Annotated in this window: 48 protein-coding genes (2 of these 48 cut by a window edge); 17 read left to right on the top strand and 31 right to left on the bottom strand. The window is 68.4% G+C overall.

Features of this window, described 5'->3' with window-relative positions; all coding sequences use genetic code 11:
• From QPK29_RS22905 to QPK29_RS22895, 3 genes are all read right to left on the bottom strand, one after another.
• Positions 1–1,014: the 5' end (the start) of a TonB-dependent receptor gene (locus QPK29_RS22905; protein ID WP_156403763.1), read on the bottom strand. The gene continues 2,037 nt to the left of window position 1, outside the view; 1,014 of the gene's 3,051 nt are visible here — the first part of the coding sequence; its start codon is at positions 1,012–1,014; its stop codon lies beyond the left edge, outside the window.
• 176 nt (positions 1,015–1,190) lie between these two features.
• Positions 1,191–2,393, bottom strand: coding sequence for a helix-turn-helix domain-containing protein (locus tag QPK29_RS22900; protein ID WP_371771231.1), 1,203 nt, complete (start codon positions 2,391–2,393; stop codon positions 1,191–1,193).
• Between the two features lie 131 nt (positions 2,394–2,524).
• A complete protein-coding gene (locus QPK29_RS22895; RefSeq protein ID WP_371771230.1) occupies positions 2,525–4,771 on the bottom strand; it encodes a glycoside hydrolase family 3 C-terminal domain-containing protein in 2,247 nt (748 codons plus the stop codon).
• A 154-nt stretch (positions 4,772–4,925) separates the two neighbouring features.
• Here QPK29_RS22895 and QPK29_RS22890 point away from each other — a divergent pair, with 154 nt between their 5' ends.
• The gene (locus tag QPK29_RS22890) at positions 4,926–5,819 is read left to right on the top strand and encodes an alpha/beta hydrolase (protein WP_160408961.1); all 894 of its coding nucleotides are present in this window, start codon (positions 4,926–4,928) and stop codon (positions 5,817–5,819) included.
• A 66-nt stretch (positions 5,820–5,885) separates the two neighbouring features.
• Here the strand turns inward: QPK29_RS22890 and QPK29_RS22885 are convergent, their stop codons facing one another.
• The 4 genes from QPK29_RS22885 to QPK29_RS22870 form a co-directional block, all read right to left on the bottom strand.
• Positions 5,886–8,654, bottom strand: coding sequence for a TonB-dependent receptor (locus QPK29_RS22885; protein WP_371771229.1), 2,769 nt, complete (start codon positions 8,652–8,654; stop codon positions 5,886–5,888).
• A gap of 203 nt (positions 8,655–8,857) precedes the next feature.
• Positions 8,858–10,111 carry a DUF2264 domain-containing protein gene (locus tag QPK29_RS22880; protein WP_371771228.1) on the bottom strand — a complete coding sequence of 418 codons (1,254 nt, stop codon included), beginning with the start codon at positions 10,109–10,111 and terminating at the stop codon, positions 8,858–8,860.
• A gap of 16 nt (positions 10,112–10,127) precedes the next feature.
• Positions 10,128–12,470, bottom strand: a complete 2,343-nt coding sequence (locus tag QPK29_RS22875; RefSeq protein ID WP_371771227.1) for a beta-galactosidase — start codon at positions 12,468–12,470, stop codon at positions 10,128–10,130.
• Positions 12,471–12,490: 20 nt separating this feature from the next.
• Positions 12,491–15,370, bottom strand: a complete 2,880-nt coding sequence (locus QPK29_RS22870) for a TonB-dependent receptor (protein WP_056125805.1) — start codon at positions 15,368–15,370, stop codon at positions 12,491–12,493.
• Between the two features lie 283 nt (positions 15,371–15,653).
• On the opposite strand from QPK29_RS22870, the gene QPK29_RS22865 reads away from it, so the two are divergent.
• Positions 15,654–16,733 carry a LacI family DNA-binding transcriptional regulator gene (locus QPK29_RS22865; protein ID WP_371771226.1) on the top strand — a complete coding sequence of 360 codons (1,080 nt, stop codon included), beginning with the start codon at positions 15,654–15,656 and terminating at the stop codon, positions 16,731–16,733.
• On the opposite strand, the gene QPK29_RS22860 is transcribed toward QPK29_RS22865, so the two are convergent.
• The 5 genes from QPK29_RS22860 to QPK29_RS22840 form a co-directional block, all read right to left on the bottom strand.
• Positions 16,672–18,012 carry an MFS transporter gene (locus QPK29_RS22860; protein ID WP_371771225.1) on the bottom strand — a complete coding sequence of 447 codons (1,341 nt, stop codon included), beginning with the start codon at positions 18,010–18,012 and terminating at the stop codon, positions 16,672–16,674. The two genes, QPK29_RS22865 and QPK29_RS22860, sit on opposite strands and share 62 nt — an antisense overlap.
• A 173-nt stretch (positions 18,013–18,185) precedes the next feature.
• A complete protein-coding gene (locus QPK29_RS22855) occupies positions 18,186–19,367 on the bottom strand; it encodes a glycoside hydrolase family 88/105 protein (protein WP_371771224.1) in 1,182 nt (393 codons plus the stop codon).
• 16 nt (positions 19,368–19,383) lie between these two features.
• Complete coding sequence (locus tag QPK29_RS22850; protein ID WP_371771223.1) at positions 19,384–21,369, bottom strand: heparinase II/III domain-containing protein; 1,986 nt, start codon at positions 21,367–21,369, stop codon at positions 19,384–19,386.
• Positions 21,370–21,492: 123 nt separating this feature from the next.
• Positions 21,493–22,509, bottom strand: coding sequence for a LacI family DNA-binding transcriptional regulator (locus QPK29_RS22845; protein ID WP_056125799.1), 1,017 nt, complete (start codon positions 22,507–22,509; stop codon positions 21,493–21,495).
• Between the two features lie 87 nt (positions 22,510–22,596).
• Positions 22,597–23,613 (bottom strand): porin, encoded by a 1,017-nt coding sequence (locus tag QPK29_RS22840; protein WP_371771222.1) that lies wholly within the window; start codon positions 23,611–23,613, stop codon positions 22,597–22,599.
• A gap of 168 nt (positions 23,614–23,781) precedes the next feature.
• On the opposite strand from QPK29_RS22840, the gene QPK29_RS22835 reads away from it, so the two are divergent.
• Entirely contained in the window at positions 23,782–24,873 is a 1,092-nt protein-coding gene (locus tag QPK29_RS22835; RefSeq protein WP_371771221.1) for an amidohydrolase family protein, read from the top strand.
• Positions 24,874–24,910: 37 nt separating this feature from the next.
• On the opposite strand, the gene QPK29_RS22830 is transcribed toward QPK29_RS22835, so the two are convergent.
• From QPK29_RS22830 to QPK29_RS22820, 3 genes are read right to left on the bottom strand one after another with little or no spacing between them, the layout of a single operon-like run.
• Positions 24,911–25,603: a TetR/AcrR family transcriptional regulator gene (locus QPK29_RS22830; protein WP_056125793.1), complete on the bottom strand. Its 693-nt coding sequence runs from the start codon at positions 25,601–25,603 to the stop codon at positions 24,911–24,913.
• Between the two features lie 54 nt (positions 25,604–25,657).
• Positions 25,658–26,890 (bottom strand): FAD binding domain-containing protein, encoded by a 1,233-nt coding sequence (locus QPK29_RS22825; RefSeq protein ID WP_371771220.1) that lies wholly within the window; start codon positions 26,888–26,890, stop codon positions 25,658–25,660.
• Between the two features lie 37 nt (positions 26,891–26,927).
• Positions 26,928–27,377 carry a VOC family protein gene (locus QPK29_RS22820; RefSeq protein ID WP_371771219.1) on the bottom strand — a complete coding sequence of 150 codons (450 nt, stop codon included), beginning with the start codon at positions 27,375–27,377 and terminating at the stop codon, positions 26,928–26,930.
• 140 nt (positions 27,378–27,517) lie between these two features.
• On the opposite strand from QPK29_RS22820, the gene QPK29_RS22815 reads away from it, so the two are divergent.
• The 5 genes from QPK29_RS22815 to QPK29_RS22795 are packed head-to-tail and all read left to right on the top strand — an operon-like array spanning position 27,518 to position 32,059.
• The gene (locus QPK29_RS22815; protein ID WP_371771218.1) at positions 27,518–28,720 is read left to right on the top strand and encodes an ABC transporter substrate-binding protein; all 1,203 of its coding nucleotides are present in this window, start codon (positions 27,518–27,520) and stop codon (positions 28,718–28,720) included.
• A gap of 15 nt (positions 28,721–28,735) precedes the next feature.
• Entirely contained in the window at positions 28,736–29,620 is an 885-nt protein-coding gene (locus QPK29_RS22810; protein ID WP_413671566.1) for a branched-chain amino acid ABC transporter permease, read from the top strand.
• Positions 29,621–29,630: 10 nt separating this feature from the next.
• The gene (locus tag QPK29_RS22805) at positions 29,631–30,614 is read left to right on the top strand and encodes a branched-chain amino acid ABC transporter permease (RefSeq protein ID WP_371771217.1); all 984 of its coding nucleotides are present in this window, start codon (positions 29,631–29,633) and stop codon (positions 30,612–30,614) included.
• Positions 30,604–31,347, top strand: a complete 744-nt coding sequence (locus tag QPK29_RS22800; RefSeq protein ID WP_371771216.1) for an ABC transporter ATP-binding protein — start codon at positions 30,604–30,606, stop codon at positions 31,345–31,347. Before QPK29_RS22805 ends, QPK29_RS22800 begins: the two co-directional genes overlap by 11 nt.
• 7 nt (positions 31,348–31,354) lie before the next feature.
• Positions 31,355–32,059 carry an ABC transporter ATP-binding protein gene (locus QPK29_RS22795; RefSeq protein WP_056125783.1) on the top strand — a complete coding sequence of 235 codons (705 nt, stop codon included), beginning with the start codon at positions 31,355–31,357 and terminating at the stop codon, positions 32,057–32,059.
• Between the two features lies 1 nt (position 32,060).
• Here the strand turns inward: QPK29_RS22795 and QPK29_RS22790 are convergent, their stop codons facing one another.
• Positions 32,061–33,419, bottom strand: coding sequence for an MFS transporter (locus QPK29_RS22790; protein ID WP_371771215.1), 1,359 nt, complete (start codon positions 33,417–33,419; stop codon positions 32,061–32,063).
• A 190-nt stretch (positions 33,420–33,609) separates the two neighbouring features.
• Here QPK29_RS22790 and QPK29_RS22785 point away from each other — a divergent pair, with 190 nt between their 5' ends.
• From QPK29_RS22785 to QPK29_RS22775, 3 genes are all read left to right on the top strand, one after another.
• The gene (locus tag QPK29_RS22785) at positions 33,610–34,707 is read left to right on the top strand and encodes an alkene reductase (protein WP_371771214.1); all 1,098 of its coding nucleotides are present in this window, start codon (positions 33,610–33,612) and stop codon (positions 34,705–34,707) included.
• Positions 34,708–34,770: 63 nt separating this feature from the next.
• Entirely contained in the window at positions 34,771–35,991 is a 1,221-nt protein-coding gene (locus QPK29_RS22780; RefSeq protein WP_056125774.1) for an MFS transporter, read from the top strand.
• Positions 35,988–37,160 carry an FAD binding domain-containing protein gene (locus QPK29_RS22775; RefSeq protein WP_371771213.1) on the top strand — a complete coding sequence of 391 codons (1,173 nt, stop codon included), beginning with the start codon at positions 35,988–35,990 and terminating at the stop codon, positions 37,158–37,160. Before QPK29_RS22780 ends, QPK29_RS22775 begins: the two co-directional genes overlap by 4 nt.
• Here QPK29_RS22775 and QPK29_RS22770 read toward each other — a convergent pair.
• The 3 genes from QPK29_RS22770 to QPK29_RS22760 are packed head-to-tail and all read right to left on the bottom strand — an operon-like array spanning position 37,099 to position 38,574.
• Positions 37,099–37,716 carry an HD domain-containing protein gene (locus tag QPK29_RS22770; protein WP_371771212.1) on the bottom strand — a complete coding sequence of 206 codons (618 nt, stop codon included), beginning with the start codon at positions 37,714–37,716 and terminating at the stop codon, positions 37,099–37,101. The two genes, QPK29_RS22775 and QPK29_RS22770, sit on opposite strands and share 62 nt — an antisense overlap.
• Complete coding sequence (locus QPK29_RS22765) at positions 37,713–38,105, bottom strand: cupin domain-containing protein (protein WP_056125767.1); 393 nt, start codon at positions 38,103–38,105, stop codon at positions 37,713–37,715. The genes QPK29_RS22770 and QPK29_RS22765 overlap by 4 nt, the downstream gene beginning before the upstream one ends.
• A 10-nt stretch (positions 38,106–38,115) precedes the next feature.
• Positions 38,116–38,574: a carboxymuconolactone decarboxylase family protein gene (locus QPK29_RS22760; protein ID WP_371771211.1), complete on the bottom strand. Its 459-nt coding sequence runs from the start codon at positions 38,572–38,574 to the stop codon at positions 38,116–38,118.
• Between the two features lie 96 nt (positions 38,575–38,670).
• Between QPK29_RS22760 and pdxR the strand changes: the two genes are divergently transcribed.
• The 5 genes from pdxR (at position 38,671) to QPK29_RS22735 (ending at position 45,172) form a co-directional block, all read left to right on the top strand.
• A complete protein-coding gene (gene pdxR / locus QPK29_RS22755; RefSeq protein ID WP_371771210.1) occupies positions 38,671–40,095 on the top strand; it encodes a MocR-like pyridoxine biosynthesis transcription factor PdxR in 1,425 nt (474 codons plus the stop codon).
• A 61-nt stretch (positions 40,096–40,156) separates the two neighbouring features.
• Positions 40,157–40,825 carry an ABC transporter ATP-binding protein gene (locus tag QPK29_RS22750; protein WP_056125761.1) on the top strand — a complete coding sequence of 223 codons (669 nt, stop codon included), beginning with the start codon at positions 40,157–40,159 and terminating at the stop codon, positions 40,823–40,825.
• A complete protein-coding gene (locus tag QPK29_RS22745; protein ID WP_371771209.1) occupies positions 40,822–42,726 on the top strand; it encodes an HlyD family secretion protein in 1,905 nt (634 codons plus the stop codon). The genes QPK29_RS22750 and QPK29_RS22745 overlap by 4 nt, the downstream gene beginning before the upstream one ends.
• A gap of 8 nt (positions 42,727–42,734) precedes the next feature.
• Positions 42,735–43,940 carry an efflux RND transporter periplasmic adaptor subunit gene (locus tag QPK29_RS22740; protein WP_371771208.1) on the top strand — a complete coding sequence of 402 codons (1,206 nt, stop codon included), beginning with the start codon at positions 42,735–42,737 and terminating at the stop codon, positions 43,938–43,940.
• Complete coding sequence (locus tag QPK29_RS22735) at positions 43,937–45,172, top strand: ABC transporter permease (protein WP_371771207.1); 1,236 nt, start codon at positions 43,937–43,939, stop codon at positions 45,170–45,172. Before QPK29_RS22740 ends, QPK29_RS22735 begins: the two co-directional genes overlap by 4 nt.
• A gap of 3 nt (positions 45,173–45,175) precedes the next feature.
• Here the strand turns inward: QPK29_RS22735 and QPK29_RS22730 are convergent, their stop codons facing one another.
• The 12 genes from QPK29_RS22730 to QPK29_RS22675 all read right to left on the bottom strand — a co-directional run bounded on the left by QPK29_RS22730 (position 45,176) and on the right by QPK29_RS22675 (position 56,199).
• The gene (locus tag QPK29_RS22730) at positions 45,176–45,505 is read right to left on the bottom strand and encodes an L-rhamnose mutarotase (RefSeq protein WP_056125752.1); all 330 of its coding nucleotides are present in this window, start codon (positions 45,503–45,505) and stop codon (positions 45,176–45,178) included.
• Between the two features lie 10 nt (positions 45,506–45,515).
• A complete protein-coding gene (locus QPK29_RS22725) occupies positions 45,516–46,346 on the bottom strand; it encodes an amidohydrolase family protein (RefSeq protein ID WP_371771206.1) in 831 nt (276 codons plus the stop codon).
• Between the two features lie 25 nt (positions 46,347–46,371).
• Positions 46,372–47,286 (bottom strand): GntR family transcriptional regulator, encoded by a 915-nt coding sequence (locus QPK29_RS22720; RefSeq protein ID WP_056125751.1) that lies wholly within the window; start codon positions 47,284–47,286, stop codon positions 46,372–46,374.
• A gap of 79 nt (positions 47,287–47,365) precedes the next feature.
• Complete coding sequence (locus QPK29_RS22715; protein ID WP_371771271.1) at positions 47,366–48,376, bottom strand: zinc-binding alcohol dehydrogenase family protein; 1,011 nt, start codon at positions 48,374–48,376, stop codon at positions 47,366–47,368.
• Positions 48,377–48,505: 129 nt separating this feature from the next.
• Positions 48,506–49,636: an FMN-dependent L-lactate dehydrogenase LldD gene (gene lldD, locus QPK29_RS22710; protein WP_056125748.1), complete on the bottom strand. Its 1,131-nt coding sequence runs from the start codon at positions 49,634–49,636 to the stop codon at positions 48,506–48,508.
• Between the two features lie 9 nt (positions 49,637–49,645).
• On the bottom strand, positions 49,646–50,410 hold the full coding sequence (locus tag QPK29_RS22705; RefSeq protein ID WP_056125746.1) for an SDR family NAD(P)-dependent oxidoreductase: 765 nt from the start codon (positions 50,408–50,410) through the stop codon (positions 49,646–49,648).
• Positions 50,403–51,701, bottom strand: a complete 1,299-nt coding sequence (gene fucP / locus QPK29_RS22700; RefSeq protein WP_371771205.1) for an L-fucose:H+ symporter permease — start codon at positions 51,699–51,701, stop codon at positions 50,403–50,405. The genes QPK29_RS22705 and fucP overlap by 8 nt, the downstream gene beginning before the upstream one ends.
• A 62-nt stretch (positions 51,702–51,763) precedes the next feature.
• A complete protein-coding gene (locus QPK29_RS22695; RefSeq protein ID WP_371771204.1) occupies positions 51,764–52,630 on the bottom strand; it encodes a fumarylacetoacetate hydrolase family protein in 867 nt (288 codons plus the stop codon).
• Between the two features lie 31 nt (positions 52,631–52,661).
• Positions 52,662–53,633, bottom strand: coding sequence for an aldo/keto reductase (locus tag QPK29_RS22690; RefSeq protein ID WP_371771203.1), 972 nt, complete (start codon positions 53,631–53,633; stop codon positions 52,662–52,664).
• Positions 53,634–53,649: 16 nt separating this feature from the next.
• A complete protein-coding gene (locus QPK29_RS22685; protein WP_371771202.1) occupies positions 53,650–54,879 on the bottom strand; it encodes a UxaA family hydrolase in 1,230 nt (409 codons plus the stop codon).
• Positions 54,876–55,214, bottom strand: coding sequence for a UxaA family hydrolase (locus QPK29_RS22680; RefSeq protein ID WP_056125736.1), 339 nt, complete (start codon positions 55,212–55,214; stop codon positions 54,876–54,878). Before QPK29_RS22680 ends, QPK29_RS22685 begins: the two co-directional genes overlap by 4 nt.
• A 91-nt stretch (positions 55,215–55,305) precedes the next feature.
• A complete protein-coding gene (locus QPK29_RS22675; protein ID WP_371771201.1) occupies positions 55,306–56,199 on the bottom strand; it encodes a LysR substrate-binding domain-containing protein in 894 nt (297 codons plus the stop codon).
• A gap of 75 nt (positions 56,200–56,274) precedes the next feature.
• Here QPK29_RS22675 and QPK29_RS22670 point away from each other — a divergent pair, with 75 nt between their 5' ends.
• On the top strand, positions 56,275–57,281 hold the 5' portion of the coding sequence (locus QPK29_RS22670) for an MFS transporter (protein WP_371771200.1). The gene runs 172 nt beyond the window's last position; the window shows 1,007 of its 1,179 coding nt (coding positions 1–1,007); its start codon is at positions 56,275–56,277; the stop codon falls past the right edge of the window.

The raw sequence follows: 57,281 nt of genomic DNA, 5'->3' as shown, positions 1-57,281 counted from the left end.
CGCGCCGTGGCTGTCGAACGTGGCGTCGGAGACCATGACGTTACGCGGATTCACCTGCATGAACTGCTGGTTCTCCGCCGTCGCCAGCTTGTATTTCGTCCTGAAGTAGGTCAGGCCGGAGACCCAGTCGCCCTTTTTCCACTGCAGCGCGCCATAGACGCCCTCGCGGGTGCGATCGTAGTCGCCCGTGTTCCAGTTGACGCCCGGGGGAACCCAGCGCTCCTGGCCGCTCGTGTCGCCCACCACGGCGTCGATGCGCGGGAAGTAGTGGCCGACACCCATGCCGTTGCTGCGCGTGGCGACCTTCGAACGCGACACGTCGATCAACGCACCGACCTGGCCCAGGCTGGTGTTCCAGCGGTTCGACAGCATGCCGGAAAACGCCGGCGCGGTGGTGCCGCGCTGCTGCGAGCGCGTGGCTTCCGCCGTCACCCCGCCCTTGAACCCCTTGAAGTCGAACGGCATCGCGGTACGCAGGTCGACCAGGCCGCCGATGGCGCCTTCGATCCGCTCGGCGGACGGGTTCTTGTACACGTCGATGCCCGCCAGCAGTTCGGGCGGCACATCCTCGAAGCTCAGTGCACGGCCGCCGTTCGCGGAGAACGAGTCGCGTCCGTTCAATTCCGAGCGCACGTAGCTGAGGCCGCGGATCGACACGCCGCTGCCTTCCGCGGCGAAGCGATTGTCCTCGCCCACGCCTTGCAGCGGATCGGCCCGGCCCAGGATGCGGTCGATGGTCACGCCCGGCATGCGCTGCAGGACTTCGGTCACCGACTTGTCCGGCAGTTTGCCGATGTCGTCGGCGACGACGGAGTCGATGATCTCGTCCGCCGTTCGCTTCCGGGCGGCGGCCGATTCCAGCGCGGCGCGCTGGCCCACGACGACGACGGTGGTCGCCTCGTCCTTCTTCACGGCGTCGGCCGCGTACGCGCCATGCGCGAACATGGCCCCGCTGGCCATCAGCACGAACTGCGCTGCTCCGGTCGCGATGGCGGTTCTTTGAAACTGCTTCACTTGGTATTCTCCTCTGCGTTTTTGTGCGCCGCTCTTATCGGAATGCCGAAAGACGGCATGTACCGCTTAATGGCGGTGCAACGATTTTGATCAGGAGCAACCAGTGGAACAATTGTGAAAATCACCAGCGCGGCACATGAAAATTGCGATGTGTATGGCTGGCGCAACGACTTGACTCATGGCGCTGCGGTTTCCTGCACAGGATCGGCGGGCGGGGGCTGCTGGTCCGCCAGCGTGCGGAAGGCCTTCGGGGTGCACCCGTACTCCTCCTTGAACAGCTTGTTGAAATACGAGACGTTGGCATACCCGACCGAGTACGCGATCTCCGCGACGGTCGTCTCGTTTTTCTCGGTGAGCAGCCGTGCCGCCTCGGTCAGGCGCAGCTTGTTCAGGTAACTGGTGAACGTCATGCCGAGTTCCGATTTCAGCACGTCGTTGACCTTGGTGCGGTTCGTCCCCGTGGCGGCGACGACGCCTTCGAGGTCCAGTTCCGGATTCGTGTAATTCGTCGCGATCACCTTCAGCACCGCCGCCTTTTCCTTGTCGCGGTAAGGCTCCAGCGTCAGCTGGCGGTAGGCGACGAGCGGCAGGTCCTTCTTGAGTTGCGTGTCCACGCTCGCGAGCATCGCGCGCGCGTGGCCGCGGAAGAACCACACGCCGAACGCGACCCAGCCCGCCGTCACGAGGCCCGCCAGCCAGGCCAGGTAGCGGTAGTCGCGGCCACGCAGCGTGATCCAGCTGATCTCGACATGGGCCGGCACGCCGCGCGGACTCTGCGGCGTCGCGCCGAACACCATGCGTTCCACGCGGTCGAGCAGGTAATCCTGGCGCGCCAGGTCGCGATGCACCGTGTCGAACCACCATGGGGGTATCGTCAGCCGCGTCAGGTCGAGCGTGACCGGCACGCCCGCCTCGTTGCACGAGAAATAGGTCGTGGCGGGCGGATAAGTCAGGTAATTCCCGCGCTGCGACACGTGCTCGTCGAAGCTCGAGACGATGAACATCAGCGAATTGGCGGGCGCGCATTTCGCGACGAACGAGATGGTGTTGTACATCGACAGGTCGGCCTGCAGGGGCCGGCCCTTGCCGTCGCTTGCCAGCAGGTCCGCGGACGCGTTCGGATCCGGATCGGCCGCCGGCAGGTTCAGGTCGAAGCGCAGCTTGTCGCGTGCCTTGGCGTCGACCTGGACCATCGGCGGGTACCACTGCTTCGCCGTGACGCCGACGCGCCAGCGGAGCGCGCCGGCATCGCCGGCCTCCTGCGCCAGCGGCAGCTGCTGCGACAGATAGCTGCGGTCGACGAGCACGATCGCCAGCAGCGCGTCCGCGAGCACGATCAGCATGAACGCGTACAACGCCTTCTTATAAAACTCTTGCATATGGCATGGTGGGTGATTGTCTCCGGCCGTCACCTCTCATGGGGACGTCGCTGGAATCATAACAGCCCACCCACGCCGGATCGCGGTTTCGTCGCCGCGTTGCAGTTACGCAACGGGGCGACGCTCACCCGTCAGGGCGCCGCGCGCGTGCGCAGGGGCTTGCCGTGGACGTCGTACGACGCCGCTTCCAGGCGCACCGTCGTCTCCTGCGCCTTGTCGTCCGCCGCGCTGGCCGCGAGGATGACCCGGTAGTCGCCCGCCGCCACGTTCCACCGCTTCGTGGGCGCATCGTAGACGGCCAGCAGGCGCGGATCGACGGTCACGGACGCCTGCGCGGCGGCACCGGGCCGCACGTCCACCTTCGCGAAGCCGCCCAGGCGCTTCGGCGCCTCCCAGCGCGCGCCCACGGGCGCCACGTAAATCTGCGCCACTTCCTTGCCTGCCCGCTTGCCCGTGTTCGCGACGGTGAACGACGCGGTCACGATGCCGTCGCTGACGGTGGCCTTCAGGCCGGACAGCGTGAAGTCCGTGTAGGACAGGCCGTGCCCGAACGGGAACAGCGGCTTCAGGCCTTTCAGGTCGAACCATTTGTAGCCGACGGCCGCGCCTTCGTGGTAGTCGACGTCGAAGCGGCGCTCGTTCCCGTCCAGATAACCGTCCAGCACGGGACGCGGCAGTTGCGCCGTCGATGCCGGGAACGTGGCCGGCAGGTGGCCGGACGGGTTGGCCTCGCCGAACAGGATGCCCGCGATGGCCTCGCCGCCGCTGGTGCCGGGATACCACGCTTCCAGCACCGCGGCCACGTTCGACAGCCACGGCATCACGACGGGACCGCCCGTCTCCAGCACGACCACCGTCCGCGGATTGGCCGCCGCCACGGCCGCGATCAGGTCGTCCTGGCCGGCCGGCAGGGACAGGTCGGGCGCGTCCACGCCCTCGCCCGTCCACTGCGTCGCGAACACGACGACGACGTCGGCCTCGCGCGCCAGCGCGGCCGCCGCGGCGCGGTCGGCGCCGTCGGCATACTTGACCGTCGCGCCGGGCGCGCGCCGGCGGATCGCCTCCAGCGGCGCCGACGGGTAATACATGACGGGACCGGGCCAGGACGTCGGCGCGATGCCCGGCACCGCATTGCCGCCGGCCGGGTACACGAGCGACGAGCCGCCACCCGCCAGCACGCCCTTGTCCGCGTGGCCGCCGATGACGGCGATCCGCTTCACGGCCGGGGCCAGGGGCAGCGCGCGCGCGGCATTCTTCAGCAGGACCATGCCTTCCTGCGCATCCTTGACCGACACGGCCGCATGGGCCTTGAAGTCGATCGCCTCGGGCGCCGGCGCCACGGGGTGGTCGACGACGCCGTGGTCGAACATCGTGCGCAGGATGCGGCGCGCCATGTCGTCCAGGCGCGCCTGCGGTACCCAGCCGTTCGCGACGGCTTCCTTCAGCGGCGCGCCGAAGTAGTCGGCCAGATCGAACGGCATGCCGGACTGCTGGTCCAGGCCGGCGTTCGCCGCCGGCACCGTGCTGTGGACGGCGCCCCAGTCCGACATCACCCAGCCCTTGAAGCCCCAGTCGCCCTTCAGCACCTCGGTCAGCAGCCAGCGGTTCTCGCACGAGTAGGCGCCGTTGACGCGGTTATAGGCACACATCACGGCGCCGGGATTGCCCTCCTCGTTCGCGATCTGCAGCGCCAGCAGGTCGGACGTCACCGCGGCCTGCTCGGAGATCAGCACGTTCAGCGTCGTGCGGCCCGCCTCCTGGTCGTTCAGCGCGAAGTGTTTCAGCGTAGAGACGACGTGGTTGGACTGGATGCCGCGGATCTGCGCGCCGACCATGCGGCCGGCCAGCAGCGGGTCCTCGCCGCCGTACTCGAAATTGCGCCCGTTGCGCGGATCGCGCATCAGGTTGACGCCGCCCGCCAGCAGCACGTTGAAGCCATAGGCGCGCGCTTCCGCGCCGATCATCGCGCCGCCCGCATAGGCGGTGCCGACGTCCCACGTGGCCGCCGTGTTCAGGCCGGACGGCAGCGCCGTCGCCGGGCGCACGTTCGGGCCGGCCTGGCTGGCCACGCCGAGGCCGGCGTCCGTTTCCCACAGGTGCGGGATGCCCAGGCGCGGCACGCCGTAGATGAAACCCGCCGACTGGTCGTGCGACGGCGCCGGGCGCTTCATCTTCTTGCCATCGTTGTCCATACCGAAGTAACCGAAGACGAGCTTCAGTTTTTCGTCCTGCGTCATCTCGCGCAGCACGAGGGCGGCCCGCTCGTCCGCCGGAAGCTTCGCATTCATCCATGGCTCGGCGGCGAGCGCGCTGCCGCAGCAGACGGCGGTGGCGCACAGCAGTGCGATCCTGTTCCTGATGGTGGCGAGACGGTCCACGTGCAGCTCCTCGTGCAAAAAAAGAGGAGATGGTAGCCGGAACGGCACAGGAAATCGCAGCATCGGCAGAAATCATTGCCGCCATCCGCCATTTTCATAATTGCGCCGTGCGCGCGCCCGTGACGACAATCCCTTTTATTTCAAGGGGTTTTCCATGCGCAAACTGTTGTTGTCTCTGATTTTCCTCGCCGTCGGCGCCCAGGCGCAGACGGCCGTGATTCCGCTCTGGCCGGAGGGCGTGCCGAACGCGAAAGCGAATCCCGGCCCGGAAAAGATCGACGGGACCTTCATCAGCAACGTCTCGCAGCCGTCGCTGACGTATTACCCCGCCGCCGCGGGCCACGCCGCGAAGACCGCGGTCATCATCTGCCCGGGCGGCAGCTACCAGTTCCTGGCGGCCGACCATGAAGGCAAGCAGTACGCGCAATGGTTGTCCAGCCTCGGCGTCGCCGCCTTCGTGCTGAAGTACCGGCTGGCGGACTACGGCCACCCGGCGCCGCTGCAGGACGTGCTGCGCGCGCTGCGCACCGTGCGCGCGCATGCCGCCGACTACGGCGTGGCGCCCGACCATGTCGGCGTGATGGGCAGCTCGGCCGGCGGCCACCTCGCCGCCAGCGCAGCCACGCTGTTCGACGACCCGGCGGGCCGCACGGGCGCCGCGCTGGATGCCGTCAGCGCGCGCCCCGACTTCGCGCTGCTGGTGTACCCGGTGATCACCCTGATGCCGCCGTTCGCGCACGAAGGCTCGCGCTACGCCCTGCTCGGCGCCCATCCAGCGCCGGAACAGGTGAAGGCGATGTCGGTGGAGACCCGCGTTACCGCGCAGACGCCGCCCGTGTTCCTCGTCCACGCGCAGGACGACGGCGCCGTGCCGGTCGAGAACAGCATCCTGTTCTTCCAGGCCCTCACCCGCGCCCACGTGCCGGCCGAGATGCACCTGTTCGAGCGCGGCGGCCACGGCGCCGGCATGGGCGCCGGTCACGGCGACTTCTCGCTGTGGCCGAAGCGCGCCGAGGAGTGGCTGCGCGACCGCAAGCTGATCCAATAATCGGCGCATCGGCATTCGGGGTCAGAGCGTCGCCGCCGTGCGGCGCCAGGCTCTGACCCCTACTGCTTAGAACTGCATCCGCAGGCCAACGTTGATGCGGCGGCCGTCGTTTTCCAGCGTGAGGAACTGGCTGTCGTTGTTGGCGTACTCGTGCACCTTGGCGTTCGTCAGGTTGATGGCGTCGAGGTACAGCGACAGTTGCTGGGTCAGGTTGTAGCGCAGGCTCGCATCGGTCTGGCCGTAGGCCGCGCGGTTGCGCGGCAAGGTGCTGCCGCCGCCGCAATCGATGGAGAAGTGATTGCGCCAGTTATAGCTGGCCCGTGCCTGGAACTTGCTGTTCTCGAAGAACAGCGACGCGTTGTACGACTGGCGCGACAGGCCCGGATAACCGCAGGCCACGGGACCCTCGGACGTATCGCGGTTCGCTTCCGCATCCACGTAGGTGTAGTTCGCCGTCACGCCGAAGCCTTCCAGCAGCGGGTGGATCTTGTCGAACGCAAACTGGCCGGCCAGTTCCGCGCCCTTGATCGTGCCCTTCTGGCCGTTGCGGACACGGGTGTCGTGCACGATCTCGTTCGGATACTGGGGCAGCTTCGTGTCCTGCAGCGACGTCTCCAGGAAGTCCGACACCTTCTTCGTGAACAGGGCGGCGCTGACGTAGTTCGTCTTCGACAGGTACCATTCGTACGAGACGTCGAAGTTATTCGAACGCATCGGCTTCAGGTACGGGTTGCCGCCGCCGCTCGTGACATAGCCGGTACGGCCGCCATACGAATTGCTGACGCCCATCTGGTTCAGCGTCGGACGGGTCAGCGTCTTCGACGCGCCGAAGCGCAGCAGCATGTCGGACGTGAGGTCGAACTTCAGGTTGGCGGACGGCAGCCACGCGTTGTAGCTGTTGTCGACCGAATTCGTCTGCATCGGGCCCCAGTTCTGGATATAGGTCGTGTCGTTCGGGCTTTGCACGGCCGACAGCAGGATACGGCTGGTGCCCGAGGACTGCGACTTCACGCGCATGTAGCGCAGGCCCAGGTCACCGGACCAGCCCTCGCCTTCCCACCTCGACTGGACGAACGCGTTCGCCACCTTCTCGCGCACGGCCCACAGCGACGGCTTCGTGTAGTCGATCGCCATCGGGCCGTTCGGGAAGACCGACTTGTCGGCGTAATGGGCCGGGTCGTTCGATTGCGGGATCAGCGACGGCTGGTTCAGGTAAGCCATGTAGTCGTACGGATCGAAGCTCAGGAAGTTCGCCGGCACGCCGCCGCCGCTGCCGAACGGATTGCCCAGCGGCGTCACGGTGAACAGCGACGACGGCAGCGACACGTGGTAGCCGGAGAACGCGTTCCACGAATCGGAGCTCCACTGGATGTGCTCGACCTTGCGCTGCGAGTACGCGGTACCCATCTGCAGGCCCTTGAACCAGCCCATGTCCGTGCTCCAGAACGCGTTCAGGCGCCCTTCGTGCAGGTCGTCGTGGTTCGAGGCGATGGTGTTGCCGACGGCGTGCGCGCGCACGGCCGACGGATCTGCGATACCGTCGCCGAAGGTCACCGTCGGCGTCGAGCCGAACGTCAGCACGTCGCCGTTCTTCGGCACCATGCCGGCCACGATCCACAGGTCGGGATAGCCGATCGCCGTGCGCGACGACGACAGGTCGGCCTCCAGTTTCCAGTCCGGCGACAGGTTCCACTTCGAATTCAGGCCGTAGGCCAGCGTGGTCGACAGGCGGTCGCCGCCCTTGACGATCATGTCGTTCGAGTTCGCCTCGGTCAGGATGCCCGCTGCGGCCAGGCCCGGGTTGTTGGCGACGAAGTTCGAGCCCGGACGGTCGAAACCCGTCACCTGGCCGTTCGCGTCGGTTTTCACGTTCAGCTGGGTCGGATTCATCCAGTCGCTGATGGCGATCACCTTGTTACGCTGGTTCAGGCGCGAATACAGGGCGTCGGCCGTGATCTTCCAGTCGCGCGACGGATTGTATTGCACCGTCGTGTTGGCGACGAGGCGCTTGCGGCTTTCGTCCTCGTTCTGGAAGCCGTAGCTTTGCGGCATGAGCAGCTTCTTCGTCGTGACGTCCGCCGCCGTGAGCCCTTTGGAATTCAGGTTGCCGTTGATCGTCTTCACGTCCAGCAGGTTCCAGGCGTCGTTGAGGGCCTTGTACTGGCGCGAGGCACGGTCCGTGTACGACAGCGAGCCGGACACGCCGAAGTTCTTTTCCGCGTTCGCGTACGAGTACAGGGCGCTGAGGTTCGGCGTGTTCTTGCGCGAATTCGAGTCCCACGAATCCGACACGTTGACGACGGTCGAGCTGCCAACCTTGCCGGACAGCGGGCGCGCCGTCTGGATGTCGACCGTCGAACCGATGCCGCCTTCGGGCAGGAACGCCTGCGACGTCTTGTACACGATGGCCTTGGAGATCAGGTCGGACGACAGCACGTCGAACGAGAATTCGCGGCCGCCCGTATCGCTCGTCATCGTGCGGCCGTTGATCAGGACGTTGTTGAATTCCGGGCCCAGGCCGCGCACAGAGATGTAGCGGCCCTCGCCGTTGTTGCGCTGGATCTGCACGCCCGTCACGCGCTGCAGCGATTCGGCGATGTTCGTGTCGGGGAACTTGCCGGCATCCTCGGCCGACACGGCATCGACGACGCCGTCCTGCAGCCGCTTCGTCATCAGCGACGAGCTGAGTGACGCGCGGATGCCGCTGACGACCACCTGCTGCACTTCGCCGCCCGCGGGCTGTGCGGCCGTCGTCTGCGCGCCGGCATAGCCGGCGACGCACAGTTCGGCGATGACCGTCGCGAGTACGGTCTGGCTGATCCGGTTCTTGATCATGTTCTTGTCTCCAATCTCCGTTATTCGAATATGTGGTTGTTTTCTCCGGGGCGGCGGCGACAACGTTGTCACGTCACGACGCAAAACGGGGTGTCTGTACGCCCGCTGGTTTTATTGTACGGAGCAGTGCGATCGTTACCACTATGGCTTCTTTACGCTCTGGCATGCCAAAAACATATAAGACGATTCGCACTGCATGTGATTCAGTAGTTGACCGCGTAATCCTTCGGGAACGCGCGGCCTGCAAAGGCCTTCTTCTGCGTCCAGTCCTGGGCAGGGCTCGTCCAGTAGGAGTCCGTCGCCGGCAACCCCAGCGCGAGCAGGCTTTCGGAGGCGATGTACATGCTGCCGTTGTTCGAATAGATATCGGCCAGCTCCGGGTGGTGGCCGACGAAGCCGAGGGTCAGGTAGCCGTCTTTGGTGAAATTCGTCGGGTCCGACCACACGGCCTCGTGCACCGCCTGCATGGCCGCCCTGACCTGCCCTTCCGGCAGGCTGGCCGGCAGCTGCTTGCGCCAGGCCAGCAGCGCGAGCGGCTGGAACACGGCCGTGCGGTACGTGAGCGAGCGCCCGATCGGCGGATACGTGCCCGTCGGCGAAACGAAGCGCTCCAGGTGCTCGCCGTAGCGCTGCATCCGCTTCATGGCCTGGACACGCAGGTCCGCCGGCTTGCCGTTCCAGAACGGCGCGTTGTGCCGCTCCAGCACCTCGAGGATCTCGACCAGCATCGGGTACATCACGTACGAGTTGTAGTAATCGAAGTGGAACGTCTCGCCATCCTTGATCCAGCCGTCGCCCACATACCACTCGTTCACCTTGCGGATCGCGACGTTCGTGCGCATCGGGTCCGCCTGCTCGCCCACCGACAGCAGGAACGCCTCGTTCATCGCCGCGAACAGCATCCAGTTGATGTACGGCGGCTCCACGCGGCGCAGGCCCTTGATCTCGGTGACGATGCGCTGCTTCGTCGTGGCGTCGAGCGGATCCCACAAGGCCTTCGGCGCACGCAGCAGCGCGTTCGTGAAATAGGACGAGTCGACGAGCGCCTGGCCATGCTCGCGCCAGGACAGGTAGTCCGGGCTGCTCGGATCGACGGCATGCGCGTACGACTGCAGCGCGAGCTGGCGCAGGCGCGCGCGCAGGCGGCCTTCCGGCGTAGCGTCGTCGGGCAGCGCCAGCCACGGCGCGATGCCCGCGATGAGCCGGCCGAAGCATTCCAGGTACGCGACCTGCGGGCTGCGGCCGTCCCACGTGGGGCTCAGCTCCAGCGCGAAGCGCTTTTTCAGCTCGCCCTTCGCCATCGCTTCCAGGACCGGCTCGGCCATCCGGCGCAGCAGGTTCAGCATCCACTCGCGGTCGTTCCCCGTGCGTGGCGCCGGCGTGGCCGCGTCGGCGCCCTTCAACCCCATCGCACCGGCGGCGGCCGCGAAGCTGCCCATGAAGTGTCGTCGTTTCATGCGTCTCCTTCGTTGATTATTTGTCCACCACCAGGGTATCGCCCACGTAGGCGCGGAAGTGGCGGATGCGTCCCGGCGTGCCGTCCGGTCCCTGGCGCGGCACGTAGCGCAGCCCGGCCACGTCCATGCTGCGTCCCAGGTCGATCACGAGGCGGTGCGGGTACGCGGCCTTGTCGGCCGTGATCCAGTAGTCGCTGTTCTGGCCGTTGATGGCATTCAGCGCGCCGCCGTCTTCCTTCGTCGCTTCCTCGCTGTCGACCCAGGCGATGGTCCAGTTGGACTGGTCCAGCGTCTTGCCGTCCTTGTCCAGCAGCGACAGCTCCGCCACGGCCGCAAACGGCTTGCCGTCGAAGGCGTCGAGCGACTCCAGGCAGAACTGGCGGCCTTTCACGGCCGCGGCAAAGCGCACGTCCTGCGTCTGCGAGCCGGGCGCGAATTCGCCTTCGTGCGCCGGTTTGACGCCGTCCAGCTGCACGCGCGCGGTGCTGGGTGGGCGCGGGAAATCGCGTTCGCGGTGCAGCTGGTCGAGGATCGGCGCCGTGAGACCCGCGATCGTCGGCGTGCCCTGCCCGCGCGGCCCCGTCAGGTCCAGCACGACGACCTCGTTGCGGCCCTTGCGGATCCACGGTCCCGGCAGATACATCGTCTGCGTGGGGCCGATGCTCCAGAACCTGCCGAGGCAGCGGCCGTTGATCCAGACGACGCCCTGGCCCCACGCGGACATGTCGAGGAACGTGTCCTCCGTGCGCGCCGCGTCGAAGCCGCCGCGGTAGAACGCGGCGCCCTTGCCGCGGCCCTTCCTGAACGCCAGCTTCGGCAGCACGCCGTCCGCGTCGAAATCGAGCGCGCGGATTTCCCAGTGTTCCAGCGGTTGCGCGGTGCCGCCTTTCGGCGTGAACGTGACCGGACCATGAATGCCCTTGCGGTCATGGACCTCGGGGCCGAAGTTCACACGCGCGATCGTGTACAGCAGGATGTCCAGCGTCGCCGGCTTGCTGCGCGCGGGCACGTCCACCTTGTAGCGGCGGTAGCGCGTGTCGAACGTGCCGAGCTGCCTGCCGTCGAGCGTGACCCACGCCAGGTCGCGCGCGCGGGCCACTTCCACGACGCCCGCGGGGCCGGCCGGCAGGGTCACGCGATACGAGACAAGGCCGCGGCTGATGTCGTACTGCTCGATCGGCCGCGGCGACTGGTCCTTGATCACCCGGGCCGGCAGCGCCGATTTGACGGGCACCGATTCCGCCAGCGCGAACGGCGACACCGTCATGACGGGCATGCGCGGCGGCGGCTCCGGCAGCTTTTCGCCCGCCGCCAGGAACGGCGTCATCGCCGCGCGGTACGCGTCGAACTTCGCACCGATCCATCCCGCCTCGCTGATCGGCGCGTCGTAGTCATAGCTCGTCGTATCGGGCCGGAACGGGCGGTCGCAGCCGCCCCACAGGCCGAACGTCGTGCCGCCGTGCGCCATGTACAGGCTGAACGAACCGTTCGCCTTCAGCATCGCGGCGATGTCCTTCGTCGCGCCTTCCACGCCGCCGCGGCGGTGCGGCGATCCCCACGTGTCGAACCAGCCGGAGTAGTACTCGCCGCACATGCGCGGGCCCTTCTGCACGGCGTCCAGCGCCTTGAAGCCCGCCACCGGGTCACTGCCGAAGTTCGCCACCGAGAACAGTTCGGGAATGTGCGTACGCGCCACGGCGTTCGTCGGATTGCACTGGAACAGCGGCACGTCGAAGCCCGCATCCAGCAGCGCCTGGCGCAGCACGCGCAGATAGCCCACGTCGTCGCCGTAGAAGCCGTACTCGTTCTCGACCTGCACCATCAGGATCGGACCGCCGTGCGTGACCTGCTGCGGCCCGAGCACGCGCCCCACTTCCTTCAGCCAGCGCAGCGCCGGCGCCAGATAGGCCTCGTCACGGGTGCGCAGGAACGCGTCGCCGTCGTGCTTCAGCAGCCACCACGGCAGGCCGCCCATCTCCCACTCGGCACAGGCGTACGGACCGGGACGCAGGATCACCCACAGGCCTTCCTGCTGCGCGAGCCGGCAGAACTCCGCGGCGTCGCGCTGGGCGGCCCAGTCGTAGCGGCCCTCTCTCCATTCGTGGTAGTTCCAGAACAGGTAGGCGCACACCGTATTGAGGCCCATCGCCTTGATGGTCTTCAGGCGGTGCGCCCAGTACTCGCGCGGCACGCGGGCGAAGTGCATCTCGCCGCAGCGGATCTGGATCGGCTTCCCGTCCAGCAGGAAGTCGTGGTCGCCGATCGCGAAGCGCCGGGAGGCGGCCGCGTGCAGGGTACCCGTGAAAGGCAGCAGGGCCGCGCCCTGCAGCAGGCGGCGGCGTTGGAAACTGATGGTCATGTGGTCGTCGATCGTAAAAATTAGAGCTTGCCGCGCAGGCCGAACTTGATGGTGCGGCCGTCATACTTCGCATAGTCCATGCGGGTGCGGTGGCCGTCGCCGTACTGGCCCGTCGCATCCTCGAAGTAATCGTACGACAGCGTGTTGGTCAGGTTCAGCGCGTCGAGACGCAGTTCCAGGTTCTCGGTCAGCTTGTAGCTGATGGTGCCGTCCAGGTAACCGCGGGCGGCGCGCCAGCGAATCAGGTCGTCGCCGTTGTTCTTCGGATTGTCGCCGTGCAGCGAACGGCCCTTGTAGTTGTACGACAGGCGCATCGCCAGGGGGCCGCGCTCGTAGTAGGTCGTGAAGCTGTACGCGTACTTCGGCACCGAGTTGACTTCGATTTCCTTGCCCGCGTTCGTGATCCACTTCTGGCTGTTGAACGGGTCGATGTGCGTGTAGCTGGCCAGCGCGCCCAGGCCCTTGAACGGATCGGGCAGGAAGTTGAAGTCCTGCTGGTACGCGAGCTCGTAGCCTTTCAACGTCTGCTGGCCGGCATTGCCGTAGGTGCGCAACGTCATCGGCAGGTTCGGATCGACGTGGCCGTTCTTGTCCTGGAAGATCGCGCCCAGCGCCGTATCCGGCAGGCCCAGTGCGCCGAACGTGGTCTGCGTCGTGCTCGACACGGTGGCGTCGGTCAGCTCCTTCTTGAAGTACGCTGCCGACAGCAGGCTGCCCGGCTTGAAGTACCACTCGAGGCTCGTGTCGAGGTTCTTCGACTGCTGCGGCTTCAGGTTCGGATTGCCCGCGGTGGCCGTGTTGTCGAACGGGTTCGGGATGACGGTCTGCGCGGCGATGATCGACAGCGACGCGCGGCTGATCGTCTTGCCGTACGACGCGCGCCAGATCAGGTCTTCCGTCAGGTCGTACGCGGCGCTGACGGCCGGCAGCACGTTCGTGTACTTGCCGTGTTCCTGGTTCGGCAGGTAGGCGCCGCCCGTGCCCGACTTCTTGTAGTTGTCGATGCCCAGCTTCGTCTGCGCCCAGCGCACGCCGGCGTTGATGCGCAGTTCGCGGGCGAGCACTTCGCCCTTGAAGTCGGACTGCACGAAGCCGGTGGTGACCTTCTCTTCCGCGCCGAAGCTTTGCGCCGGCGTGAAGGCGGCAGGCGTGTTGTAGGCCAGCGGGTCGTACGTGGAATACGTGTAGCTGCGCGTGAACGTGCCGAATTGATGCGGCCAGCCGTCGCCCATGTCCAGGTTCGAGATCGGCAGGGCCGACACCATGTTGCTGCGCAGGCCCGCGTCGCCGAACGATTTCAGCTTGGCCACCATGGCGGTCGTGCCGTTGCGCTTCTCGATCGTCTTCGTCGTGTCGACGTACACGAGGCCGCCCTTGAAGTGGCCCGTCCAGCCGCCCCACAGGTCGTAGTCCTGGTCCAGCACGAGGCGCGCCTGGCGGCCCTTGTCCGTCTCGCGCGTCCAGCCGGTGTTGATGTCGAAGCCCGTGAAGTTGGCGGGGTTCGTGTAGTCGACGTTCGACGACATCGACGGGTACACGTGGTCCGAACCGTAGTCGATGGTGGAATCGACGCCGAAGATCTGGCCCGACAGCGTGTCCTGGTAGCTCTTCGCGTCGCTGTTGTTCGCGGACAGCTGGCCGGTCAGCACGGTGCCCTTCTTCACTTCCCAGCGGCCGTTCAGGGCGAGGTAGCCGAACTTCGTCTTGTCCTCGCCGTACGTCACGCCGCTGCTGTACGACGTATTGCCGAAGGTGCCCGTCAACAGGTTCGACGCCGGGTCGATGTGCACGTCCAGCGGCACGAGGCCGTTGTGGCCCGCCTGGCCGGCCGGCGCGTCGCGGTTCGTCGTCTTGCTGTTGCGGATCAGGATGCCGTAATACAGTTCGTCGCGGCTGTTCTTCAGTTGCGAGGCGAGGCCGTCCAGGCTGATATTCAGGCCGCCTTCCTTGTACTGCAGCGACGTCACGAGGCCGTCGCGCGTGCGGCGGTTCTGCGAGCCGTAGAAGCGGTAGATACGGGGCAGCAGCGCGTTGTCGACCTGGTCGCGGGTATAGCCGGACAGGTTCGCGCGCGGATCGTCGTAGTCCAGCTGCAGCGCGAAGTTGCCCAGCACGGGCGATGCGCTGCCGCGGCGCGAGCTGTTGTAGCCGCCCGTGGCCTCGAAGCCGGAGCGGTTGTTGACGGCCTTCGAGTGCGATGCGCCGGCGAGGAAGCCCCAGTTCCCCCACGTGTTCGAATACAGCGCGAACAGGTTCGGATCGGTCTTCTCCGACATCGTGTTGTAGGCGGCCGACACGCCGTAGCGGACGGTGCGCTTCGGATTGTCGAACGGCCGCGGCGTCTGCAGGTCGACGACGCCGCCCATGCCGCCTTCCGGCAGTTCGGCCAGCGGGGATTTGTAGAAGTCGACGCGGCCGAACAGTTCGGATGCGAACACGTCGTAGTTGAAGCCGCGCGCCGCGCTGCCGATCGTGCTCGTCGACGTCGTGTTGACCGGCGCGCCGTTCAGCGTGGTCACCGTGTATTCGGTCGGCAGGCCGCGGATCGAGATGCGCTGGCCTTCCGCCGAGCTTTCGTCGCGGTTCAGGATCACGCCGGGCACGCGCTGCAGCGACTCGGCCACGTTCGCCTCGGGGAATTTACCGATGTCCTCGGCGACGATCGAATCGCGCACGCCTATGGCCTGCTGCTTCAGGTTCAGCGCCTTCTGCAGGCTGGAACGGAAGCCCGTCACGACGACGGTGGTCGCGGCGGGCGCGTCGGCCGGCGGCGGTGCCGGCTCGGCGGTCGGAACGGTCGTGGGTGCGGCCGGTGCGGACGCATCCTGTGCCAGGGCCTGGTTCCCATAGGCGGCGGCCAGCGCCACCGGCAGCAGCGTGGCGAGCAACTTCTTGTTCATCTTGTCTCCATTCTTGTGTCGTTATTGGAACATGGGTGCCGGTCTGGGGCACGACTAACGGTGGTCTTTACGCCGGCTGGTGGTCACGTTACCACAAGCGATTATTAAAGAGCAATAGTGCGCTCACGAATCAAATCATGGAATAAGTCATTGTTTTTAAACGATATACCGCGTCGTTTTGACGGATTTTGTGTCGTACAACCACGACAGCCATGCCAAACGGTCATACCTTTGACGAATTTTGTGATGTACGTTGTCTCATTTTTCCGTCAGACTTCGACCCATGCGTAAAGTCAGCAAACTCAGTGAAGTCGCCCGGCTCGCGGGCGTGGCCCCGATCACGGCATCGCGCGCGATCCGCGGCGCAGGTTATGTGTCGGCCGAGACGCGCGAGCGCATCATGGCCGCGGCCGCCCAATTGCATTACACGCCCGATCCGCTGGCGCGCCGCATGCGCGGGGACCGCAGCCGGCTGCTCGGCGTGTTCGTCAACAATTACGGCCCCGTCGTGCTGCACGAGATCATCCGCGCGTTGAGCACGCACGCGCGCGCCCAGGGCTACGACCTGCTGCTGTTCAACGCGGAACGCTTCGACAGTCCGGACCGCATGGCGACGTGCGACCTGCTGGGCAAGCTGTGCGACGGATTGATGGTCGTGATGCCCGGTGCGGACGACCGCTTCCTGGACGCCATCGAGCGCCAGCAGGTGGCCAGCGTCGTGATCTGCTTCGATGCGCGTCCCCTCGCGGTGCCCGTCGTGGCGGCGGAAAACCGCCTCGGCGCGCGCGTGGCCGTGAACCACCTGCTGGAGCTGGGCCACCGCCGCATCGCCTATATCGCCGGCAATCCGGGCACGGGGCAGAGCGCGGAGCGCGAACGGGGCTACGTCGATGCGCTGCTGGCGGCCGGCATCGCGGCCGACCCGGCGCTCGTCGTCAACGGCGCGTTCGTGCAGCCGGGCGGCTATGCGGCGACGGAACAGCTGCTCGCCCTCCCCGTCCCGCCGACCGCCATCTTCGCCGCGAACGACGAGATGGCGTTCGGCGCCATCGACGCCATCAACAGCCGCGGCTTGAAGGTCCCGCACGACATCTCCGTGATCGGCTTCGACGACATCCCGACCGCCAGCTGCGTGTTCCCGAAGCTGACGACGATGCACCAGCCGTTCGATACGATCGCAGCCTATGCCGTGCGCGAAGTGGTGGGCATGATCGCGGGCCAGATGACCGGCCCCGCGCGCATCGCCTTCCCCGCCAGGCTCACCGTGCGCGATTCGACGGGACCGGCGCCGCAGGCGGCGTCTATGCCGACGACGCCGCGCCGACCCGCCCGCGCGCGGCGCGTGCCAGTGTCCGGAACATGACCAGGCTGGTCCCCGCCAGCAGGCCGCCGACGAGCAGGGTCAGGCCGTAGAAGTGGCCCGTCGCGTCGAGCAGGGGACCGAGCAGGAAGCTCAGCACGATGTTGGACGTGGAGAACAGGAAGCGCTTGGCGCCGTCGAACTGCAGGAAGCGGGCGCGCGGGAACAGCACCATCGGCAGCGAGGCGGACGCCGTGTAATACGTGCCCGCCACGACCGCATGCAGCACGTAGACGACCGCGAAACTCTGCAGGTCGTGTACCGCGAGGAAGCCGCCGGCGCCCACGCACAGGTACAGACCCATGGCCCACACCGTCACGCTCGCGGCGCTGTAGCGGTCGACGAGCCAGCCGATCACGGACGACAGCCCGATCGACAAGGTGTACGACAGGGCGAGCAGGCGGCCGAGGGTGGCCTTGTCCATGCCGATCGATTCCGCGTACAGCTGCGAGAACGTATTGAACGGCATGAACGTCAGCTCGGACGCCGTCAGGGCGAAGAACACGAGCAGGAAGTAGCGGTCCGACAGGCATTCGCGCCAATACGCGCGGCCCATCGCGCGCCACGTCACGGCATCCTGGCCATCCACCGACGGCGGGCCATACTCTCCCTCCTTGAGGCGCAGGCACATGAGCATGACGGCGACGCCGAAGAACAGGCCGATGCCGAGGAAGACTTCGCGCAGGTGGTGTTCGGTCAGGCGGAAGAACCACAGGTTGAACAGGATGCCGGCGACGAGGCTGACGATGCGAAACGCCGCGTAGAAGCGTCCGAGCACGGGGCGCGGCACGATGTCGTTGACGAGCCCCGCGTACAGCGCGAGCGTGACGAGCGCGACGCCTTCGAACACGGTCCAGAACAGGCAGAACCACGCGAGCACGCACGCATCCACGCCGGGCGACAGCGTCCCGAGCACCTGGTCGGTGACGCGGCCGAACGTGGCGCAGTTGCCGAGCGCGATCAGCACGAGCGCGGCGACGGGCGTGATCCCCATCAGGAACGGCAGCCGCCTGCCCCAGCGGCTGCGGAAACGGTCGGAGCGGAAGCCGACGATGGGGACGAGCACGGCGCCCAGCAGCGCCGGCAGCGCGGACACGAGCACCGCGATCATCGTATCGCTGGCGTGGTGCTGGCGCAGCAGTTCCATGACGCCCGGGATGGCCGAGCGGTCGCGGAAAGCGATGGCGAACTCGCCGAACAGCAGCCAGAACATGACGATGGCGAGGCCCGCCGTCGTATAACGCAACGTACCGACGGCGTGGGCGCTTTTGTCTTCCAACATGGACGCGTTTCCCACTAACAAGAGCTAAAGCATCGCCGCAGCTTAAAAAAAGCGCAAGCTTTTAATTTCCCAAAACCGGGGTCAGACCCCGGTTTTGGGAAATTGGCAAAAAAAAAGACCTGCCATCCCTGGGCAGGCCGAACACGGGCACGGTGGCCCGCGAAGGAGAGAAATCAGTGGGTCAGTTTCGCCATTTCGGACGCGACCAGCAGCACCGCGCCCACGCCGAAATGCGCCGTCGAGTTGCGGTCCACCACCTGGCCGGGAATCGCGCGGTCGCCGATCGGCTGTACGTAGCCGACCTTGCCGTCGGCCTGGATCGCGGTGCGGGTCAGGTAGTCCCAGCCCTTCGCCGCCACCGGCAGGTACGTGCCGCGGTCCAGCAGACCGTTGTTGATACCCCACAGCATGCCGTAGGTGAAGAACGCGGTGCCGCTCGTTTCCGGGCCCGGCGCGTGGGCCGGGTCGAGAAGGCTGCGCGTCCAGTAACCCTCCGGCGCCTGGATGCCTTTCAGCGTCTGCGCCATCGCGCGGAAGCGCTCCTCGAACATCGGGCGGTACGGATCGTCGCGCGGCAGGTCCGCGAGCACCTTGGCCAGCGCGGCGAACACCCAGCCGTCGCCGCGCGCCCAGAAGTCCTTCTTGCCGTTCACGCTCTGGTGCTGCGGGTAGACGTAGCGCGCGTCGCGGTAGTACAAATGCGTCTCGGGGTCGTACATCAGGCTGTTCGCGTACTCGAAGTACGCGACCATCTTGTCGAGATAGCGCCGGTCGCCCGTCAGGTGGTACATCTTCGTCATCACGGGCATGACCATGTACAGGCCGTCCGCCCACCACCAGTAGTCGACGCGGTCCGTGCCGATCTCGTGGCCCATCACCTCGCGCGCGCGCGCGACGCGGCGCGGGTCCTGCGGGCCGAGGCGGTACAGGTCGATATAGCTCTGGAAGCAGACCTGCCAGTCGCCGAACAGCACGTGGTCGTCCGTCTCGCCGTACGTGAGCTTCCACTCGGCCTTGTTATCGGACTTGGCGCCCTTCCAGCCGTTGTACTCGGCCCACCGTTCGGAATACTGGCGGTACGCTTCGTTGTGCGTGACCTCGTAGGCCGCCAGGTTGCCCGTGTGGTAGACGGCCACGTTCCAGAACGACCATTCCGTCGGCGGCGTCGTGCGCTGCCAGTAGCCGTTCACCTTGTCGATGACGGCGAGCGCTTCGGCCCGCGTCGGGATCGTGGTGCGCGCCTCGTGTGCCGGGGCGGTGGCGCGCTTTGCGCTCATGCCTGCGCTCATGTCCGCGCAGCCGGCCAGCAGGAGCATGCCGCCCGCCAGGATGGCCGCCATCGTTCGCTTCTTCATGTGAATCCTTCAGGTGTCAAGTCGCTATCGCTACGTTCAAGTCGCCGCTGCCGAGCGGCTGCGCGGACGCCAGCCGGATTCGGTACAGCGCGTCGCCCCATTCATGCTTCAGGCCCGCGTCGTCCAGCGCCAGGCGTTCGACGTCGGCACGCAGCGCGCGCGGATCGAACTTCAGGTGCACCGTCCGGCCCCCTGCCACGGGCAGCGCCACGACGCCAGCCTGCGCCGCATCGGGCTTGCGCGGCGTGACGAAGACGAGGGCCACGGGCGCGGGACGGGCCAGCGCGAACGTCTCGCGCAGGTTCACCGTGCCGGCGGCGCGGTCGAGCGCGATGCGCCGTTCCCACGTCCTGATGCCCGCCTCGGGGCCGTACGCGGTTGCCAGGTCCATCGTCATGCCCATATCGTCGACGCGCACCCGGCTCGCGCGGTCGCGCGCATCCCGCCCGACCTGCATCCGGCCGCCCACGAGCGGCAGGTTGTGCCAGCCCGACTGCATGGTCCAGATGGTGTACCGGTCCTTGCTGAACGTCTTCGCCGTATAGGCTTCGACGCCGGGGTCCACGAACACCGGCTGGCCGTCGTGGAACACGATGAAGCTGCCGGAATCGTGGTGGCCGTGGCTGCGCGCGTTCGACGCCGCCTGCGCGGCCAGGAAGAATCCCTGCGCCGAGCCGCCCTGCGCGCGCGCCGTCATCAGGCCGAGGGCGGGATACCAGGACGCGCGCTGCAGGGCGTCGCGGCCTTGGGTCGAACGCATGCGCGCGACCTCCAGCACGTCGGCCACGTCGCGCGCGAGCCGGCCCTGGTCGGACAACGCGATGCCGCGCGCGGGCGCACGGAACGCACCGAACGCGGCCAGGTCGGCGTCCCCCGTGGCGCGGCCGAAGCGGTGCAGCAGCGGCGGCGAATGGTGTACCTTCGCGTGCGCATCGCCATAGTTCACGTACCAGTCGCCCGCCACGTGCACGTCCAGCACGTAATGGCCCATGCGGCGCACGAACGGGTCGGCCGCCAGGTTCACCGCCGAGCCGGTCGCGGAGTCCAGCGCCATCAGGCTGTCGAGGTAGGGACCGGCGGACAGCGTCCAGTAACCGGGGCCCTCTTCGCATGCGCCGTCGTCCGAATAGTCTTCCAGGAAGCCGTCCAGGCAGCGGCAGATCTTCAACGTGGCCGCGATGCGGCGCGCCGGATCCGGCTCCAGCAACAGGTTCGCCTCCAGCCAGCTGGAAGCGATCCACGACGTCCAGTTGTTCAGCGGTTCCTTCTTGTCCTTCAGGCCCATCCACTTGAAGTCGTCGCGCGTAAAACCCGGATCGAGGATGCGGCGCTTCACTTCCGCCGCGATGCGCAAGGGGAGCAGCGGCGACACCGCGCGCAACTGCTCGCCCACGAGTTCATGGACATACGCCAGCGTGACGCCCGTCTCCGCCGCGAACAGGTCGATCACGGGTTCGTCCGCATCCGGCAGGCCGACGCCGCGCTCGAACATGCCGCTGTGGGCCGGCAGGCCCCAGAAGGTTTCCTCGCACACGTGCCAGACGCCGTCCGCGATCGCGTGCAGGTAGCGGCCCTGCCCCTGCACGCATTCGGCCAGCACGAAGCCCGCCAGGCGGCTGCGGCGCTCGAAATAGCGTTGTTCGTAATGCGTGCGGTTGCCGGTTTCCGCGAATTCCAGGAACAGGCTGGCCGGCAGTTGCGGCCACTCGGTGCCCAGCCAGGCGTCGGCGCGGGCGATCAGCGCCGCGGCCACGTCGGCCGGCACCTGCGCCCACGCGGCGCGGTCGCCCGCCCGCGGATACGGATGCCACGCCCCGGGCGGCGGCAGGCGGCGGCGCAGCAAGGCCTCGTCGACGACGGCACGCAGGTAGCGCTTGGGCACGCGCGGCGCCGGGGCCGCGCCGCCCTGCTCTCCCGCCGGTCCGGCCGCCGCGCGCAGGCCGGGCGTGCCCAGCAGCGCCAGCGCACCCAGTCCGCGGGTCAGCGCATTCCTTCGGTTCATGTCGTCTCCCTGATGAGTTGTGACAACGTTACCACTCACGTTCGCAAAAGACAATAGGGTTTCGCTCAACCTGGTGGTCGATTCAGAGAGCGCGGTGGGGTGGTAACGATGTCATCGGGGCCGTCAGCCCTTCGGTGCAGGCCCCGTGGAATCGCGGATGACGAGGCGGGCCGGCAGCTCGATGCGGAAGCCCTCGGCCCGGCCGTTGCGCATGGCGTCGACCAGTTCCGCGACGGCGCGCACGGCGATCTCGTTCAGCGGCTGGCGCACGGTGGTGAGCTTGGGGAAGACGACGGCCGCGCGGATCACGTCGTCGAAGCCGACGACGGAGAGATCGTCCGGCACCTTCAGCCCGGCGTCGGAAATGGCGTCCATGGCGCCGAACGCCATCGCGTCGTTGGCGGCGAAGATCGCGGTGGGCGGTGCCGGCAGTTCAAGAAGCGCCTGGGTCTCCGTAAATCCGCTGGCATCGTTGAAATCGCCCTGGCGCAGATAAGCCGGCTCGAGCGCGATGCCGGCCGCGCGCAGCGCATCCTCGTAGCCGCGCTGGCGTTCCTCGCTCTGGCCCGTGAACGACGTACCGGCGATGAAGGCGATGCGGCGGTGGCCCAGCCCGAGCAGGTGCTCGACGGCGCTCTTCGCCGCCATGCGGTTGGAGCCGAGGACGACGGGCAGGTCGATCGGGCGCGCCGCGAAGCTCACCAGCACGCACGGGGCGTGCGCGCGTTCCAGCTTGTCCAGCAGGCCGTCGTTCGCGTCCGGCAGCAGCAGGAGCAGGCCGTCGCACAGCTTGCGCAGCATCTCGGCCGTGCCGGCGCGGCGCGCATCGTCGAAATGGTCGGCGTTGAAGACGATGAGGTCGAAGCCGAGCCGGCGCGCCTCGTCGTTGATGGCGCTGAGCAGCTCGTGCATCACGAGCGAGCGGAAGCCGTTGACGAACACGCCGACGAGGCCCGAGTTCCCGCCCCGCATCTTCTGCGCGAGCATGTCCGGCGTATAGTCCAGCTTCGCGGCCGCCGCGAGCACGCGTTCGCGCGTCTCCTTCGCCACCCGGCCCACGCCGCGCAGCGCGCGCGACGCCGTGATCAGCGATACACCCGCCTCCTCGGCCACTTCCGTCAACGTACTTGTCTTCTGCATTCCGATCCCATTTTCCGCGCCGCCAAGGTCGCACGCCTGCCACGTTACCTAAATCGTTCTGAATAGGCAAGACGGCGCGGGCGCCGCTCAGAACCGGTGGCGCACGCCGAATGCATACGTTCGTGCCCGGTCGGCTCCGGCGAGCCTGTCGGTCTGCGCCACCGCGTACAGGTCGGTGCGCCGCGACAGCAGCCAGTCGTAGCCCGCCGCGCCCGTGTCGCGCCGGCCCGCGGGCAACCCCGGCGAACGGGTCGTCGTGCGCGCCCACGATGCGAGGACGTTGCCGCGGCCCGCGGGCAGCGCCGCACCCGCCTGCCACGTCTTCGCCGCCAGGTCGGGCGCGCTGCCGTCCGCCTTGTCCCAGGACGCGTACAACTTCATGCCGCCCAGGTCGTAGCTGCCGCCGGCGAAATACGTCTTCTGTTCCGAGCGGCCGATCTGCGCGAGGCCGGGTCCGACCCGCACGCGCTGCACGCTGACGGTGGCCGCCACCGGACCGGCGCCGTACGTCAGCGTGGCGTTCAGGTTGTTCGTCGCCGTGCCGGCCCGCGTTTCGCCGAGGCCGGCCATCACGGTCGCCTTCACGCCGCCCATGGATGGCGTGGTGTACGCCACGACGTTGTCCCAGCTCGTGTCGCCCGCCACGGCGCGTCCCATCGGCACGGACCAGATCTGGGCCAGCAGCGGTGCCAGGCGGATCGATCCGCCGAACGGATTCGCCTGCGCCGTCGCGACGAACAGCGGGTTCAGGATGCGCCCGAGCCGGATCTCGCCCGCGGCGCCCTGCAGGCCCACGAAGGCGTTGCGCGCAAACATCGCGTCCGTGGACGTGCGCCCGGCCGTGCCGGTGTCGACCTGCAGGTAGCCTTCGATCGCGTAGATCGCCTTCATCCCACCCAGGTCCTCGCTGCCGCCCAGGCCCCAGAACGACGTCTGCATGCCGCCGTTGCCGACCATCGTGGTCGCAGGCCCGCCGGCGCTCGTTTCCGAGCGCCCGGCCCACACGTCGAGCACCCCGTACACCTGCACCGCCGACTGCGCGCACGCGCCGCGCGCGAGCACGACCGTCACCGCCAGAACCGCCGCCTTGCCAATCCGTTTCATACCGTCTCCTTGTCATTGATGTGTATTTAGATTATCGTTCGATCACTTAGTTTTGTATACCTGCGGCGCACCCGGCGCAAAAAAACGTTTTAAGCGTTGCAGGAATGCGAAACCGAGGGGCAAGTCACAGAACAATTGATGATCGATCTATCACTAACGGAGACAGCAATGACGAATCGAAGACAGTTTCTCGGACAAGGCGCGGGCACGATCGGCGGCATCCTGCTCACCGGCTGCGGCGTGCTGGGCGCCGCGCGCGCGGCCGTGGCGCCGGCGCAACGCGCGCCCGGACGCCCAGTGGGCGCGCCCCGCACGATCGACGTGCACGCGCACTGCGTGATCCCGGCCGCGCTCGCGCTGATGGGCATGGACGTGTACGCGCTGTATCCGCAGACCATGAAGGGCGGCCGCGAATGCGTGATCGTGGTCGACGAACGGATCGCGGCGATGGATGCGCAGGGCGTCGACATGGAGGTGTTGAGCATTAACCCGTTCTGGTACACGCAGGAACGCAACACGTCGGCGCGGATCGTCCGCCTGCAGAACGAAAAGCTGGCGGAACTGTGCGCGGCCCGGCCCGACCGCTTCGCCGCGTTCGCGTCGCTGTCGCTCCAGCATCCCGACCTGGCCGTACGCGAACTGGAATACGCCGTGCGCAAGCTCGGGTTGCGCGGTGCCGCGATCGGCGGCAGCGTGGCCGGCGCCGACTTCGCCGACCCGCGCTTCCATCCCGTGTGGGCGAAGGCGGAAGAACTGGGCGCCGCCCTCTTCGTCCACCCGACGGGTGTGCCGGAACTGGCCAAGCGCTTCGAAGGCAACGGGTGGATGGCGAACGTGATCGGGTATCCGCTGGAGACGACGATCGCCCTGCAGCACATGATCTTCGAAGGGGTGCTCGACAAGTTTCCCGCGCTGAAGATCTGCGCCGCGCATGGCGGCGGCTACGTCGCAGCGTCGGCCGCGCGCATGGACCACGGCTGCTTCGTCAACCCCGGCGCGTGTTCGCACGGGCCGGCGCTCAAGAAGAAGCCGGGCGAGTACGTGAACCAGCTGTATTTCGACAGCCTCGTGTTCACGCGGGAAGCGCTGGGCAATCTCGTGCGCCAGGTCGGCGCGTCGCAGGTCGTGCTCGGGTCCGACCATCCGTTTCCATGGTCCGACAAGCCCGTCGACCACGTGCTGGCCACGCCGGGCCTGACGGACACGGACAAGGCCGCGATCCTGGGCGGCAACGCGCGCCGCCTGCTGGGACTCGCATAATGGATCGAATGCGCGGGCGGCCGCCCGCGCATGCCGCCTAGGCCTTGCGGATGCGTTTCAGCACGGCGGGCGCGCTGTCGAGGAAGGCATGGACGTGCTGGTCGATCAGGCGGTCGAGGTCCTTCGGCACCTGCAACCCGTAGACCCATTTGCGCACGCCGACATAGAAGATCGCCGCGTGCAGGCCCCAGATGAATTCGATCTCGTCCTCGTACTGCTGCGGCGTCGGATCGGCGATCTTGTACTGGCGCCGTAGTTCGGCGAGGATCACGTCGAAGATCCGCTCGCGCAGGCGCGCCAGGTAGCGGTTGTTGATGCCTTCGCGCGTGAGGCCGGCAAAGATGAAGATGCGGATCCAGTCGCTCTTCAGGATCACGCGGCCGTACTGCTGGTAGAACTCGAGCAGGCGGTCCGCCAGCGGCCGCGCGCGGTCCCTAAGGATGTCTTCCCAGTCCGGATTCCAGCGCGACAGGTACACCTCCTGGAACACACGGTCGGCCAGCGCCTCCTTGTTCGGGAAGTAGCGGTACAGCAGCGGTTGCGAGACCCCGATTTCCTTCGCCAGGTCGCGCGTGCTGGCGCCGAAGCCGTACGTGGCGAAGTACTTGATCGCCTTCTGCACGATCAGCTGCTCGCGGTCCTCGCGCGCGAGGCGGCGCGTGCCTTCCGGGGCGGCCGCCGCGCCGGCCGCTTGTTTCGCGCGCGTCTTCTTCTCGATACTCGAACTCATGCTGGCCCTTTTCCGTGTGGATCGAGTATAGGGGCTCGGTTATCGTTTGACAACTTAGCCGGCAGCCGCATGCGCGCCGGCCTCGTCGAAACGGGGCGGCACCGCCGTCTCGCGCATGACGGCGTCCGGGGTGCGGTAGCGCTCCGCCATTCGCATCTCGTGCTCGGTGGCCAGTTGCGCCTGCATGTAGGCGCCGAGATGGCGCGCATGGGCGACGATGCGCATGCCGTACGCCACGCGCTCGCGCGAGTAGGCTTCGAGCGCGGGCCCGACCGGCAGCCGCGCCAGCCAGCCCGCCAGCGCCTGGGCGTCGCCCGCCGCCTTGGTCACGCCCATGCCGCAATGGGGTCGCGCGACGAACGCGGCGTCGCCCAGCAGCGCCACCCGCCCGAACACGAGCCGCGGCGATTCGAGGTCGTAGATCGGCTGGAAGAACGGCTGGGCGGTGCGGGCGACGACTTCCGCGAATTGCGGCGCCAGCGACTGTCCGGCGACGGCACGGATCTCGCGCAGCACCGACCCGGCGATCAGCGGCGGCGGAATCCCCTTTTCGTACACGCGGCCCGCGTCGTCCGTCGACAGGCGCAGCACCTCGGCCTCGTCGGCGGGACGGTACCACACGAAGTTGTAGCGCCGCCGTCCCGGCTCCATCGCGTTGCCCGCGCCGGCCACGGGATAGCCCAGCATCTGTTCGCGCGGCGGCAGGCAGAAGCCGAAGTGGCCGAACAGGCGCGCGTGCGTTTCCGCGCTGAGGGCGCTCTCGTCGACGAGGCCGCGCCACGCCACGTAGCCGGCGTACCTCGGCTGGACGTCCGGCGCCAGCAGCTGGCGCACGGACGAGCGGATGCCGTCGGCCGCGACCAGCAGGTCGGCCGTCGCGCGCGTCCCGTCGGCGAAGCTGGCCGTCACGCCGTGCTCGTCCTGGTCGACGCCGACGACGTGCCTGCCGCTGTGGTAGCAGGCGTCCGGCAGGGCCGCGCGCAGCAGCGCATACAGCCGCCCCCACGCCGTGAGGACCTGGGGATGCGCGTGCTCGCCGACCACGCCGCCGTCCCGATCCAGCGTCAGGCGCGACGCGACCTCGACACCGATGTCCGCGTCGTCGATGCCGAGCGCCGCGAGGACGTCGAACAGTTCCGGATGGGTGACGACGCCGGCGCCGCGTTCCGCCAGCTCCTCGCTCACCCGTTCATACACATTGACCTCCCAGCCCGCGCGCAGCAGCAGGTTGGCCGCGAACAGCCCGCCCAGCGAGCCGCCGATAACGGCCACGGTTCCCTTCGTCATGATCATCTCCTTTGTCGTTGTATCGGATGGGCGGGCGTCAGGCCAGCCCGAGTGCGCGCGCTTCGTCGTGCGGATAATTCAGTTCCACCGTCACGCCGCTGGGGTCCGCGACGAACAGCTGGTACAGCCCGAGCGACGGCACGGTGCGCTCCGTGAACGGCGCGCCACGCGCGGCGAGCCGCGCGCGCATGCCCGCCAGGTCCGTCGCGAGGAAGGCGACATGGTCGACGGCGCCGCTGCCGGTCAATGCCACCTCCTCCTTGTCGCCCAGGTAGTCCTTCAGTGCCTGCGGATCGTCGCGGTCGATGCCGATGATGTGGACGACGCCAAAGTCGCCCTCGTCGCCGCCCAGGTACAGCCAGATGCCAGGAAACCTGAAGGGAGGACGGAAACCCTCCTTCATGCCGAGCACTTCCGTGTAGAAGCGGCGCGACGCTTCCAGGTCGCCGGTGCGGATCGAATAATGACCCAGTTTACGTATGCCCATCGTCTCCTCCTTCGTGTCGAATGATCGAAATATATGTGATCAATCGATCATTAGCAAGCCAATTTTTTAGCGAATTCTGTTGACATGCCAAGACTAAGATCCGATTATTGATCACACGATCACTTAAAAACGGAGACATCATGAACCGAACCACCACGCTTGCCGGTGCCGCGTGCATCGCCCTCGCCGCCTGGTGTGCCCCCGCGGGCGCGCAGACGGGCCCGATCAGGATCGGATTGCCGGTGCCCCTCACGGGGCCCTACGGCGCCGAGGCGCAGGACCAGGTGCGCAATGCCGAACTGGCCATCCGCGAATTCAACGACGCCGGCGGCCTGGCCGGGCGCAAGGCCGAGCTGCTCGTGCGCGACGACAAGCTCAACCCGGCGGAAGCCGCGACGCGCGCGCTCGAGCTGATCGAGAAGGACCATGTCGACTTCATCGTGGGCAGCCTGTCGGCGGCGACACAGCTCGCCGTGAACAATGTGACCAGGCAGCGCAAGGTGCCGTACATCTCGATCAGCCAGTCCGATGCGATCAACGAGGCGGCCGACTTTTCGCGCTACACGTTCCACGAATCGCTGAACCCGCACATGACGACGCAGGCCGTGGGCCGCTATGCGTTCCGGAAGGGGATGCGCATCGCCTTTCTCACGGCCGACTATGCGTACGGCCAGGAGATGACGCGCGGGTTCACCCGCGTGGCGAAGGAAGTCGGCGCGACCGTCGTCGGCGAGATCCGCCATCCGCTCGGCGCCACCGATTACTCGCCCTACCTGCCGCGCCTGATGGCATTGCGCCCCGACCTCGTCGTCTTCAACAACTTCGGACGGGACAACCAGATCTCGATCAAGCAGGCCGGCGAGTTCGGCCTCAAGGGCCGCACGAAGTTCGTGACGCCGGTGCTCACGTACACGTCGCGCGTCGCCGCAAGTGCGCGCGTGTACGACGGCGTCGTGGGCGGCAGCTCCTACTACTGGGCGATCGAGTCGACGACGCCGTCGGCGCGCGCGCTGAACGACCGCTACCGCCGCGCCTACAACGGCGCCGTGCCGTCGGACTACGGCTCGATGGCCTATTCCGCCGTCCGGTCGCTGCTGCAGGCCGTGAAGGCGGCCGGCACGAGCGACACCGAGAAGGTGGTCGACGCGCTCGCGGCGCTGCGCTACGACACCTACAAGGGGCCGCAGTCCTACCGCGCATGCGACCACCAGTCGATGCAGTCGGTGCTCGTGATCCAGTCGAAGGCGGCGCCGCAGGGCTCGCCCGACATCTTCTCCGTGCTGCAGGTCGCTCCCGCGTCGGCCGACGCGCTGCGCAGCTGCGCGGAACTGGGCTTCAAATAAACCGCGGAGGTCGTCATGGATGGCATCACACCACAGCTGGTCGCGCTCCAGCTGTTCACCGGACTGGCGCTCGGCGCGGTCTACGTCCTGCTCGCGGTCGGCCTGTCGCTGATCTTCGGCATGCTCACCGTCGTGAACTTCGCCCACGGCGCATTCTTCATGGTCGGCGCCTATGCCGGCTACGCGCTGTACCAGGTCGTGCCCAATTTCTGGCTCTGCCTCGTGCTCGTGCCCCTCGTCGTCGCCGCATTCGGCATGGCGGTCGAGCGCACGCTGATTCGGCCGCTGTACGGACGCGGCATCGACTATCCGCTGCTGCTCACGTTCGGCCTCGCCTACGTGATGGTCGAAGCCGTGCGCATCGCGTTCGGCAAGCAGGGCCTGCCCGTCGACACGCCGGAACTGCTGCAGGGCTCGGCCGACATCCTCGTCGGCGAATTCCCGCTGTACCGCCTGTTCGTGATCGGCGTGACTGTCCTCGTGCTGGCCGGACTGTGGCTGTTCATCGAAAAGACCTCGTTCGGCCTGATCGTGCGGGCCGGGGCGCGCGACCCGCAGATCGTGCGCATCCTCGGCATCGACGTGGCGCGGGTCTGGCTGATCGTGTTCGGCCTCGGCACGGGCGTCGCCGGCCTCGCCGGTTTCCTCGCCGCGCCCATGCAGGGCATCAGTCCCGAGATGGGCGGCTCGGTGCTGACCGTCGCCTTCGTCGTGACGGTCGTGGGCGGCATGGGATCGCTCGTGGGCGCCATCGTGGCCGGCATCCTCGTCGGCGTCGTCGAGAGCCTGGCCGTGCTGTTCGTGCCCGAAGCGGCCAAGGTGTCGATGTTCGTCATCATGGCGCTCGTGCTGCTGGTCCGTCCGCAAGGCCTGTTCGGCCGCGCGGGCCTGATGAATTGAGGGAGGAATCATGAATGCACATTCCGATGCGCTGTACGACGTGGCGGCGCCGCGCGGGACGTTCGCGCGCATCCGCACGCACCGCGTGCTGGCCAGCGTCCTCGTGCTGCTGGCCCTGCCCTGGCTGATCCCGAACCAGTCGGTGGCGACGAACATCCTGATCTACGGCCTGTACGGGGTCGGGTTCAACCTGGTGTTCGGCTACATGGGCATGCTGTCGTTCGGCCACGCCGCGTTCTTCGGCGTCGGCGCGTACGCGGCCGGCATCCTGATCGCCCAGGCCGGGGCGCCGTGGTGGGCCGCGCTGCCCGCCGCCGTGCTGGTCGCCGGCGTTCTGGCGCTGGCGATGGGATTGCTCGCGATCCGCACGCGCGGCATCTACTTCGCCATGGTCACCCTCGCGCTGGCGCAGTGCGTCTACTTCCTCGTCTACCAGTTCCCGCTGTCGGGCGGCGAAAACGGTTTGCGCGGCGTGAACGTGGCGCAGGTCCATCTGCCCGGCCTGACCGTCGACCTGCTCGATCCGACGGCGAAATACCTGGCGTTCCTCGCCGTCGTGGCGGTGGCGCTGCTCGCCGTCTCGCGCGTGCTGGCGTCGCCGTTCGGCGGCGCCGTCGAGGCGATCCGGGAAAACGAGGCGCGCACCCGTGCGTGCGGCTTCAACGTCGAGCACACGAAGCTGATGGCCTTCGTGCTATCCGGCGCCCTGTGCGGTCTCGCGGGCGCGCTCGCCGCGATCCACCTGTCCAGCGTCGCCATCGAGAGCCTGCACTACGAGACGTCGGGCCTCGTCGTCATGATCTGCCTGCTGGGTGGCATGGGGACGTTCTTCGGCCCGTTCGTGGGCGCGGCGCTGTTCCTGCTGATCCAGGACGTGTTCTCGCTGTGGACCGAGCACTGGCAACTGTATGCCGGCGCGATTTTCATGTTCTTCGTGCTGTTCTTCCCGAAAGGCGTATGGGGCACGATCCTGGAGAAGACCCATGGCCGCTGACATCATCCTCCGTACCGAGCGCCTGACCCGCCGCTTCGGCAAGTTCACGGCGCTGAACGACGTCTCCGTCGAATTCGAACGGGGCAAGCTCACCTCGATCATCGGCCCGAACGGCGCCGGCAAGAGCACGTTCTTCAATCTCCTGTCGGGCAGTTTCGCGCCGTCGTCCGGCCGCGTCGTGTTCGACGGGGTCGACGTGTCGCGCCTGCGCCAGCACCATTACGCGCGGGTCGGCGTGGCCAAGTCGTTCCAGATCACGAACGTGTTCCCCGCCTTTACCGCGCTGGAGAACGTGCGCGTCGCGCTGCAGGCCGGCGTCGCGCGCCTGAACTTCTGGGGCCGTCGCGACGCCCTCGGCCTGGAGCCGCGCGCACGCGACCTCCTGCAGCTCGTCGGCATCGCCCAGCACGCGGCGCGCCCGGCGCGCGAGCTGGCGCACGGGCAGCAGCGCGCGCTGGAGATCGCCATCGCCCTCGCGGCCGACCCGAAGCTGCTGCTGATGGACGAACCCACCGCGGGCATGAGTCCGGAAGAGACGCGCACGATGATGGCGCTGATCGAACGGCTCGCGTCCGAGCGCACCCTCGTGCTCGTGGAGCACAAGATGAAGATGGTGATGGGCATCAGCGACCGCATCGTCGTGCTGCACCACGGCGAACTGCTCGCCGCCGGCACGCCCGCCGACATCCGCGTCAACGACGAGGTGCGCCGCGTCTACCTGGGAAAACACTGAGGACATCATGCTCAAGATCGATAAACTGAACGCCTGGTACGGCACCAGCCACATCCTGCAGGACGTCAGCCTGCACGTGGACCGCGGCGAGGTCGTCTCGCTCCTCGGACGCAACGGCGCCGGCAAGACGACGCTGCTCAAGAGCGTCATGGGCCTGCTGAAGAAGACGGCCGGCGCCGTGTCCTTCAAGGGCGCGGACCTGCTGGGGCTCCCCGCCCACGCGCGCTACCGCCACGGGCTGGCGTACGTCCCGGAAGAACGGCGCATCGTGCCGGGCATGACCGTGCTCGAGAACCTCCGCCTCGGGATCATCGCTTCCGGGAAGGCGAAGGACGAACGCGCGATCATCGAACGGATCGCCGCGACCTTCCCGCGCCTGAAGGAAAGGCTGGGCCAGGAAGCCGTGACCATGTCCGGCGGCGAGCAGCAGATGCTCGCCATCGCCCGCGCCACAGCGGCCGGGCCGGACATGATCCTGCTCGACGAGCCGTCGGAAGGCATCATGCCGGTGCTCGTCGACGAAATGTTCGAACTGTTCCTGGCACTCAAGCGCCAGGGGACGACGATCCTGCTGGTGGAACAGAGCGTCGAGACGGCGCTGGGCATTTCCGACCGCGCCTACATCCTCGACCAGGGCGCCATCGTCTACAGCGAACGGGCCGATGCGATGCTGGCCGATCCCGCCATCCAGGAACGCTATTGCGCGGTGTGACTCAGTGCAGGTCCACCCGCGCACGCAGCGCCGGGCCGCCGGCGGCCGGCCGGTTGCGGTCGGCCGCCAGCTTCACGAGCAGCGCCGCCATCGACACGAGGGCCGCCGCGGCCACGACCATGAACACCTGGCCGAACGGCAGCTGGCGCCGCGCCAGCTCCGCCACGAGGAACGAGCCGGCGATGCCGCCGAAGCGGCCGATCCCCAGCATCCACGCGACGCCGGTCGCGCGCCCCTGCGTCGGATAGTACGCGGCCGCCAGCGCGGGCAGCGACGACTGCGCCGTGTTCATCAGCGCGCCGGCGCCGAACACGGTGACTGTCAACAGGCCCACGTTGCCCGCCACCTGGCCGATCAGGAAGACCGCCAGCGCCGTCAGTCCGAAGCCGATGGCGATGATGCGGTTGGCGTCGTAGCGGTCCATCAGCCAGCCGAACAGGATGGCGCCCACGCCGCCCAGCGGGAACAGCGCGGCGATCAGCGTGGCCGTCTGCGCGGGCAGGCCGGCCTCCTTGAACAGGATCGGCATCCAGTTGATCAGCGCATAAAAGATCACGAGGCCCATGAAGTACGCGAGCCACAGCATGAGGGTGCCGACGGCGTACGAGCGCGCGAACAGCACCGTGAAGCCGCCGCCGGTCCGCGCGCCCTGCTCCGCCACCACGTAGCGCGTGGCGTCGGCGCCCGAGGCGTGGATGCGGCGCAGCACGGCGCGGATCCGCTCCGCCGGCGCGCCGCGCGCGACCATGTGGCGCACGGATTCCGGCAACCTGAGCGCCATCACGAGCAACAGGACGAACGGCGCGATGCCGCCCAGCGCCAGCACGCTGCGCCAGCCCCACTGCGGGATCATCCACGCGGCGAGGAAGCCGCCGCACGCGGCGCCGAGCGGGAAGCCGCAGAACATCGCGTTCGTGATGACGGCGCGGCGCCCGTCCGGACAGAATTCGCTGACCAGGGTGACGGCATTGGGCATCGCCGCGCCCAGGCCGATGCCGGTGACGAAGCGCAGCACGGTCAGGGTGTCGAGGTTGGTGGCGAACGCCGACGCGCCGCACGCCGCGCCGAACACGAGGACGGCCGCGAGCAGCATGATGCGGCGCCCCAGGCGGTCCGCCAGCGGGCCGGCGGCGAGCGCGCCGGCCGCGAGCCCGAACAGCGCGGCGGACAGCACGGGCGCCAGCGCCGGCTTGGCGATGCCCCACTCCTTCAGCAGCGACGGCGCGATGAAGCCGATGGCGGCGGTGTCGAACCCGTCCAGCAGGACGATGAAGAAGCACGTGGCGAACACGAGCCACTGGTACGGCGAGAAGGGATGGCGGTTGATGAATGCCTGGACGTCGAGGTCCTGATGGGTCATGACGGTCTCCATGGTGCCGGCTGTTGCCCGCCGTGTCGATCCAGCTTAACAATGCAGCGTTCGATAGTCAACCGTGTGTGCGATCAACGAACGCCGTTGCGGTTTGCGCAAAGGTGTTGCCGGCCGCCGCCGGATTATCGCCGCGGCCTCGCGCCGCTACAGTGAGGCCACCTTGTCAACGGAGTCTTCCATGTCCCACCTGCTCGCACCCACCCGCCTCGGCGACCTGACGCTGTCGAACCGCATCGCGATGGCCCCCGTCACGCGTGCCCGCTCCGGCGCCGACGGCGTCCCGACCGCCGCCAACGCCGCCTATTATGCGCAGCGCGCAGCGGCCGGCCTGATCGTCAGCGAAGCGACCAATGTGTCGCGCCACTCCGCCGCGTTCGAACTGGCGCCGGGTCTGCACGACGACGCGCAGGTGGCCGGCTGGCGCCGCGTGATGGACGCCGTGCACACGGCCGGCGGCCGCCTGTTCGCGCAGCTGTGGCACAGCGGCCGCGTGAGTTCGTACGCGCTGCTGGATGGCCGCGCGCCGCTGGCGCCGTCCGCCGTCAACGACGACCTGCACCTGCTGCAACCGTACGCCGCGCTGGAAAACGGCTTTTATACGCGCATCGCGGCATCGCCGTCCCGCGCCATGACCGTGCAGGACATCCACGCGGCCGTCGACGAATTCCGCGTCGCCGCCCGCAACGCCATGCGCGCCGGGATCGACGGCATCGAACTCCACGCCGCCAACGGCTACCTGCCGCACCAGTTCCTGTCGCCGCACACGAACCGCCGCGACGACGCTTTCGGCGGCTCGCTCGCCAACCGCGCGCGCTTCCTCGAACTCGTGCTGCGCGCCGTGCTGGACGAAGTGCCGGCCGGCCGCATCGGCGTGCGCCTGTCGCCGTTCGCCGCCTACAACAACGCCACCGACCCGGCCACGGAAGAGACGTACGCCTACGTCGCCCGGATGCTGGGCGAGGCCGGCATCGCATACCTCCACGCCGCCGATTCGAACGCGTGGGCCGGCGCGCCGGACATGGACCGCATCCTCGCCGTGCTGCGCCCGAACTTCGGCGGCGCCATCATCGCCAACGGCGGCCTCGATCCCGCCGCCGCGGACGCGCTGATCGCATCCGGCATGGCCGACCTGGCCTCGTTCGGCCGCAGCTTCATCGCCAACCCCGACCTCGTCGACCGCATCCGCTGCGGCGGCCCGTACAACACGCCCGACCCGTTCACGTTCTACGGCGGCGGCGTCCATGGTTATCTCGACTACGAACCGCTGGCCGCCTGACCGAAAGGAAGTCGCGCCCGCGCCACGGCGGGCGTAGATTCGCACACATCTCAAGGAGTCTTCATGCACACCCCTGCCAAACACGCACCCGACATCGCGCCGGGCATGATCCGCCTGCTGGCCACCTCCGCCGGCCTGATCGTCGCCAACCTGTATTACGCCCAGACGCTGGTCGGTCCGATCAGCGCCGCGACCGGCCTGTCGCCGGAAGCGGCCGGCCTGATCGTCACCCTGACGCAGGTCGGCTACGCCCTCGGCCTGCTGTTCATCGTCCCGCTGGGCGACCTGCTCGAGAACCGCAAGCTCGTGTTCTCCGCCCTCCTCGCCACGGCCGCGGCGCTGGCCACCGCCGCGTTCAGCACGAACGCGTGGATGTTCCTCGTCGCGTCGCTGGGCATCGGCCTCGGCTCCGTCGCCGCGCAGATCCTCGTGCCGTTCGCGGCGCATTTGTCGCACGAAGCGACGCGCGGCCAGGCCGTCGGCAAGGTCGTCAGCGGCCTGCTGCTGGGGATCATGCTGGCCCGTCCGGCCGCGAGCCTGATCGCGGACCACGCCAGCTGGCACGCCGTGTTCGGCGGCGCCGCCGTCGCGGTGTTCGTCCTCGCCTTCGTCCTGCGCGCGAAACTGCCGCAGCGTGTGCCCGTGCACAGCCTGTCGTACGGCCGCCTGATCGGATCGTTGTGGCACCTGCTCGCGACGACGCCCGTGCTGCGCCGCCGCGCCGCCTACCACGCCGGCCTGTTCGGATCGTTCAGCCTGTTCTGGACCGTCACGCCGCTGATGCTGGAAGGCCCGCAATTCCACCTGTCGCAAACGGGCATCGCGATCTTCGCCCTCGTGGGCATGGCGGGCGCCGTCGCATCGCCGGTCGCGGGACGCCTCGCCGACGCGGGCCATACCCTGATGGCGACGGCCGCCGCGCTCGTCCTCGGCATCGTCGGCTTCGCGCTGCCGCTCTACCAGCCGGAATCGCGCACGCTGGCGCTGGGCATCCTCGTCGCCGCCTCGATCGTGCTGGACATGGCCGTCGCCGCCAACCTCGTGCTGGGCCAGCGCGCCATCTTCGCGCTCGGCGCCGAAGTGCGCAGCCGTTTGAACGGCATTTATTTCGCGCTGTTCTTCGCCGGCGGCGCACTCGGCTCCGCGGCCGGCGCCTGGGTCTATGCCCACCACGGCTGGCACGCCACCCTGCTGGCCGGCATGGCCTTCCCCGCCGCCGCGCTGCTCGTGTGGTTCGGCGAACTGGCCGGCCGCCGCGCGACCACCGGCGCGACCGCATCATGAGCCCGCGCGCCCTGGTCATCGGCGGCTCGCTCGGCGGGCTGCTGGCAGCGAACACGTTGAAAACCATCGGCTGGAGAGTCGACGTGTTCGAGCGCTCGCCCCACGCGCTCGACAGCCGCGGCGGCGGCATCGTGCTGCAGCCGGACGTGCTGCACGCCTTCCACTTCGCGGGCATCCGGCCCGCCGGCGCGCTGGGCGTGGCGTCGCGCGACCGCATCTACCTCGACCGCGCGGGCGACGTCGTGCGGCGCGACCATCAGCCGCAGACGCAGACGTCATGGAACATGCTGCACGGGACGATGCGGCGCGCGCTGCCCGACGCCTGCATCCATCCGGGCGAGACGCTCGAACGTATCGAGCAGGCGGGCGGCCAGGTGCGCGCGGTGTTCGCCAGCGGCCGCGTGGAGACGGGCGACCTGCTGATCGGCGCGGACGGCGCACGCTCGACGGTCCGTTCGCTGATGCTGCCCGACGTGCGGCCGGACTATTCGGGCTACGTCGCCTGGCGCGGCCTCGTGCCGGAGCCCGATCTCGATGCGGCCAGCCGCGCGGTGCTGGACGGCGTGTTCGCGTTCCAGCACGACGAAGGCGAGCAGATGCTGCTCGAATATCTCGTCCCCGGCGAAGACGGTGCCACGGCACCGGGCCAGCGGCGCTGGAACTGGGTGTGGTATCGCAAGGTGCCGCAAGACAGCCTGCCCGCGCTGCTGACCGACCGCACTGGCCGCACGCACACGTTCTCGCTGCCGCCGGGCGCGCTGCCGGATGCCCAGGCGGCCGTGCTGCGTGCCGACGCCCGCGAACTGCTCGCACCGCAGTTCAACGCGCTCGTGCAGAAGACGAAGGAACCGTTCGTGCAGGCGATCCTCGACCTCGCGGTGCCGCGCATGGTATTCGGCCGCGTGCTCCTGCTGGGCGACGCGGCGTTCGTCCCGCGCCCGCACACGGCCGGCGGCGCGGCCAAGGCGGCGGCCAATGCGCTGGCGCTCGCCCAGGCCCTGCAGCGCACCGACCAGCCCATCGAAGCGCGCCTGAAGGACTGGGAAGGCCTGCAGCTGCGCGCCGGCCGCAATCTGGTCGACTGGGGCCGGCGCATGGGCGACGGCATCATGGGTGTGCGGCGAGCAGCAGGCTACACAGGTTCCCCCGCTGGAACGCCGGATCTTTAAAGGCGAGGAAGTCGTCGTTGAAGGTGCCGAACGTCGTCTCGGGACGGTGCTTCAGCCCTTCGTAGAACGTGTCGATGACGGCGTGCGCGAAGCCGTGGCCGCGCGGGTGCGCGGCGAGCACCCTGTCCCGCTCCGCCGCCGGGATGGCGTCCATGCCGCGGCCCACCATGTCCATGCCGGCGCCGGCCTGCACGAGGCGGATTTCCGGATGCATGTGCTCGGGAATGCCGGGCGTCGTGTGCAGCGCGATCGCGAGCCAGACCCGTTCGGCGCTGTGTTCGTCGATGCCGTGGCCGCGCAGGAAATCGCGCGCCGCGTTCGCGCCGTCGACCTCGAAGCGCTGCCGGCTGCCGTGGTAATGCGGCGTGATGCCGATGTCGTGGAACATGGCGGCGGCATACAGCAGCTCGGGGTCGAACGCGAGGCCGAGCTTGTCGCCCAGCAGCGCGCCCCACCAGTACACGCGGGCCGAGTGCTGGAACAGCATGTCGCTCGCGGTGTCGCGCACGTACTGCGTGATCTCGCGCGCAAGCCGGCTGTCGGGCAAGCCGTTCATTTCGCGGCCGGGAGCACGAGCTTCTGCTCCCCCTCGTCCAGCACGAACACGGCGAGCAGCGTGGCCGGCTTGTCCTTGCTGGCGTTGCGCGTCACCTGGTGGCGGGCGCCCGGATCCTCGTACCAGAACTCGCCCGTGCGGTAGACCTTCGGCGCCGCATCGTCGACGGCGCTGACGATCTCGCCGGACAGCACCTGCGCGTAGATGAACGACGACTTCGGATGCGTGTGGGGCGCCGCTTCCGCGCCGGGCGCGAACGACACCTCCACCGCCACCAGCGCCTTGCCGGGCACGTTCGGCAGCGCGCGGTGGAACAGAGGTTTTACGGTTTCGTGGGCACCGGCCGCGCCGGCCAGCAGCGCCAGACACAAAGCGATCGTGGCTTTCATCGCCGCCTCCTCAGCGCGCGGCCGTCACGGCGGCCGGCTGCGCGCGGAAGCTGATCGCCATGCGGTTGTACGCATTCATCAGGCCGATGGCGATGGTCAGGTCGGCCAGCTGCTGCTGGCTGAACACGGCCGCGGCGGCCGCATATTCCGCATCCGGCACGCCCGTCTCGGCCACCTGCGTCACCGTCTCGGCCCATGCGAGGGCCGCGCGCTCCGTCGTGTCGAACAGGCTGCCGGCTTCGCGCCACGCCGGCACCAGCACGAGCTTCTCGACGTTGACGCCTTCCTTCAGCAGGTCGCGCGAATGCATGTCGATGCAGTAGGCGCAGCCGTTGATCTGCGAGACGCGCAGGTAGACGAGGTCGACGAGCACCTTCGGCAGGCCGCAGCCCATGATGTGGCCGTACACGCCGCCGAGCGCCTTCATGCCGGCCGGGGTGGCCGCGTTGTAATCCATGCGTTGCGTCATTTTGATTCTCCTGGTTGAACTGGATGAAGACATGATGCGCCGAATGGTGGCCAAAAAACAGTGCCAAGTTTGATCATTTTTAATGTACCATCGGCCATGACCACGCTGTCCATCGGCCTCGACAGGGCCAAAAAAACACCCCTCGCCACGCAGATCTACGCGGCCATCCGCGCCGGCATCGAATCGGGGCAGATTCCAGCCGATGCGAAGCTGCCGTCGTGGCGCGACCTCGCGGCCCAGCTGGGCGTGTCGCGCGGCACCGTGCGCATCGCGTACGAACGCCTCGTCGACGAGCAGCTCGCGACGAGCTTCGGCGCGGCCGGCACCCGCGTCAACGGGCGGCCGGCCACGCCCGGCCTCGCCGGCCATACGCCCGCGCACTTGCCCGATACGTCGCCGATCCCCGAGCTGTTCCCGACCTTCGGCGCGACGCCGCTGCCGTTCCAGATGGGCGTCCCGGCGCAAGACGCGTTCCCCTATAAACTGTGGGCGCGCGTGATGGTGCGCGCGGCCCGGCACACGGCGTCCAGCCCCGTCGGCTACCCGGATCCGCGCGGCGATCCGGACCTGCGGCGCGAAGTCGCGGCCTATCTGGGCATCGCGCGCGGCATCCGCTGCAACCCGTCGCAGGTGCTGATCACGGCGGGCTTCGCCGGCGCGCTGGGGCTCGTCGTGCGCGCGCTCGCGCTGGAAGGCCAGGGCGCGTGGTTCGAAGACCCCGGTTTTCCGCTGACGCGCACCGCCCTGTCGCTCGCGGGCACGAAGGTGACGGCCGTCCCCGTCGACGCCGAGGGCCTGGACGTCGATGCCGGTGTCCGCATGGCCCCGGACGCGCGGCTCGCCGTCGTGACGCCGGGCCAGCAGGCGCCGCTCGGCATGACGATGTCGCTCGCGCGCCGCCGCGCCCTGCTGGACTGGGCGCGCGACAACGGCGCCTGGATCGTCGAGGACGATTACCTCAGCGAGCTGCAGCTGGAAGGCCGCGCGGCGCCGGCGCTCGCATCGCTCGACGAGGGCGGCCGCGTGCTGCACATCGGGACGTTCAGCAAGACGATCAGCCCCGCGCTGCGCCTCGGCTTCCTCGTCGTGCCGGCCGACCTGGCGCGCCGCTTCGGCGACGTCGCCGCATGCCTCGCGCCGGCGCCCGGCGCGACGACCCAGCGCGCCGTCGCGGACTTCCTGCGGGAGGGCCACTACCTGCGCCACCTGCGCCGCATGAAACGTCTGTATGCGGCGCGGCGCGAAGCCTTGTTGCGCTGCCTGCGCAAGGAGGCCGCCGACGTGCTGGAGGTGCAGGCGACGGCCGGCATGGCCGTCGTCACGCGCCTGCGCACGGCGGCGTCCGACGTCGACGTGGCCGCGCGCGCCCTGCGGGCCGGCCTCGCGCCCGTGCCGCTGTCGCCCTGGTATGCGCATACGCCCGCCACGCCCGGCCTGCTGCTGGGCGTGACCAATGTCGACACGCGCCGACTCGTGGCCGATTGCCGCCGGCTGGCGGAACTTGCCGTCATGCCAAAATAATCTACCCGTTGACGTATTTGACAATTGACAAACTGTTGTGCCTTAAGAAATACTTTTCGGCATGATAGAACTGAGTGCGATCCGCAAGACCTACCGCCTGGGCGGCAGCGACATCCACGCCCTGGACGGCATCGACCTGCACGTGGCGCGCGGCGAATTCGTCGCCGTGATGGGGCCGTCCGGCTCCGGCAAGTCGACCCTGCTGAACGTGCTGGGCGGGCTGGATCGCCCGGACAGCGGCCGCTACCGCCTCGCGCAGGACGAGATCAGCGCCCTCGACGACGACGCCGCATCCGACGTGCGCAACCGCCGCATCGGCTTCGTGTTCCAGTCCTTCCACCTGCTGCCGCGCCTGACCGTGCTGGAAAACGTGCTGCTGCCGCAGCGCTATGCGCGCCAGCCCGACCCGCAGGCGGCCGACCGGGCCCGCGCCCTGCTCGAGCGCATCGGCCTGGGCCGGCGTCTCGACCACCTGCCGGGCCAGCTCTCCGGCGGCCAGCTGCAGCGGGCCGCCATCGCGCGCGCGCTGCTGAACGAGCCGGACCTGCTGCTCGCGGACGAACCGACCGGCAACCTCGATTCCAGCAGCGCGGCCGACGTGATGGCCCTGCTGCGCGAACTGCACGCGGGCGGCCAGACGCTCGTGATGGTCACGCACGATCCCGCGATCGCCGCCAGCGCCCAGCGCACCATCCACCTGCGCGACGGCCGCGTCGCGGGCCAGCCATGAAGCGCCTGGTCCCGCTCCTGGCGTTCGTCGCCATCGCCGCCACGGCCGCGGACACCCGCCCGGTCCTGATCAGCGGCGAAGTGGAAGCGCTGGATTCGCAGACGATCTTCGTGCCGCCGTCGAACGCGTCGCCGATCGTCGTGCGCAGCTTCCTCGCCGAGGGCACGCAGGTCAGGAAGGGCGACATCGTGCTGCGGATCGACTCCGCCAGCACGACCAATATCGACCAGCTCCGGATGGACCGCGAACGCGCCCGCGCGAAGGCGGACAGCGAGACGGCCACGCTGGAAGTCGCGGCCATCGAGGCGGAGAAGGCGCTGGTCAACGCCCAGGCGCTGCTTGCCAAGGCCAGGGTCGACGCGGCGCTGCCGAAGCAGCAGATCATGGCGCTCGACTACGACCGCTACCAGGCGGCGCTGGGCCAGGCCACGCGCGACCTCGCGATCAAGCAGGACAACCTGAAGAACGCCCGCGCGGCCGTCTCCCGCCGCAAGGAGGATGGCGCGCTCGAAGTGAAGAAACTGCAGATCAACGAGGCGTTCCAGCTCGCCCAGGTGGCGCAGTCGGAAGTGCGCGCCACGCGCGACGGCGTCGTCGTCCACGGCTACAGCCCCTTCAACGGCGAGCGCATGGACGAGGGCTCCACGGCCTGGCCGGGCAACGCGGCCGGCACGGTGCTCGGCGACGGCCACATGGTCGTCACGGCCTGGGTGCTGGAAGCGGACCGCCCGTATCTGCGCGACGGCCAGGCCGTCGCCCTGCGCTTCGACGCGCTGCCGGACGTCGTCGTGGCCGGGAAGCTGGCCGGGATCACGAGCGCGCCGGAAGCGCGGCCGCGCTGGGGAATCGGCCGCTATTTCCGGGCACGGATCGCCCTGCCCGACGACCATGGCCTGCCGCTCGTCGCGGGGATGAGCGTGCAGGTGGAGCCGCTGGCGCCCGGCGCCGCGGCCGCGGGCGTCCGCCAGGCGAAGGCCGCCGCCCCCGCCGCGCTGGCGATCGAAGGCGAGATCGCGTCGCGCCGGACCATGCCGGTGTCGCCGCCGACCATCCCGCATGTCTGGAACTACAAGCTGGCGTTCCTCGCGCCGGAAGGCTCGATGGTACAGGCCGGGCAGCCCATTGCCGTGTTCGAATCCACCGATGTGATGAACCAGCTGATCTCGCTGCAAGGCACACTGAAGGAACGCGAGCGGGCGCTGGACAAGCTGCAGCTGGACCAGGCCGAGGCCGACCGCGCCGGCGTGCTGGCGCAGGCCGAGGCGCAGAGCAATGCCGAGAAGGCCGCGCGCAAGGCGACCATGCCGAAGGAACTCATCCGCCGCGTCGACTACGACAAGCTCGTGATCGACCGCGCCGAAAAAGCGCAGCTGGCGACGCTGGCGCAGGCCCAGTACGAGGCACAGCGGCGCGCGCGCCAGGCCGAGCGCGCCGGCCTGCAGTCCGACGCGGCGCAGTTGCGGGCCAAGATCGCCTCCCTCGTCAAGGGCCAGGCGGCGTTGACCGTCCTGGCGCCGCGGCGGGGCCTGGTCCTGCACCGCATCGGCTTCAACGGCGAGAAGTTCGCCATCGGCAGCCAGGTCTGGGTAGGCCTGTCGGTCGCGACCCTGGCCGATCCGGACCAGTTGGGCGTCAACGCCCGCGTCCCGGAAGCGCAGGCGGCGGGCGTGCGGAAGGGCCAGGCGGCGCGCGTCGTCGTGGCCGGTACGCGGCAGACACTGGCCGCGCACGTGACGGGCCTGGGACGCGCCTTCCACAGCAAATCGGCGGCGCAGGCGGTCGTCATCCGCGACGTCGAGCTGGAATTCGACGCGCCCGCGAAGGACTTGAAGCCCGGCGCCGCCGTCCAGGTGGAACTGCTGCCGGGCGTCGACCGCCGCGTCGCGGCCATCCGACCATGAGATTTCCCATGCCACGCCTGTCTACCTTCGTCGCCGTACTGGCGGCCCTGCTGTCCGGTTGCGGCGGCGCGTCGGCGCCGGCCGGCGGCCCCGTCGAAACGCTGGCGCCGCGCGCGTGGACCGAAACGCTGGAAGCGGACGGCGAGATCCAGGCCGCCGCCAACACGCCGCTGACGGTGCCGGGCAGCGGCTGGTCGAGCCGCGTGCTGGTGGACATGGTCGCGGACGGCAGCACCGTCACGAAAGGCCAGGTCGTGGCCCGCTTCGACGCCCCGCAGGCGCGCGCGGACCTGTCGCAGGCCGACCTCGAACTGCTGCGCAAGGCGCTGGCCGAGGAGGCGAATCGCCAGAATGCGGCCGTCGAGAAAGGCGTGCTGGCCGGCGACCGCGCGAAGCTCGAGGACGACCTGGGCCTCGCGCGCCGCTATGCGGGCGTCGACCTGTCCATCTTCGCCCGCAACACGATCCTCGATGCGCTGGCCGACGTCGGTTTCCTCACCAAGAAGCGCACCTACCTGGACTGGAAAGGCGGCCAGGCGCAGGCCCGCGCCGCCGCGCAGGACGCCGTGCTCCACTCGCAGCGCGACAGCGTGGCGCAGAACGCGGCACAGCAGCGCAGGAGCCTGGACGCGCTGGAACTGGTGGCGCCGCACGACGGCGTGTTCCTGCTGGCGGCGCGCTGGGACGGCGCCAAGCCGCAGGTCGGCGCCAACCAGATGGCGGGCGAGCCGTTCGGCGCCCTGCCCGACCTCGACAAGCTCGTCGCCCACTTCAGCGTGGCCGAGGGCCAGGCCTACGGACTCAAGCCGGGCCTGCCCGTGCGCGTGCGCCTGGCCGGCACGGGATTGGCCCTGGACCTCACGGTGACACGGGTCGGCAGCAGCGCCAGCGTCATCTCGCCCGAGTCGCCCGTCAAGTACAGCGATTTCGACGCCGCCATCGGCACCGACACGGCGCGCAAGCTGGGACTGAAGCCAGGCCAGGCGCTGCACGGCACGGTGCACCTCGTGACGCAGGCGGCGGCGCTGACGGTGCCGAACATCGCGCTCGTGCAGGACGGCGCCGCCTACGCGGTGTACACGGCCGACGCGGGCCGCACCGTGAAGCACAAGGTCGAACTGGGCCGGCGCGGCCCGGTGCGCAGCGAAATCAGGAGCGGTCTCGCGACCGGCGCGCAAATCGTTCTCCTTCCGCCGAAAGCCGACAAGTCATGAACCGTGCACTCCTGCTCGAAGCCGTCGCCGAACTGAAGCGCCGCAAACTGCGCACCGGCCTCACCCTGCTCGGCATGATCTTCGGCGTGGGCGCCATCGTCGCCATGCTGGCCGTGGGCGAAGGCAGCAAACGCGAGGCGCTGCGCCTCGTCGCGGAACTGGGTCTGAACAACGTCATCGTCGAGAGCAAGGGCAACACCGACGAACAGCTGAAGGACATCCGCACCCGCTCGCCGGGCCTGTCCGCGGCCGATGCCGCGGCGGCGCTGTCCGTCGTGCCCGGCGCACGGTCGGTGGCGCTGAAAAAGGAGATCAAGGTCGACCAGCTGATCGTCGCCGACCGCGTCGTGAGCGGGCGCGCGTTCGCCGTGTCGCCGGCGTATGCGGACCATGGCGGCCTGCAGCTCAAGGTCGGACGCTGGCTGCAGCCATCCGACGGCGCGACGCTGGCCCCGGTCTGCGTGCTGGGCGCGCGCCTCGCGCACACGCTGTTCGGCGCGGCTCCAGCCGTCGGCCAGCGCGTCAAGGTCAACCACGTGTGGCTGCAGGTGGTGGGCGTGCTGGCCGACCGCACGCCCAGCAAGGCGGAGTTCGAAGGCGTCAAGCTGGGCCTGGACGACGAGCGCCTGTTCGTGCCGTGGGAAACGGCCCGCGCGCGCTTCGGCTTCCGCCGCATCGAGGACGAGGTGGACGGCATCAGCGTGCGCCTGGACGGCCAGGTCGCGCCGGACGACGCGGCGCGCGTGCTGCAGGCGGTCATCCAGCAGCGCCATGGCGGCGTCGACGACACGAACCTCATCGTGCCCATGGGCCTGTACCGCCAGAACCAGCAGACGCAGCGCATCTTCACGATCGTCATGAGTTCGATCGCGGCCGTGTCGCTGCTCGTGGGCGGCATCGGCATCATGAACATCATGCTGGCCAACGTGCTGGAGCGCCGGCGCGAAGTGGGCCTGAAGCGCGCACTGGGCGCGCGCCGCCGCGACGTGGTGGAACAATTCCTGGCCGAGGCGCTCGTGATCGCCGTCAGCGGCGCCGTGCTCGGCCTCGTGCTGGGCGCCGTGGCCGCGTACAGCATCGCCGCGCTGGCCGGATGGTCGGTGGCGTGGTCGCCGGTGAGCCTGCTGCTCGCCGTGCTGGCGTGCGTGGCGGTCGGGCTCGGGTTCGGCGTCTACCCCGCGCGCCAGGCGGCGGCGCTCGACCCGATCGCCGCGCTGCGCAGCGACGGCTGACGGTCAATCCATGTGAAACACGGGCTCCATCATCGCCCAGTGCTCGCCTTCGGCCCGGCTGGCCAGCGGCGCCTGGCACGGGCTGCAGAAGGTCCACCAGCGCTGCGTTTCCGGATCGGCCGCGATATGCGCCATGTCGGCGTCGAAATCGGTGCCGTGGTATTCCCAATAGCCGAACAACAGGTTTTCCGGCTCGCGCAGGAAGATCGTGTAGTTGCGCACGTTGGCCTCGAGGAGGCGGGCCAGCACCTGCGGCCACACGGCGGCGTGCAGCGCTTTGTATTCGGCGATCTTTTCCGGATTGACGCCGATGACCATTCCCATTCTTTGCATGTAGAGCTCCTCAATCGATACGATAGAAACGCAGGGCATTCAGCCCGAACACGGCAAGCCGGTCGGCACCGGACAGTCCCTCCAGCAGGGACGCGCAGGCGGCGAGCCAGCGCGCATAATCGGCGGCCAGGTTCAGCACCGGCCAGTCGCTGCCCCAGATCAGGCGGCGCGGCCCGAAGCACGCGAGCAGGTGGTCGACGTGCGGCCGCAGGCGGTCGACGTCCCAGTCCGCGCCCGCTTCGGTGACGAGCCCGGACAGCTTGCAGCTCACCTGCGGCAGCGCGGCCAGGCGTGCGATGTCGGTGCGCCACGGCTCCAGCACGCCCGCGGCGATCAACGGCTTGGCGCCGTGGTCGATCACGATGGGCAGGTCGGGATGCCGCTGCGCGAACGCGAGCAGCGCGGGCAGATGGCGCGGCAGGACCAGCGCGTCGAAACTCAGGCCATGGCGCAGCATGGCGTCGACGGCGGGCGCCAGCGCGGGATCGGCGATCCAGTCGTCGTCGGCGAGATCCTGCAGCATGGGCCGCAAGCCCTTGAGCAGCGGGTCGGCCGCGAGGGCGGCGATGCGCGCCGGCGCGTCGGGCGCCTTCAGGTCCACCCAGCCGACCACGCCGCCGATGAACGGGTGAGCATGGGCCAGGCCGAGCATGAAGCGCGTGTCGTCCTCGTTGGGCATCGACTGCACGAGCACCGTCCGCGCGACGCCGTGCCGCGCGAGCGTCGGCGCCAGGTCGGCCGGGAAGAAATCGCGGTAGATGGCGGCCAGGCCAGGTGGCGGCCACGCGCCGTCGCGGTCGGCCAGCCGCCAGAAGTGTTGATGGGCGTCGACAAGCATCATGCTCCCTCCCGCGCCCGCGGGAGCGTCAGCCCGGGTGCGCCTTCATTTCTCTGACTCGGATCGATTGCAGCAAGGTGCTGCGTGCGGAACTCAGGTGGACACGCATCGCCTCGCGCGCGCCCGCGACGTCGCGCCGCGCCAGCGCCCGCAGGATGTCCAGGTGCTCGTGCACCGCGTACTCGTTGCGCACCATTTCCTGCGACTTGTCCCACTGGTAGTGGTAGTGGAACACGAGCGACACGAGATCGAAGAAGCCCTGCGCGAAGCGGTTGTCCAGTTGCCCCATCAGGAACGCGTGGAAATCGCGGTCGAGCGCAGGAAAATCCTTGTGGTGCGTCGGCATGACGGAGCCCAGCCGCTCGTGCCGCGCGATCAGTTGCTGCAGTTCCGCGAAGGCCGGCGAATCCGGCGGCAGCGCGGCGAAGCGGTCGATCGCGGCGAACTCGAACATCTGGCGCACATCCGCCAGCTCCATCGCGAACGAGCGGTCGAACGCGCACAGGCGCCAGCCGCCGCGCGGCTTCTTTTCGATCAGGCCCGAGTGCGAGAAGCCGATCAGGAATTCGCGCACGCTGATCGTGCTCGTGCCGGCCGCGCGCGCCAGTTCCGTTTCCGAGAACTCGGCGCCGGGCGGCAGGTCGCTGTGATAGATGCGCTCCATCAGCACTTCGCGGATGCGGTCCGCGCCCGTGCGCAGCTCGTCCAGGTCGAAGTAGTCCGTGCGGACGGGCTTGCGCAGCAGCCGGCGTTCCTTCAGGTCGCTGATCAGGCCGCACTCGTGGAAGTGCGCCAGCGCGCTGCGGATCGCCGTGCGGCTGCCCTCGCCCAGTTCGGCCATGTGCTGCTCGGTCGGCAGCGCTTCGCCGACCCCCACGTGGTCGGCGATGTATTGCAGCAGCAGGTTCGCGCTGCGCTTGAAGATGGTTGGAGGTCGGGCCATGAAGTCCGGAGTCGAGAAGGCCGGGTGGACAATCCCCCATTCTACCGGAACTCGCCGCCGCGCTGGGAAGCGACATCGTTCAAACCTCGACGATGGCCTTGATCACGCCGCTGGCCGGATCCATCCAGCGCGGCAGCGTGTCGATGAACTCGTCCAGCGTGGCGCGGTGCGTGTTCATCGCGCGCGTCGGCACCAGGCCCGCCTTCATCGCCGCGAGCACCTCGCGGAAATCGTCCACGGTCGCGTTGCGGCTGCCGAGCAGGGTCGTCTCGCGCTTGTGGAATTCCGGATCGGCGAACGAGATCCGTTCCGGCACGATCGACACGAGCACGTACGTGCCGCCATGCGCGACGAAGTCCAGGCCCCGCTCCATCGCCTTGATGTTGCCGGTGGCGTCGAACACGGCGTCGAAGAAGTCGCCGCCCGTGATGGCGCGCAGCGCCTCGACGTCGCCCTCGCCCGCCGTCACCGTGTGCGCGACCTTCAATACGTCGCGGCAGAAGCCGAGGCGGTCGTCGCGCGCGTCCAGCACCGTCACCTGCGCGCCGTTCAGCGCCGCGAACAGCGCGACGGCCACGCCGATCGGCCCCGCCCCGACGACGAGCACGCGCTGGCCCGCCGCGACGGCGCCGCGGCGTACCGCGTGCAAGCCGATGGCAAGGAATTCCACCATCGCGGCATCGTCGAGCGAAATGCCGTCCGTCTTGAGGACGAACTGCGCCGGGACGGCAAGATATTCGGCCAACCCGCCGTCGCGGTGCACGCCCAGCACCTGGATGCGCGTGCAGCAGTTCGTCTTGCCCTTGCGGCAGGCGACGCAGTCGCCGCACGACAGGTACGGCATCACGAGCACCTCGTCGCCCGGCGCAAGGCCGGAGTCTCCGGGCGCCGTCACCACTTCGCCGGACAGTTCATGTCCCATCACGCGCGGATACGCGAGGAACGGCTGCGTGCCGCGGAAGATGTGCATGTCCGTGCCGCACACGCCGATGCGGCGTACGCGCAGCAGCACCTCGCCCGGACCGGCCTCCGGCACCGGCTTGAAACCCAGCTGCAGGTCGCCGGGGGATTCGCATACCACGCACTTCATCTGACTCATGTCGTTGCCTTTCGTTTTGTATTCTATAAATTTAAAACATTTATAGTCGTAAAGCAATCGAAAACCACCATTCGCGCGTATGAAATTGAATAGCCGGCGCGGCCGCGCCGGCGCAGAAGGTCAGGCCAGGCAGTCAGGCCCGATGTCGCGCACGGATTGCACGCCCGTCAGGACCATGCTGGTGCGGATGTCTTTTTCGAGGATGGCGAGCAGGTTGCGCACGCCGGCCGCGCCGCCCGTCGCGAGCGCGTAGATGAAGGCGCGTCCGATCAGGACGCCGTCCGCGCCCAGCGCCAGCAGGCGGACGACGTCCAGGCCCGTGCGCACGCCGGAGTCGGCGAAGATCGTCAGGTCGCCCTTCACTGCCGCCGCGATGGACGGCAGCGCCTTCGCCGTGGACAGCGCACCGTCCAGCTGGCGCCCGCCGTGGTTCGAGACGACGATCCCGTCCGCGCCGAACGCCTTCGCGTCGCGCGCATCGCCGGCGTCGAGGATGCCCTTGATGACCATGGGGCCCTGCCATTCGTCGCGGATCCACTGCAGGTCGCTCCAGCTGATGCCCGGATCGAAGTTGGCGGCCAGCCAGCCGATATAGTCGGCGAGGCCCGTCGCGTGGCCGCGGTACGCGGAGATGTTGCCCAGGTCGTGCGGCCGGCCGAACAGCCCGACGTCGAACGCCCAGCGCGGATGCAGCATCGCCTGCAGCACGCGGCGCAGCGGGCCGTGGCGGCCGCTCATGCCGGAATGCGCGTCGCGGTAGCGCGCGCCCGGCACCGGCATGTCGACGGTGAACACGAGCGTGTCGATGTTCAGCTCGCGCGCGCGGCGCAGGTAGTCGCGCATGAAGCCGCGGTCCTTCAGGACGTACAGCTGGCACCACAGCGGCTGCGACGATTGCGCCGCCACCTCGGCCAGCGGGCACACCGAGACGGTGGACTGGATGAACGGGATATTGCGTTCCGCCGCCACGCGGGCCGCCTGCACCTCGCCGCGGCGCGCATACATGCCGGCGAGCCCGATCGGGGCCAGCGCCAGCGGCAGGCCGCGCTTCACGCCGAACCACTCGGTCGACAGGTCCAGCGTTTCCGATCCCTTCAGCACGCGCTGGCGCAGGCTCACGGCCTGCAGATCGTCCACGTTGTGACGCAACGTCGACTCGGTGCCGGAGCCGCCGTCGAGGTAATGGAACAGGAACGGCGGCAAGCGGCGGCGCGCCGCCTCGCGATAGTCGGTGGCGGAAGAAATGATCATCGGACGGCTTTACGTGTTCAGGGTGATGAAGCCGCCGTCGATCGGATAATCGGTTCCCGTGATGAAGGCAGCTTCGTTGCTGCACAAGTATAGCGCGAGCGCGGCCACTTCGTCCGGCCTGCCCATGCGGCCGATGGGTTGCGTCTTCGACAGCTGCTCGAACATCTCCGCTTCCCGGCCCGGATAATTCCGTGCGAGGAAGCCGTCCACGAACGGCGTGTGCACGCGGCCCGGCGAGATCGAATTGCAGCGGATGCCATCCTGCAGGTAGTCTTTCGCGACCGACAGGGTCATCGCCATCACGGCGCCCTTCGCCGTGGAATACGCGAAGCGCTCCTTGATGCCGACCGAGCCCGCCACCGACGCCATATTGACGATGACGCCGCCGCCGTTCGCGCGCAGTTGCGGGATTGCGGCGTGCAGGCAGTTGTAGACGCCCTTCACGTTCACGCTCATGACGCGGTCGAAGTCTTCTTCGCTCGTCGTGTCGGCCTTGCCGATGTGGGCGATGCCGGCGTTGTTGACGAGGATGTCGAACGGGCCGATCGCGGCCATCAGCGCTTCCACGTCGGCCTGGCGCGACACGTCGCAGGCGTGCGAGGTGACGCGGCCGGCCTCCTCGCGGATTTCGCGCACCACCTGCAGGCAGGCGGCGTCGCTCAGGTCGACCACGTGGACATGCGCCCCCTGGCGCGCGAACAGATGGGCGATCGCCTTGCCGATGCCGCTGCCGCCGCCCGTGATGACGGCCCTCTTGTCGTTCAATTCAAACACGTTTCGTGACTCCCATGGAAGATGGCGTGACGCGGGCTTCGCGGCTGGCCTGCCGCAGCGAGGCGCGCGCGAACCAGGCGATGACGACGAAGCACAGCAGCGGCACCGCATAGCCGTACTGCACGTTGTGCGTCACGTCGCTGACGAAGCCGAACAGCAGCGGCAGCAGCGCGCCGCCCACGATGGCCATGATGATCAGGCCGCTGCCCATGTCGGCGTGGTGGCCGGCACCCTGCAGGCCCAGCGAGAAAATGGTGGGGAACATGATCGACATGAAGAACGCGATGCCGATCACGGCTGCGAGGCTGGCGACGCCGGTCGCGACCATCGCCACCGCCGCGAGCACCGTGCACGCCAGCGCGTACATCCACAGCAGCCGCGCCGGCGCCACGACGCGCATCAGGCCCGTGCCGACGAAGCGGCCGACCATGAACGCCATGCCGCAGCCCCACCCGAGGTAGTCCGCCGCCGTCACGGGCGACACGCCCGCCGACCGCGTGGCGTACAGGATGAAGAAGCTGAACACGCACACCTGCGCGCCCACGTAGAAGAACTGGGCGATCGCGCCGCGGCGGATCGACGGCACGGCCAGCGCCTCGCCGAGCGAGCTCTTGGCCGGCGCATTGTCCGACCGGCCGCCGACTTCCGGCAGCTTCAGGAACCAGAACACGACGGCGATGGCGAGGATGACGAGCCCCAGCATCATGTACGGCCCCTTCACGCTGGCCGCTTCCGCCGCCAGTGCCGCCTGGCGCGCCGCTTCCGGCATCGCGGCGAGCTGCGCGTCGTCGGCGCCATGCACGAGGATCAGGCGCGCGCCGATGATCGGCGCCAGCGTGGCGGCGAGACCGTTGAACGACTGCGCGAGGTTGATGCGCTGGGCCGCGCGGTCCGGCCGGCCCAGCAGGGTCACGTACGGATTGGCGGCCGTCTCCAGGATCGTCAGGCCGCACGCGATGGTGAACAGCGCGGCCAGGAACACGATGTATTGCTGCGTGTTCGCGGCCGGGATGAACATCAGCGAACCCGTGGCGAACAGCAGCAGGCCGCAGATGATCGCCGCCTTGTAGCCCGCGCGGCGGATCAGGAGGCCCGCCGGCAGCGCCATCACGAAATAGGCGATGAATACGGCCGAATCCACCAGCGCCGACTCCAGCACGGTCAGGCTGAACGACCGCCGCAGGTGCGGGATCAGGATCGGGTCGAGATTATGGACGAACCCCCACATGAAAAACAGTGTGGTGATCATCACGAGGGAAAACCGGTACTGCCGCGTCGAGGGGTCCGTCATGTCTGCAATGTCTCCGCTTAGTCTCCGCATTGGCGCTTGGTGCGCCTTGTATTCACAAACGATCAGTCGTCGATCAGCGCCTCGTTCCACGCGTGGACGGTCTGCTCCTGCTCGCCCAGGCCTTCGATGCCGAGCCGCATGCGGTCGCCCGGTTCCAGGTAGACCGGATCCGGCTTCTGGCCGAGGCCCACGCCCGGCGGGGTGCCGGTGCTGATCACGTCGCCCGGCTGCAGCGTCATGAAACGGCTGATGTAGCTCACCAGGTGCGCGACCGTGAACACCATCGTGCGGGTATTGCCCGTCTGGTAGCGCTTGCCGTTCACTTCCAGCCACATGTCCAGGTTCTGCGGATCGGGCACTTCGTCGGTCGTCACGAGCCACGGGCCGACGGGGCCGAACGTGTCGCAGCCCTTGCCCTTGTCCCACTGGCCGCCCCGCTCCAGCTGGTATTCGCGTTCGGACAGGTCGTTCACGACGCAGTAGCCGGCCACGTAGTCGAGGGCGTTCGCTTCGTCGACGTAGCGCGCGCGCTTGCCGATGACGACACCGAGTTCCACTTCCCAGTCGCTCTTGACGGAACCGCGCGGCAGCACGACGGGGTCGTTGCAGCCGATGATCGAACTGGTCGCCTTCGTGAACAGCACGGGTTCCGCCGGCACGGCCATGCCCGATTCGGCCGCGTGGTCCGAATAGTTCAGGCCCACGCAAATCAGCTTGCCGATGTCGGCGACGACGGGCGCGTAGCGGACCGGCTGTTCCACGACGGGCAGGCGGCTCGGATCGACGTCGGACAGGCGGGCGATCGCGCCGGCGGCCAGCTGGGCCGAGGTCAGGTCGGGCAGCACGCCGGACAGGTCGCGGATCACGCCGTCGGCGTCCATCAGGCCAGGTTTCTCGGCGCCCTTCGGGCCGAATCGCAGCAGTTTCATGGTATTCCTTTGTTACGGTGATATGGAAAGATCAAGCCGCCGGGACGGGCGCGGCCGGGTCCAGCAGGCCGGCATCCTTCAGCGCGGTCCACAGGCCGGCCGGCAGCGGCTGGGAAAACCAGTGCGCGTTGCGGCGCAGCTGGTCGATGTTCTGGGCGCCGGGGATACATGACACGACGGCCGGATGGGCCATCGGGAATTGCAGCGCGGCGGACGGCAGCGGCACGTCGAAGTCGCGGCAGACGGCGGCGATGGCGCGCACCCCCTCCACGACGGCCGCCGGGGCGTCCTCGTAGTTGAATTTGTTCGTGCCCGCCAGGATGCCGGAGTTGAACGGCCCGCCGATCACGACGCGCGTCCCCTCCCGCGCGCAGCGGTCCATCAGCGGCGCGAGCGACGCCTGTTCCAGCAGGGTGTAGCGCCCGGCCAGCAGCACGCAGTCGAGCGCGCACACGTCCATGGCGTCGGCGATCACTTCCCACTCGTTGACGCCGAGGCCGAAGCCCTTGATCGCGCCCTCGTCGCGCAGCTGCGCCAGCGCGCGGAAGCCCCCGCCCTCGGTCAGCTGCTTCCAGTAGTGCGCATGGCGTTCGCCGTGGGTGACGCGGCCGATGTCGTGCACGTACAATATGTCGACGCGGTCCAGGCCGAGGCGCTGCAGGCTGTCATCGTGCGAGCGCATGATGCCGTCGTGCGTGTAGTCGTAGTGCGGCCGGAACGGCAGCGGCGCCGCCCACCCGCATTCTCCCGGCTGCACGTCCGGATCGGGCCACATCAGGCGGCCGACCTTGGTGCTGATCACGTACTCGCCGCGCGGCCGCGATCGCAGCGCCGCGCCCAGGCGGTGTTCGGACAGGGTAAATCCGTAGTACGGCGCCGTGTCGAAATAGCGGATGCCCAGGTCCCAGGCGGCGTCGACGAGCGCGTACGCGTCCGCTTCCGCCATCGGGTCGAACAGCCCGCCGAGTTGCGCGCAGCCTAAACCCAGTCGCGTGACGTTCATCTCAGGCTGCCTCATATCAAGCTGCCTTCAAGGGCAGGCAGCGCGGCCCGATCGGCTCGAACTGCTTGTACGTGAGGATGAATTCCTGGTGGCCCAGGTCTTCCGATTTCGTGCACTCGCCGTTCGCCACGCGGGCGACGAGGTCGACGATTTCGTCGCCGACTTCCTCGATGCTCGCATGACCCGTGAGGATGCAGCCCGCGTTGACGTCCATGTCGTCCGCCAGCCGTTCATACGTCGCCGGGTTCGCGCACACCTTGATGACGGGAGAAATGGCCGAGCCGACCACGGACCCGCGGCCCGTCGTAAACAGCGTGACGTGCGCGCCGCACGCGATCAGTTCCACGATCTCGGCGTTGTCCGAGATGTTTGGGAAACCGAAGCGCGGCTCGCCGTCCGGCACCACGTCCAGCAGGTACAGCCCGCCGGTGGGCGGCTGGTCGCCCGGCTTGATGATCCCGCTGATCGGCGACGCGCCGCTTTTCGCGTATGCGCCCAGCGACTTTTCTTCCAGCGTCGTCAGCCCGCCGTCCGCGTTGCCCGGCGCGAAACTGCCGTGGCCCATGATCGTGTAGTAGCGCGACGCCTTCTCGACCGTCCTGACGATCTCGTCGCCCAGTTCCGGCGTGACGGCGCGGCGCTTCATGTGGAATTCGCAGCCGACCAGTTCACCGGTCTCCTCGAACACGCAGGCGCTGCCCGCGGCGATCAACCGGTCGAACGCCGCGCCGACGGCCGGATTGGCCGTGATGCCGCTGGTGCTGTCGGAACCGCCGCAGATCGTCGCCACGACCAGTTCGTCGAGGCGCATCGGCACGCGCTCCTGGCGCGCCAGGTCCTCGACGGCCCATTGCACCCATTCGACGCCGCTTTTCACGCCCGAGCGCGTGCCGCCGACGTCCTGGATCGTGACCGTGTGGACGGGCCGGCCGCTGTCGGCGACGGCTTGCGCGACACCGTTCTTGTCGAAGCTCTCGCAGCCGAGCGACACGAGCAGCGCGGCACCCACGTTCGGGTGCGTCAGCACGCGGCGCATGATCGTGTCGGCGTATTCGTTCGGGTAGCAGCCGGGGAAGCCGATCAGGTGCACGGGCTGGCCGGGAAACGCATTCACGATCAGCCGCGCGACGTGGTGCGCGCATTCCACGAGATAGGCGACGACGACGACGTTGCGGATGCCCTTGCGCCCGTCCGCGCGCGGATAACCGGCCAGGGCGGTCAGGGTGATGTCGGTGGAGGTGGTCATGGTGCTTTGCTTCCGATGAAATGATGGCCGTCCTGGTCGAGCGTGAAGGTCGGGATGTAGTCGCTTTCCAGGTTGTGGGTGTGGATGTGCGCGCCGATGGCGACGGGCACCGTGGCCGTGCCGATGATGGCGCCGTAGCGCAGCACCTTGTCGCCCGGGGCCAGGTCGCGCCGCGCGACCTTGTGGCCGAGGCGGACATCGCCCGGGAGCGCGATCTCGCGGCCGTCGATGACGACCGTGGCGCCGGCCTTGAGGTCGACGCGCGCGATGAGGCAGTTATCCTCGCGCGACATGAGCAGCAGGCTGCCCGCCTGCGCTGGGGTGGTGCTGGACATGACGATCCTTTGCGGCTGGTAACGCCCCTAATTGTATTCTATAAATTCAAAACATACGACTGTTTACCATGCTGCACCGCAGCATCCCCAACTACGCTTCCGCCGCGGCCTGGGCCAGCGCCACGAACGCATCGACGAGCGGGCCGCCGCCCTCGGCATGGCGCGCGAGCAGCATCGCCGTGGTGGCGTCCGGGTCGGCGAGCGGCCGGTAGACGACACCTTCCATGTGGATACCTTCGAATGAGCTGGGCAGCACGGAAATGCCGCAGCCGGCGGCGACGAGGCCGATGATCGTGGACGGTTCGCCCGCCTCCATCGCGATGTGCGGTGTGAAGCCGGCGGCGCGGCACAGGTCGAAGATCTGGTGGTAGATGCCGGTGCCCGTCTTTTCGGGGAAGACGACGAACGCCTGGTCGGCCAGGTCCTTCACCGCGATGTGCTTTTTCCGCGCCAGCGGCGCGTCGGCCGGGAGCACGAGCAGCAGCGGATCCTGGCGCAGCATCGTCAGCGCGACCGTGCGCGGCAGCGGCATGGGGCCCGGCCGCACGAAGCCCACGTCCAGTTCGCGCGCCTCGATCTTCGCGAGCTGCGGCTGCGTGGGAATCTCGAGGAACGTCAGCCGCACGCCCGGATACTGCTGGCGATAGCGCCGCACGACGCGCGCGAACAGCGGCGTGAACGGCGTGGAAAACGTGAACCCGACGCGCAGCTCGCCCGCTTCCCCCAGGTGCGCGCGGCGCGCCGTCTCCTTGGCCTGTTCGGACAGCGCCAGCATGCGCCGCGCGTCGCCGAGGAACAGCCGCCCCGCTTCCGTCAGCAGCACGCGCCGCCGGTTGCGCTCGAACAGCCGCGCGCCGATCTCGTGTTCCAGCGCCTGGATCTGCTGGCTCAGCGGCGGCTGGCCGATGTGCAGCCGCTCGGCGGCGCGCGTAAAGCTCAGCTCCTCCGCCACGGCCACGAAGTAACGCAGGTGCCTGAGTTCCATCTTATATTTTCAAACGATAAGTAACGCCACAAATATATATTGGACAGTCGTATCCCGCAATCCTACGATGGCCCCATGACCAATCGTACCAACCGCGCCCTGTTCTTCGGCGGCTTTTCCTGCTTCGCCCTGCTGTATTGCGTGCAGCCGCTGATGCCCCTGCTGGCGCACGATTTCGGGCTCACGCCCGCGCAAAGCAGCCTGTCGCTGTCGCTTTCGACGGGCGCGCTGGCCGTGTCGCTGCTGTTCTCGTCCGTCCTGTCCGACCGGCTGGGCCGCAAGACCATGATGGTCGTGGCGCTCGTCGTGGCCGCGCTGATGACGGTGCTGGCCGCGAGCGCGCGCACCTATCCGCAGCTGCTGGCGGCGCGCACTCTTCTCGGCTTCGCACTGGGCGGCATGCCGGCCGTCGCGATGGCTTACCTGAGCGAGGAAATCGAGCCAGCGTCGCTCGGCGTGTCGATGGGCCTGTACATCAGCGGCAACGCGTTCGGCGGCATGGTCGGCCGGGTGCTGGCGGCCGTGCTGTCCGACTTCGTGTCGTGGCGCGCCGCGTTCGCCGTGATGGGCGTCGCGGGCCTGCTGGCGGCGTGGGAATTCTGGCGCAGCCTGCCGGCGTCGCGCAACTTCCGGCCGTCGTCGGGCGGCGTGCCGGCGCTGCTGCACGGCCTGCGCGGCCACTTCGGCGACGCCGGCCTGCCCTGGCTGTTCGCGCTGTCGTTCCTGCTGATGGGCTGCTTCGTGAGCGTGTACAACGTGATCGGCTTCCGGCTGCTGGGCGCCCCGTTCGGGCTGCGCCAGAGCGTGGTCGGCGGGATCTCGCTGCTGTATTTGCTGGGCATCTTCAGTTCGGTCTGGGCCGGCCGCCGCGCCGACCGCCTGGGCCGGCGCCACGTGCTGTGGACCGTGATGGGCACGATGCTGGCGGGCCTGCTGCTGACCATGGCCCACAACGTCGCCGTCATCGTGGCCGGCATGGCGGTGTTCACGTTCGGCTTCTTCGCGTCGCACTCGATCGCCAGCAGCTGGGTGGGCCGGCGCGCCCGCACGCAGCAGGCGCTCGCCTCCGCGCTGTACCTGTG

The organism is Massilia orientalis (assembly GCF_030411975.2).
GTDB classification, from domain to species: Bacteria; Pseudomonadota; Gammaproteobacteria; order Burkholderiales; family Burkholderiaceae_D; genus Telluria; species Telluria orientalis.
This window is presented reverse-complemented; position numbering and strand designations above follow the sequence as displayed.

Coding starts and splice junctions, on each gene's coding strand:
- QPK29_RS22900 (WP_371771231.1), bottom strand. CDS start 2,393: ATGCAAGAGTTTTATAAGAAGGCGTTGTACGCGTTCATGCTGATCGTG.
- QPK29_RS22890 (WP_160408961.1), top strand. CDS start 4,926: ATGCGCAAACTGTTGTTGTCTCTGATTTTCCTCGCCGTCGGCGCCCAG.
- QPK29_RS22885 (WP_371771229.1), bottom strand. CDS start 8,654: ATGATCAAGAACCGGATCAGCCAGACCGTACTCGCGACGGTCATCGCC.
- QPK29_RS22880 (WP_371771228.1), bottom strand. CDS start 10,111: ATGAAACGACGACACTTCATGGGCAGCTTCGCGGCCGCCGCCGGTGCG.
- QPK29_RS22875 (WP_371771227.1), bottom strand. CDS start 12,470: ATGACCATCAGTTTCCAACGCCGCCGCCTGCTGCAGGGCGCGGCCCTG.
- QPK29_RS22870 (WP_056125805.1), bottom strand. CDS start 15,370: ATGAACAAGAAGTTGCTCGCCACGCTGCTGCCGGTGGCGCTGGCCGCC.
- QPK29_RS22865 (WP_371771226.1), top strand. CDS start 15,654: ATGCGTAAAGTCAGCAAACTCAGTGAAGTCGCCCGGCTCGCGGGCGTG.
- QPK29_RS22860 (WP_371771225.1), bottom strand. CDS start 18,012: ATGTTGGAAGACAAAAGCGCCCACGCCGTCGGTACGTTGCGTTATACG.
- QPK29_RS22855 (WP_371771224.1), bottom strand. CDS start 19,367: ATGAAGAAGCGAACGATGGCGGCCATCCTGGCGGGCGGCATGCTCCTG.
- QPK29_RS22850 (WP_371771223.1), bottom strand. CDS start 21,369: ATGAACCGAAGGAATGCGCTGACCCGCGGACTGGGTGCGCTGGCGCTG.
- QPK29_RS22845 (WP_056125799.1), bottom strand. CDS start 22,509: ATGCAGAAGACAAGTACGTTGACGGAAGTGGCCGAGGAGGCGGGTGTA.
- QPK29_RS22840 (WP_371771222.1), bottom strand. CDS start 23,613: ATGAAACGGATTGGCAAGGCGGCGGTTCTGGCGGTGACGGTCGTGCTC.
- QPK29_RS22835 (WP_371771221.1), top strand. CDS start 23,782: ATGACGAATCGAAGACAGTTTCTCGGACAAGGCGCGGGCACGATCGGC.
- QPK29_RS22830 (WP_056125793.1), bottom strand. CDS start 25,603: ATGAGTTCGAGTATCGAGAAGAAGACGCGCGCGAAACAAGCGGCCGGC.
- QPK29_RS22825 (WP_371771220.1), bottom strand. CDS start 26,890: ATGACGAAGGGAACCGTGGCCGTTATCGGCGGCTCGCTGGGCGGGCTG.
- QPK29_RS22820 (WP_371771219.1), bottom strand. CDS start 27,377: ATGGGCATACGTAAACTGGGTCATTATTCGATCCGCACCGGCGACCTG.
- QPK29_RS22815 (WP_371771218.1), top strand. CDS start 27,518: ATGAACCGAACCACCACGCTTGCCGGTGCCGCGTGCATCGCCCTCGCC.
- QPK29_RS22810 (WP_413671566.1), top strand. CDS start 28,736: ATGGATGGCATCACACCACAGCTGGTCGCGCTCCAGCTGTTCACCGGA.
- QPK29_RS22805 (WP_371771217.1), top strand. CDS start 29,631: ATGAATGCACATTCCGATGCGCTGTACGACGTGGCGGCGCCGCGCGGG.
- QPK29_RS22800 (WP_371771216.1), top strand. CDS start 30,604: ATGGCCGCTGACATCATCCTCCGTACCGAGCGCCTGACCCGCCGCTTC.
- QPK29_RS22795 (WP_056125783.1), top strand. CDS start 31,355: ATGCTCAAGATCGATAAACTGAACGCCTGGTACGGCACCAGCCACATC.
- QPK29_RS22790 (WP_371771215.1), bottom strand. CDS start 33,419: ATGACCCATCAGGACCTCGACGTCCAGGCATTCATCAACCGCCATCCC.
- QPK29_RS22785 (WP_371771214.1), top strand. CDS start 33,610: ATGTCCCACCTGCTCGCACCCACCCGCCTCGGCGACCTGACGCTGTCG.
- QPK29_RS22780 (WP_056125774.1), top strand. CDS start 34,771: ATGCACACCCCTGCCAAACACGCACCCGACATCGCGCCGGGCATGATC.
- QPK29_RS22775 (WP_371771213.1), top strand. CDS start 35,988: ATGAGCCCGCGCGCCCTGGTCATCGGCGGCTCGCTCGGCGGGCTGCTG.
- QPK29_RS22770 (WP_371771212.1), bottom strand. CDS start 37,716: ATGAACGGCTTGCCCGACAGCCGGCTTGCGCGCGAGATCACGCAGTAC.
- QPK29_RS22765 (WP_056125767.1), bottom strand. CDS start 38,105: ATGAAAGCCACGATCGCTTTGTGTCTGGCGCTGCTGGCCGGCGCGGCC.
- QPK29_RS22760 (WP_371771211.1), bottom strand. CDS start 38,574: ATGACGCAACGCATGGATTACAACGCGGCCACCCCGGCCGGCATGAAG.
- pdxR (WP_371771210.1), top strand. CDS start 38,671: ATGACCACGCTGTCCATCGGCCTCGACAGGGCCAAAAAAACACCCCTC.
- QPK29_RS22750 (WP_056125761.1), top strand. CDS start 40,157: ATGATAGAACTGAGTGCGATCCGCAAGACCTACCGCCTGGGCGGCAGC.
- QPK29_RS22745 (WP_371771209.1), top strand. CDS start 40,822: ATGAAGCGCCTGGTCCCGCTCCTGGCGTTCGTCGCCATCGCCGCCACG.
- QPK29_RS22740 (WP_371771208.1), top strand. CDS start 42,735: ATGCCACGCCTGTCTACCTTCGTCGCCGTACTGGCGGCCCTGCTGTCC.
- QPK29_RS22735 (WP_371771207.1), top strand. CDS start 43,937: ATGAACCGTGCACTCCTGCTCGAAGCCGTCGCCGAACTGAAGCGCCGC.
- QPK29_RS22730 (WP_056125752.1), bottom strand. CDS start 45,505: ATGCAAAGAATGGGAATGGTCATCGGCGTCAATCCGGAAAAGATCGCC.
- QPK29_RS22725 (WP_371771206.1), bottom strand. CDS start 46,346: ATGATGCTTGTCGACGCCCATCAACACTTCTGGCGGCTGGCCGACCGC.
- QPK29_RS22720 (WP_056125751.1), bottom strand. CDS start 47,286: ATGGCCCGACCTCCAACCATCTTCAAGCGCAGCGCGAACCTGCTGCTG.
- QPK29_RS22715 (WP_371771271.1), bottom strand. CDS start 48,376: ATGAAGTGCGTGGTATGCGAATCCCCCGGCGACCTGCAGCTGGGTTTC.
- lldD (WP_056125748.1), bottom strand. CDS start 49,636: ATGATCATTTCTTCCGCCACCGACTATCGCGAGGCGGCGCGCCGCCGC.
- fucP (WP_371771205.1), bottom strand. CDS start 51,701: ATGACGGACCCCTCGACGCGGCAGTACCGGTTTTCCCTCGTGATGATC.
- QPK29_RS22695 (WP_371771204.1), bottom strand. CDS start 52,630: ATGAAACTGCTGCGATTCGGCCCGAAGGGCGCCGAGAAACCTGGCCTG.
- QPK29_RS22690 (WP_371771203.1), bottom strand. CDS start 53,633: ATGAACGTCACGCGACTGGGTTTAGGCTGCGCGCAACTCGGCGGGCTG.
- QPK29_RS22685 (WP_371771202.1), bottom strand. CDS start 54,879: ATGACCACCTCCACCGACATCACCCTGACCGCCCTGGCCGGTTATCCG.
- QPK29_RS22680 (WP_056125736.1), bottom strand. CDS start 55,214: ATGTCCAGCACCACCCCAGCGCAGGCGGGCAGCCTGCTGCTCATGTCG.
- QPK29_RS22675 (WP_371771201.1), bottom strand. CDS start 56,199: ATGGAACTCAGGCACCTGCGTTACTTCGTGGCCGTGGCGGAGGAGCTG.